Origin of the sequence: Aeromonas mytilicola subsp. aquatica (assembly GCF_044336385.1) — a bacterium.
GTDB classification, from domain to species: Bacteria; Pseudomonadota; Gammaproteobacteria; order Enterobacterales; family Aeromonadaceae; genus Aeromonas; species Aeromonas rivipollensis.
The window spans coordinates 3,874,544-3,930,036 of record NZ_CP172298.1; the positions used below are offsets into that span (position 1 = coordinate 3,874,544).

At 61.5% G+C, this 55,493-nt stretch carries 50 protein-coding genes and 14 tRNA genes (2 of these 64 running past the window's edge); 19 read left to right on the plus strand and 45 right to left on the minus strand.

Going from position 1 to position 55,493, the window contains the following annotated elements; translation table 11 throughout:
* Window positions 1-862, minus strand: the 5' portion of a protein-coding gene (locus ACFWHB_RS17620) for an MFS transporter (RefSeq protein ID WP_111913092.1). Its footprint begins 377 nt before the window's first position; 862 of the gene's 1,239 nt are visible here — the first part of the coding sequence; its start codon is at window positions 860-862; its stop codon lies beyond the left edge, outside the window.
* A 182-nt stretch (window positions 863-1,044) separates the two neighbouring features.
* On the opposite strand from ACFWHB_RS17620, the gene ACFWHB_RS17625 reads away from it, so the two are divergent.
* A complete protein-coding gene (locus tag ACFWHB_RS17625; RefSeq protein WP_395948963.1) occupies window positions 1,045-1,668 on the plus strand; it encodes a helix-turn-helix transcriptional regulator in 624 nt (207 codons plus the stop codon).
* 310 nt (window positions 1,669-1,978) lie between these two features.
* The gene (locus ACFWHB_RS17630; RefSeq protein ID WP_025325819.1) at window positions 1,979-2,455 is read left to right on the plus strand and encodes an Lrp/AsnC family transcriptional regulator; all 477 of its coding nucleotides are present in this window, start codon (window positions 1,979-1,981) and stop codon (window positions 2,453-2,455) included.
* A 74-nt stretch (window positions 2,456-2,529) separates the two neighbouring features.
* On the opposite strand, the gene ACFWHB_RS17635 is transcribed toward ACFWHB_RS17630, so the two are convergent.
* The 3 genes from ACFWHB_RS17635 to ACFWHB_RS17645 form a co-directional block, all read right to left on the minus strand.
* Window positions 2,530-2,847, minus strand: coding sequence for a hypothetical protein (locus tag ACFWHB_RS17635; protein WP_005324594.1), 318 nt, complete (start codon window positions 2,845-2,847; stop codon window positions 2,530-2,532).
* A 144-nt stretch (window positions 2,848-2,991) separates the two neighbouring features.
* Window positions 2,992-3,222 carry a hypothetical protein gene (locus ACFWHB_RS17640; protein WP_395948964.1) on the minus strand — a complete coding sequence of 77 codons (231 nt, stop codon included), beginning with the start codon at window positions 3,220-3,222 and terminating at the stop codon, window positions 2,992-2,994.
* 29 nt (window positions 3,223-3,251) lie between these two features.
* Window positions 3,252-3,677 carry a MarR family winged helix-turn-helix transcriptional regulator gene (locus ACFWHB_RS17645; RefSeq protein WP_162519291.1) on the minus strand — a complete coding sequence of 142 codons (426 nt, stop codon included), beginning with the start codon at window positions 3,675-3,677 and terminating at the stop codon, window positions 3,252-3,254.
* A gap of 199 nt (window positions 3,678-3,876) precedes the next feature.
* Here ACFWHB_RS17645 and ACFWHB_RS17650 point away from each other — a divergent pair, with 199 nt between their 5' ends.
* The 3 genes from ACFWHB_RS17650 (at window position 3,877) to chrA (ending at window position 7,145) form a co-directional block, all read left to right on the plus strand.
* Entirely contained in the window at window positions 3,877-4,881 is a 1,005-nt protein-coding gene (locus tag ACFWHB_RS17650) for an NADP-dependent oxidoreductase (RefSeq protein WP_289986883.1), read from the plus strand.
* 462 nt (window positions 4,882-5,343) lie between these two features.
* Entirely contained in the window at window positions 5,344-5,784 is a 441-nt protein-coding gene (locus ACFWHB_RS17655) for a nucleotide triphosphate diphosphatase NUDT15 (protein ID WP_234677576.1), read from the plus strand.
* Window positions 5,785-6,005: 221 nt separating this feature from the next.
* Window positions 6,006-7,145 (plus strand): chromate efflux transporter, encoded by a 1,140-nt coding sequence (gene chrA / locus ACFWHB_RS17660; RefSeq protein WP_395948965.1) that lies wholly within the window; start codon window positions 6,006-6,008, stop codon window positions 7,143-7,145.
* Window positions 7,146-7,215: 70 nt separating this feature from the next.
* On the opposite strand, the gene msrB is transcribed toward chrA, so the two are convergent.
* The 4 genes from msrB to malQ form a co-directional block, all read right to left on the minus strand.
* Window positions 7,216-7,608 (minus strand): peptide-methionine (R)-S-oxide reductase MsrB, encoded by a 393-nt coding sequence (gene msrB, locus ACFWHB_RS17665; protein ID WP_163149198.1) that lies wholly within the window; start codon window positions 7,606-7,608, stop codon window positions 7,216-7,218.
* A gap of 56 nt (window positions 7,609-7,664) precedes the next feature.
* Window positions 7,665-9,806, minus strand: a complete 2,142-nt coding sequence (gene glgX / locus ACFWHB_RS17670) for a glycogen debranching protein GlgX (protein WP_290071181.1) — start codon at window positions 9,804-9,806, stop codon at window positions 7,665-7,667.
* On the minus strand, window positions 9,806-11,983 hold the full coding sequence (gene glgB / locus ACFWHB_RS17675; protein ID WP_395948966.1) for a 1,4-alpha-glucan branching protein GlgB: 2,178 nt from the start codon (window positions 11,981-11,983) through the stop codon (window positions 9,806-9,808). The genes glgX and glgB overlap by 1 nt, the downstream gene beginning before the upstream one ends.
* Before the next feature lie 82 nt (window positions 11,984-12,065).
* Window positions 12,066-14,255, minus strand: a complete 2,190-nt coding sequence (malQ, locus tag ACFWHB_RS17680; RefSeq protein WP_395948967.1) for a 4-alpha-glucanotransferase — start codon at window positions 14,253-14,255, stop codon at window positions 12,066-12,068.
* Window positions 14,256-14,600: 345 nt separating this feature from the next.
* Between malQ and gap the strand changes: the two genes are divergently transcribed.
* Entirely contained in the window at window positions 14,601-15,596 is a 996-nt protein-coding gene (gene gap / locus ACFWHB_RS17685) for a type I glyceraldehyde-3-phosphate dehydrogenase (RefSeq protein ID WP_033129683.1), read from the plus strand.
* 108 nt (window positions 15,597-15,704) lie between these two features.
* Window positions 15,705-16,571, plus strand: coding sequence for a D-hexose-6-phosphate mutarotase (locus ACFWHB_RS17690; RefSeq protein WP_289986894.1), 867 nt, complete (start codon window positions 15,705-15,707; stop codon window positions 16,569-16,571).
* Between the two features lie 96 nt (window positions 16,572-16,667).
* On the opposite strand, the gene nadA is transcribed toward ACFWHB_RS17690, so the two are convergent.
* From nadA to ruvA, 28 genes are all read right to left on the minus strand, one after another.
* Window positions 16,668-17,741 (minus strand): quinolinate synthase NadA, encoded by a 1,074-nt coding sequence (nadA, locus tag ACFWHB_RS17695; protein ID WP_163149203.1) that lies wholly within the window; start codon window positions 17,739-17,741, stop codon window positions 16,668-16,670.
* Between the two features lie 153 nt (window positions 17,742-17,894).
* A tRNA-Val gene (locus ACFWHB_RS17700) sits at window positions 17,895-17,970 on the minus strand.
* Between the two features lie 18 nt (window positions 17,971-17,988).
* Window positions 17,989-18,064: transfer RNA gene (locus ACFWHB_RS17705), tRNA-Lys, on the minus strand.
* 24 nt (window positions 18,065-18,088) lie between these two features.
* A tRNA-Val gene (locus tag ACFWHB_RS17710) sits at window positions 18,089-18,164 on the minus strand.
* Between the two features lie 18 nt (window positions 18,165-18,182).
* Window positions 18,183-18,258, minus strand: a tRNA-Lys gene (locus ACFWHB_RS17715).
* Window positions 18,259-18,282: 24 nt separating this feature from the next.
* Window positions 18,283-18,358 (minus strand) — tRNA-Val (locus tag ACFWHB_RS17720).
* Window positions 18,359-18,376: 18 nt separating this feature from the next.
* Window positions 18,377-18,452, minus strand: a tRNA-Lys gene (locus tag ACFWHB_RS17725).
* A gap of 24 nt (window positions 18,453-18,476) precedes the next feature.
* Window positions 18,477-18,552, minus strand: a tRNA-Val gene (locus ACFWHB_RS17730).
* Window positions 18,553-18,570: 18 nt separating this feature from the next.
* Window positions 18,571-18,646 (minus strand) — tRNA-Lys (locus ACFWHB_RS17735).
* Between the two features lie 24 nt (window positions 18,647-18,670).
* Window positions 18,671-18,746 (minus strand) — tRNA-Val (locus ACFWHB_RS17740).
* 22 nt (window positions 18,747-18,768) lie between these two features.
* Window positions 18,769-18,844 (minus strand) — tRNA-Lys (locus tag ACFWHB_RS17745).
* Window positions 18,845-18,890: 46 nt separating this feature from the next.
* A tRNA-Val gene (locus ACFWHB_RS17750) sits at window positions 18,891-18,966 on the minus strand.
* 22 nt (window positions 18,967-18,988) lie between these two features.
* Window positions 18,989-19,064 (minus strand) — tRNA-Lys (locus tag ACFWHB_RS17755).
* Window positions 19,065-19,110: 46 nt separating this feature from the next.
* Window positions 19,111-19,186: transfer RNA gene (locus ACFWHB_RS17760), tRNA-Val, on the minus strand.
* A 32-nt stretch (window positions 19,187-19,218) separates the two neighbouring features.
* A tRNA-Lys gene (locus tag ACFWHB_RS17765) sits at window positions 19,219-19,294 on the minus strand.
* Window positions 19,295-19,468: 174 nt separating this feature from the next.
* On the minus strand, window positions 19,469-20,275 hold the full coding sequence (gene ybgF, locus ACFWHB_RS17770) for a tol-pal system protein YbgF (protein ID WP_162520034.1): 807 nt from the start codon (window positions 20,273-20,275) through the stop codon (window positions 19,469-19,471).
* A 158-nt stretch (window positions 20,276-20,433) separates the two neighbouring features.
* On the minus strand, window positions 20,434-20,958 hold the full coding sequence (gene pal, locus ACFWHB_RS17775; RefSeq protein WP_005331552.1) for a peptidoglycan-associated lipoprotein Pal: 525 nt from the start codon (window positions 20,956-20,958) through the stop codon (window positions 20,434-20,436).
* Between the two features lie 50 nt (window positions 20,959-21,008).
* Complete coding sequence (gene tolB / locus ACFWHB_RS17780) at window positions 21,009-22,334, minus strand: Tol-Pal system beta propeller repeat protein TolB (RefSeq protein ID WP_043128866.1); 1,326 nt, start codon at window positions 22,332-22,334, stop codon at window positions 21,009-21,011.
* Between the two features lie 93 nt (window positions 22,335-22,427).
* The gene (tolA, locus tag ACFWHB_RS17785; RefSeq protein WP_395948968.1) at window positions 22,428-23,561 is read right to left on the minus strand and encodes a cell envelope integrity protein TolA; all 1,134 of its coding nucleotides are present in this window, start codon (window positions 23,559-23,561) and stop codon (window positions 22,428-22,430) included.
* A 5-nt stretch (window positions 23,562-23,566) separates the two neighbouring features.
* Complete coding sequence (gene tolR / locus ACFWHB_RS17790; RefSeq protein WP_163157924.1) at window positions 23,567-24,013, minus strand: protein TolR; 447 nt, start codon at window positions 24,011-24,013, stop codon at window positions 23,567-23,569.
* Entirely contained in the window at window positions 24,014-24,691 is a 678-nt protein-coding gene (tolQ, locus tag ACFWHB_RS17795; RefSeq protein ID WP_213345242.1) for a protein TolQ, read from the minus strand.
* A gap of 1 nt (window position 24,692) precedes the next feature.
* Entirely contained in the window at window positions 24,693-25,100 is a 408-nt protein-coding gene (gene ybgC, locus ACFWHB_RS17800) for a tol-pal system-associated acyl-CoA thioesterase (RefSeq protein ID WP_005331541.1), read from the minus strand.
* 208 nt (window positions 25,101-25,308) lie between these two features.
* Window positions 25,309-25,620, minus strand: coding sequence for a cyd operon YbgE family protein (locus tag ACFWHB_RS17805; RefSeq protein ID WP_395948969.1), 312 nt, complete (start codon window positions 25,618-25,620; stop codon window positions 25,309-25,311).
* Complete coding sequence (gene cydX / locus ACFWHB_RS17810) at window positions 25,607-25,723, minus strand: cytochrome bd-I oxidase subunit CydX (protein ID WP_005331536.1); 117 nt, start codon at window positions 25,721-25,723, stop codon at window positions 25,607-25,609. Before cydX ends, ACFWHB_RS17805 begins: the two co-directional genes overlap by 14 nt.
* 14 nt (window positions 25,724-25,737) lie before the next feature.
* Window positions 25,738-26,874 carry a cytochrome d ubiquinol oxidase subunit II gene (gene cydB, locus ACFWHB_RS17815; RefSeq protein WP_163147369.1) on the minus strand — a complete coding sequence of 379 codons (1,137 nt, stop codon included), beginning with the start codon at window positions 26,872-26,874 and terminating at the stop codon, window positions 25,738-25,740.
* Window positions 26,875-26,886: 12 nt separating this feature from the next.
* Complete coding sequence (cydA, locus tag ACFWHB_RS17820; protein ID WP_289981565.1) at window positions 26,887-28,443, minus strand: cytochrome ubiquinol oxidase subunit I; 1,557 nt, start codon at window positions 28,441-28,443, stop codon at window positions 26,887-26,889.
* Between the two features lie 938 nt (window positions 28,444-29,381).
* Window positions 29,382-30,392 carry a Holliday junction branch migration DNA helicase RuvB gene (ruvB, locus tag ACFWHB_RS17825; protein WP_025325798.1) on the minus strand — a complete coding sequence of 337 codons (1,011 nt, stop codon included), beginning with the start codon at window positions 30,390-30,392 and terminating at the stop codon, window positions 29,382-29,384.
* A 75-nt stretch (window positions 30,393-30,467) separates the two neighbouring features.
* Complete coding sequence (ruvA, locus tag ACFWHB_RS17830) at window positions 30,468-31,082, minus strand: Holliday junction branch migration protein RuvA (RefSeq protein WP_395948970.1); 615 nt, start codon at window positions 31,080-31,082, stop codon at window positions 30,468-30,470.
* A 225-nt stretch (window positions 31,083-31,307) separates the two neighbouring features.
* On the opposite strand from ruvA, the gene ACFWHB_RS17835 reads away from it, so the two are divergent.
* The 4 genes from ACFWHB_RS17835 to ACFWHB_RS17850 all read left to right on the plus strand — a co-directional run bounded on the left by ACFWHB_RS17835 (window position 31,308) and on the right by ACFWHB_RS17850 (window position 36,405).
* On the plus strand, window positions 31,308-33,317 hold the full coding sequence (locus ACFWHB_RS17835) for a methyl-accepting chemotaxis protein (RefSeq protein WP_395948971.1): 2,010 nt from the start codon (window positions 31,308-31,310) through the stop codon (window positions 33,315-33,317).
* Window positions 33,318-33,452: 135 nt separating this feature from the next.
* On the plus strand, window positions 33,453-35,177 hold the full coding sequence (locus tag ACFWHB_RS17840; RefSeq protein ID WP_395948972.1) for a proline--tRNA ligase: 1,725 nt from the start codon (window positions 33,453-33,455) through the stop codon (window positions 35,175-35,177).
* A gap of 195 nt (window positions 35,178-35,372) precedes the next feature.
* Window positions 35,373-36,002 (plus strand): 3'-5' exonuclease, encoded by a 630-nt coding sequence (locus ACFWHB_RS17845; RefSeq protein WP_163157928.1) that lies wholly within the window; start codon window positions 35,373-35,375, stop codon window positions 36,000-36,002.
* Between the two features lie 271 nt (window positions 36,003-36,273).
* Window positions 36,274-36,405: a hypothetical protein gene (locus ACFWHB_RS17850; protein WP_262113621.1), complete on the plus strand. Its 132-nt coding sequence runs from the start codon at window positions 36,274-36,276 to the stop codon at window positions 36,403-36,405.
* A gap of 95 nt (window positions 36,406-36,500) precedes the next feature.
* Here ACFWHB_RS17850 and ACFWHB_RS17855 read toward each other — a convergent pair whose 3' ends face one another.
* From ACFWHB_RS17855 to ACFWHB_RS17865, 3 genes are all read right to left on the minus strand, one after another.
* Window positions 36,501-37,181, minus strand: coding sequence for an SDR family oxidoreductase (locus tag ACFWHB_RS17855; RefSeq protein WP_106884923.1), 681 nt, complete (start codon window positions 37,179-37,181; stop codon window positions 36,501-36,503).
* 66 nt (window positions 37,182-37,247) lie between these two features.
* The gene (locus ACFWHB_RS17860) at window positions 37,248-37,877 is read right to left on the minus strand and encodes a TIGR04219 family outer membrane beta-barrel protein (RefSeq protein WP_111913301.1); all 630 of its coding nucleotides are present in this window, start codon (window positions 37,875-37,877) and stop codon (window positions 37,248-37,250) included.
* 92 nt (window positions 37,878-37,969) lie between these two features.
* Window positions 37,970-38,410, minus strand: a complete 441-nt coding sequence (locus ACFWHB_RS17865; protein WP_111913303.1) for a copper chaperone PCu(A)C — start codon at window positions 38,408-38,410, stop codon at window positions 37,970-37,972.
* 89 nt (window positions 38,411-38,499) lie between these two features.
* Here ACFWHB_RS17865 and ACFWHB_RS17870 point away from each other — a divergent pair, with 89 nt between their 5' ends.
* Window positions 38,500-39,255 (plus strand): enoyl-CoA hydratase-related protein, encoded by a 756-nt coding sequence (locus tag ACFWHB_RS17870; RefSeq protein WP_162520033.1) that lies wholly within the window; start codon window positions 38,500-38,502, stop codon window positions 39,253-39,255.
* Here the strand turns inward: ACFWHB_RS17870 and ACFWHB_RS17875 are convergent.
* Window positions 39,248-39,676, minus strand: a complete 429-nt coding sequence (locus ACFWHB_RS17875) for a DUF2753 family protein (RefSeq protein ID WP_106884927.1) — start codon at window positions 39,674-39,676, stop codon at window positions 39,248-39,250. The genes ACFWHB_RS17870 and ACFWHB_RS17875 overlap by 8 nt on opposite strands.
* A gap of 293 nt (window positions 39,677-39,969) precedes the next feature.
* On the opposite strand from ACFWHB_RS17875, the gene ACFWHB_RS17880 reads away from it, so the two are divergent.
* Window positions 39,970-40,635, plus strand: a complete 666-nt coding sequence (locus ACFWHB_RS17880; protein ID WP_395948973.1) for a CatB-related O-acetyltransferase — start codon at window positions 39,970-39,972, stop codon at window positions 40,633-40,635.
* Between the two features lie 36 nt (window positions 40,636-40,671).
* Here ACFWHB_RS17880 and ACFWHB_RS17885 read toward each other — a convergent pair whose 3' ends face one another.
* A complete protein-coding gene (locus ACFWHB_RS17885; RefSeq protein WP_395948974.1) occupies window positions 40,672-41,379 on the minus strand; it encodes a ParB-like protein in 708 nt (235 codons plus the stop codon).
* A 173-nt stretch (window positions 41,380-41,552) separates the two neighbouring features.
* Between ACFWHB_RS17885 and ACFWHB_RS17890 the strand changes: the two genes are divergently transcribed.
* The 4 genes from ACFWHB_RS17890 (at window position 41,553) to ACFWHB_RS17905 (ending at window position 45,776) form a co-directional block, all read left to right on the plus strand.
* Window positions 41,553-43,157: a peptide ABC transporter substrate-binding protein gene (locus ACFWHB_RS17890; RefSeq protein ID WP_395948975.1), complete on the plus strand. Its 1,605-nt coding sequence runs from the start codon at window positions 41,553-41,555 to the stop codon at window positions 43,155-43,157.
* Window positions 43,158-43,266: 109 nt separating this feature from the next.
* Complete coding sequence (locus tag ACFWHB_RS17895; RefSeq protein WP_025325786.1) at window positions 43,267-43,566, plus strand: hypothetical protein; 300 nt, start codon at window positions 43,267-43,269, stop codon at window positions 43,564-43,566.
* Window positions 43,567-43,733: 167 nt separating this feature from the next.
* Window positions 43,734-45,293: a methyl-accepting chemotaxis protein gene (locus ACFWHB_RS17900; RefSeq protein WP_395948976.1), complete on the plus strand. Its 1,560-nt coding sequence runs from the start codon at window positions 43,734-43,736 to the stop codon at window positions 45,291-45,293.
* Between the two features lie 150 nt (window positions 45,294-45,443).
* Window positions 45,444-45,776, plus strand: coding sequence for a hypothetical protein (locus ACFWHB_RS17905; RefSeq protein WP_290030362.1), 333 nt, complete (start codon window positions 45,444-45,446; stop codon window positions 45,774-45,776).
* 51 nt (window positions 45,777-45,827) lie between these two features.
* Here the strand turns inward: ACFWHB_RS17905 and ACFWHB_RS17910 are convergent, their stop codons facing one another.
* Both ACFWHB_RS17910 and tpx read right to left on the minus strand, forming a co-directional pair.
* Window positions 45,828-47,048, minus strand: a complete 1,221-nt coding sequence (locus ACFWHB_RS17910; protein WP_395948977.1) for a DEAD/DEAH box helicase — start codon at window positions 47,046-47,048, stop codon at window positions 45,828-45,830.
* Between the two features lie 188 nt (window positions 47,049-47,236).
* Window positions 47,237-47,737: a thiol peroxidase gene (tpx, locus tag ACFWHB_RS17915; protein ID WP_010672853.1), complete on the minus strand. Its 501-nt coding sequence runs from the start codon at window positions 47,735-47,737 to the stop codon at window positions 47,237-47,239.
* A 223-nt stretch (window positions 47,738-47,960) separates the two neighbouring features.
* Here tpx and ACFWHB_RS17920 point away from each other — a divergent pair, with 223 nt between their 5' ends.
* Window positions 47,961-50,393, plus strand: a complete 2,433-nt coding sequence (locus tag ACFWHB_RS17920) for a zinc/cadmium/mercury/lead-transporting ATPase (RefSeq protein WP_395948978.1) — start codon at window positions 47,961-47,963, stop codon at window positions 50,391-50,393.
* A gap of 188 nt (window positions 50,394-50,581) precedes the next feature.
* Here ACFWHB_RS17920 and pulA read toward each other — a convergent pair whose 3' ends face one another.
* Window positions 50,582-54,649, minus strand: a complete 4,068-nt coding sequence (gene pulA, locus ACFWHB_RS17925) for a pullulanase-type alpha-1,6-glucosidase (protein ID WP_395948979.1) — start codon at window positions 54,647-54,649, stop codon at window positions 50,582-50,584.
* A 266-nt stretch (window positions 54,650-54,915) separates the two neighbouring features.
* Here pulA and ACFWHB_RS17930 point away from each other — a divergent pair, with 266 nt between their 5' ends.
* Complete coding sequence (locus tag ACFWHB_RS17930; protein ID WP_168236440.1) at window positions 54,916-55,329, plus strand: hypothetical protein; 414 nt, start codon at window positions 54,916-54,918, stop codon at window positions 55,327-55,329.
* A 27-nt stretch (window positions 55,330-55,356) separates the two neighbouring features.
* On the opposite strand, the gene dmeF is transcribed toward ACFWHB_RS17930, so the two are convergent.
* Window positions 55,357-55,493 carry the end of a CDF family Co(II)/Ni(II) efflux transporter DmeF gene (gene dmeF / locus ACFWHB_RS17935; protein ID WP_395948980.1) on the minus strand. 826 nt of this gene lie beyond the right edge of the window, so the window shows 137 of its 963 coding nt (coding positions 827-963); its start codon lies beyond the right edge, outside the window; it ends in the stop codon at window positions 55,357-55,359.

Sequence of the window (55,493 nt, forward strand, 5' to 3'; positions counted from 1 at the left end):
AGCTGCCGCGCCAGTGGCGGGCAAGCTGCTCCCCCAGCCAGGAACCCAGCATCATGGGCACGCTCACCAGCACGGCGGCCTGCGCCAGCTGCACCGGATCCCAGGCCAGCCGCTCCACCAACCAGACGTTGAAGTAGGTGAAGTAGAGCTGCACGGCCCCGTAGCTGAGGAGGGTCAGCACAAAGTAGGGCAGCAGGCGAGGTTGCAGCAGCAGTTGGCGGGTCGAGAGGGAGGCCAGCTCTTGCTCGGCCGGCACCGGCGGCCGGTTGGGCAGCAGCCAGAGCACCAGCAGCAGGTTGCCCACCGTCATGGCCACCGCCAGCCAGGCCGCCAGGCTGTAATCCCCGGACACCACGGCGGCATAGCCCCCTATCATGGGGCCCAGCACCCAGCCCAGGTTCATGCCGATGTTGATGCGGGCGAAGTTGCGCGCCTTGGTCCTGGTGGTGCTCATGTCCGCCGCCATCGCCTGCACTATGGCGATGTCGCCGTTGAAGAAGCCCTCCACCACCCGGCTCAGCAGCAAGAGCGGCAGGGAGCGCCAGGCGATCCCCAGGGCCATCAGCACATAACCCGCCAGCACCCCGACCAGGCAGAGGGTCAGCACCGGCTTGCGACCATGACGATCCGACAGCTTGCCCAGCCAGGGGGCCCCCAGCAGTTGAAACAGCGGATAGAGCCCCATGATGACCCCGAGCCACAGCTTGCGACTCCAGTCAGACGCTTGTGGCGTCAGCATGCCCTGGGCCGGATCCAGCATCAGCGGCGCCAGCACCGGCGAGGGCAGACTGAAGCCCGCCACCGCCAGGGTCACCGTCATCACCAATACCCAGAGGGTCGCCTGTCCCTTGATCCCTTCCATCTCCGCCTCATTAAATAAAGTTATTTGTTTATTTATACTGCGAAAGGAACGGTATTAAGTAAAGTGAATTATTGATTTAAATGAGACCGCTGCCCATAATGACCCTATCAACGCCAGTGTCACCCTGGCTTTCCCGAAGCGAACGCCTGTCGAGAACCCGAGCCGACAACCGGAGCCACCCCATGAATGCCAGCACCGACAAGATCCTCTACCTGCTGAAGACTCACGGCCCTCAGAGTGCCGCCGCGCTGGGGGAGCAGTTGCAGATGACCTCCATGGGCGCCCGCCAGCATCTGACGGCGCTGGAGGCAGACGGCTGGGTGGGCTTTAGCGACGAGGCGCGGGGCCGAGGTCGCCCGATACGGCTCTGGCACCTGACAGATCAGGCCTGGCAGCGCTTCCCCGACACTCACAGCGAGCTGACCCTGCAGCTTATCGACGACGTGCAGCAGCTGTTTGGCGAGAGCGGCCTGGATCAACTGATCGCGCGGCGGGAGCAACAGATGCTGAGCCGTTATCAGGCCAGACTGACCCAGCCGGCGCTGGCGGATCGGCTGGCCGCGCTCAAGGAGCTGCGCAGCCGGGAGGGCTATATGGCGGACATGAGCCAGGAGGAGGATGGCAGCTGGTTATGGTGGGAGAGTCACTGCCCCATCTGCGCCGCGGCGCGGGCCTGCCGGGGCTTTTGCCGCAGCGAGCTGGCGCTGTTTCGCCAGTTGCTGGCACCGGCCGGGGTGGAGCGGGAGCAATACCTGCTGGACGGGGACAGGCGCTGCCTCTATCGCATCCGGCCGCCGCAGGCCTGAGGATGCCGGAGCGCAAAAACAACAAAGCAGGCGCCGGGATGCCTGCTTTGTTGCCTTCGGGGAGGGGATGCTCTCGTTCCAGCCCGTCGTTTCCCGATAAGGTCGGACGGCTGATGGGGTTGTTGACCTGGTAAGGTCCTTCACCACAGAGGCCTGGTTGGGCATCTGTCTTGCCACCGGAAGATGAAACCATGGTACTCCTGCCGGTGCGGTGAGTGGTTGTGAAGTAGTAGGTATTTTCAGTTGTTTTTGCAATAGTTCACCCTTAATCTAGGAAAAGTGAATCAGTAATTGCAACGAGGAACGGAGAATGCTGAAACTTGATCGCATAGACAGGCATATTCTGGAGTTGATGCAGGAGAATGGCCGCATCAGCAACCTGGAGCTGGCCGAACTGGTCGGGCTCTCCCCCTCTCCCTGCTCGCGCCGGGTCAAGGCGCTGGAGGATGCCGGTCTCATCGATACCCACGTCACCCTGCTCAACGCCCGCCAGCTGGGGCTCACCCTCACCGCCTACATTCACATCTCCATGGACAGGCACACCCCGGAGCGGTTCGAAAACTTCGATCGGGCCATTCAGGATCTGCCAGAGGTGCTCGAATGCGACCTCATCACCGGCAACGACGCCGACTACCAGCTCAAGGTGGTGGTGCGGGACATGGAGCACTACCAGCACTTCCTGCTGGACAAGCTGACCCATATCTCCGGCGTGACCGGGGTGCGCTCCAGCTTCGTGCTGCGCCGCATCAAGCACAAGACGGCCCTTCCCCTCAACCACCTGGGCTGAGGGCCAGAGGCGCAAAAAACAAGAGGAGGCCCAGGCCTCCTCTTTGTCGTCTCTGATGTCAGGGAATGACAGGGTCAGACACCGACCTGGCTGACGTCCTGCACCTGCAACAGCCAGCCGGCCTGCTCCTGCTGGGGTTCACCGCTCAGTCGCAACCGCTCGCCCTCTGACACCCACTGCCCCTCGGGCAGGGAGACCAGCAGACTCTCGCTGCCGTTGTCGAACACCCAGCGATCTTCGCCAAGCGACTCAATCAGATAACCTTCCATCTCCACTCTGGACTCGGCTTGCCAGGACGGCGCAACGGAATCACGGCTCTCGATGAAATCCCCCTGAACACCAAAACTGGCCAGCCCCCACAGAATGGAGAGCCCGACGATGGATGACTGCATCTCTCTCTCCTCTCATGAAACTGTGGGGCCAGTATGGAAAGGGAAGCATGAGTGCACCATGAACAAGGCCGCAAAGTGCAGGCGAGATCGCGAAAAAAACCGGCCAAGGGGCCGGTTGTGTCATTTTATGGCGTCTGGATCACACTATTTGGCGGCTTCCTCTGCCATTCGAACCGCCCTTGGCTTATTCGTCCACATGGCCAAACCGCGGTGATCCGCGCATATCCCCTCGTCAGTGACGGCCCGAACCCGGACGCCATCCTTGCAGAGGGCCTGCCAGGCATCCGCATCGTCGATCTGCAATTCGGACGGAGAGTGGGGGCCACCGGCGCAGCCACTTAGCAGCAGAACAAACAGGGGTAACCAGGGTTTCATCGGATGGCTCCAGACAAGGGGAAGAGGATTCAGCGCCCGAGCTGGGCCGCCACGCGATCACAGAGTCGCTTGAGCTCGGCCAGTTCGGCATCGGCCAGATCCACCTGATTGCGCAAGTTGTCCGCCAGACAGCACTCCCTGACTCCCTGCTGCAACTGGCGTCCCGCCTCGGTCAGGCGGATGCATTTTTGCCGCTCGTCTTCGCTGGAGACGGTGCGGGTCAGCCAGCCCTTGCTCTCCAGCCGCTTGACGATGGGGGTCAGGGTGCCCGCATCCAGGCCGGTTTCCTGGCCAATCTCCTTGAGGCTGACCTCGTCCCGCGCCCAGAGCGACAGCATCACCAGGTACTGGGTGTAGGTCAGATCCAGCTTGTCCAGCAGAGGCCTATAGGCACGCATCACCGCATTGGAGGCGCTGTAGAGGGCAAAACAGACCTGCTTTTTCAATTCACTCATGGGGCACCTCGCTGACGACTGGGGCCAGTATACCCCAGGACAACTGAGGTCTGAATAATTTGCACACAAAACAGTTGTCACCCCATCGTTTCGGGATTAACCTGATTTTAGTTTGCACACAAACAGAATGCCCGAGCCGCCGCTTCAGCCCACTGGCTGGCGCGGCGCCGACTGCCCCCTACCCCGCTGGAGAACGACCATGACCCCGATCAGCCATCAGATTCAACTGCTCCGTCGCCCGACCGGCCTGCCCGTCCAGAGCGACTTCATCTTGAAGGAAGTGCCCTTGCCCGCGCTTTCGGAGGGAGAGGTGCAGGTGGCCAACCAGTGGCTGTCGGTGGACCCTTACATGCGTGGTCGCATGAGCGAGGCCAAGAGCTATGTGCCCCCCTTCCCCCTGAACGGCCCCCTCGACGGCGGCGCCATCGGCACTGTGCAGGCCTCCCGTCACCCCGATTTCAAGGCGGGTGACCAGGTGAGCAGCATGCTGGGCTGGCGGGATGCCTTCGTCGCCAAGGGGGAGCAGCTGACCCGGTTGCCCGCCACGGCGCTGCCGTCCCAACTCTTCCTCGGCGCCCTCGGCATGCCGGGCATGACCGCCTGGGCGGGCTTGCACAAGGTCGCCCGCCTACAGGCCGGTGAGACCCTGCTGGTTTCGGCCGCCTCGGGCGCGGTCGGCACCATGGCGGTGCAGCTCGCCAAGCGGGCCGGTGCCCGGGTGATCGGCTCCACCGGGTCAGCCGACAAGGTCGCCTATCTCAAGACCCTGGGCGCCGATGCGGTGATCAACTACAGGGAGACGCCGGATCTCGACGCCGAGCTGGCCCGCCTCGCCCCGGAAGGCATTCAGGTCTATTTCGAGAACGTGGGAGGCGCCATGCTGGACGCGGCCCTCAACAACATGGCGCTGCACGGGCGCATCGTGCTGTGCGGCCTCATCGAGCAGTACAACAGCAATGGCCAAGGGAGCGGCCCGCGCAACCTCTCCCAGATGATCCGCAAGCGCATCCTGATGCAGGGGCTGCTGGTCTCCGATCACTGGCAGCACTACGGGGACTTCCTGGCCGAGGCCATCCCCGCCTTCGAGGCTGGCGCCCTGCAGGCCGAGGAGACCATCAGCGAGGGGCTGGCCAGCATGCCCCAGGCCTTTATCGGGCTGTTCGAGGGCCGCAACACCGGCAAGATGCTGGTCAAGCTGGGCTGACAACCAGCCAAGCAGCCGAGCGTCGAGGGGCACAGCGCCGGCAAGATGCAGATCAAGCGGGGCTGACGGCCTGCCAGCCACAGTGGGGCCCCTGGCCTTGTGTTTACCATCTACCAGGCAGATGTGAGATCGCGATAGCCATCTGATTGACAGATAGATAAACGGCAAGCTCCCGTGTCCCCGGGATCATCCAGCGGCAACTTGCGAAACGGGCCCATCCGTCCTAAGGTGGGCCCGTTTTTTATGGTGTCATCCCGTTTCGGCAAGGAGCCCTGCCCATCTCCAGCACACCCTGTACCGGCGTCGGGGGTCGATAAGTCATCCGGGGGTCACCCCTGGCAGCACAACCACAGCAAGGAGCTCTTCATAATGTCCACTCCCTATCCTCTCGTCGGGGCTCGATAACAGTGTCATCCTGACCAAACAGTTCACCTGCATAGCCACAACAAGGAGCTCTCCATATTGTCCACTCCCTATCCTCGCGTCGGGGTCGGTGTCATCCTCGTCAACCATCAGGGCCAGGTGCTGCTTGGCAAGCGCAAGGGGAGCCACGCCCCCTACTGGTCCATCGCAGGCGGCCACCTGGAGCTTGGCGAGAGCTTCGAGTCGGCGGCCATCCGGGAAGTGGCAGAGGAGACAGGTTTTCTCATCACCAACCCCAGCGTCATCGCCGTCACCAACAACCTGGAGACCTGGCGCGAGAGCGGACTGCACTACATCTCTGTCACCCTGCTGGCCGAGGTGGAGGGCGAGCCGCAACTGCTGGAGCCGGACAAGTGCGAGGGCTGGGTCTGGTGCGATCCCCGCGCGCTGCCCGAACCCCACTTCGATGCCAGTCGCCAGTCCATCGCCTGCTGGCTGGCCGGGCGCTGCTATCTGCCGCAACCGGGCCAGCCGACCTAATCCCCATAGCCCACTGGCTGGCGGGGTGCTGCTACCAGCCAGCGGCAACCCCATCAGCTGAATAAACCGGTTGGCCGGTTGGCCCACCCAAAGCCCCTAGCCAGTAAGTCGTTCATCTGCCAACAGCGAGTCGACCAGCAACCCAGCCCGAAATGTCATAAAAAAGTCATCACTCTGTCATATCATCCCTGTCCATCTGCGATGACGACAGGGAGTAAGTGGTGGGACAGGTATTTCTTCAATTTCTGTGGCTGGGCTGCATCAGCTTCGGCGGGCCGGCCGCCCATATCGGCTACTTCCAGCGCACCTTTGTCCAGCGCCTCGGCTGGCTCAGCCAGGCCGAGTATGCCCAGCTGCTGGCCCTGTGCCAGCTGTTGCCAGGTCCCGCCTCCAGCCAGCTCGGTTTTGCCATCGGCCGCCACCGGGCCGGCCTTGGGGGAGCGCTCGCTGCTTTTGCCGGCTTCACCCTGCCCTCCTTCCTGCTGTTGCTGGTTGCCGCCATCGGCGTGGGCCAGCTAGGCAATAACCTCTGGCTGGATGCCGCCCTGCACGGCCTCAAGCTGCTGGCACTGGTGGTGGTGGCCGATGCCGTGCTCACCATGAGCCGCCAGTTCTGCAAGACGGTGCTGCAACAGGGAGTCATGGTGGCAACCGCCGCCGCCCTCTGGTGGCAGCCCGGTCTGCTGACCCAGCTGGGAATGCTTTTGGGGGCGGCCCTGCTCTGCGCCCAGCGGGAGGTGGTCGGCGCCTCTCCTGCGGCGCCACAAGCCCGTCGCGTCCCCCACTGGCCGACCCTGCTGCTGTTTGCCCTGCTGTTTGTCGGCCTGCCGCTGCTGGCCCTGGGCCCCGCCAGCCAGCTGGTCGCCGACTTCTATCGGGCGGGCAGCCTGGTGTTTGGCGGCGGCCACGTGGTGCTGCCCCTGTTGCAGGAGAGCGTCGGCCACAGCCTCAGCCAGCAGCAATTCCTGACCGGCTACGGCCTGGCCCAGCTGGTGCCCGGCCCCATGTTCACCCTGGCCAGCTACCTCGGCGCCCAGCTGTTGCCCGCCACGCCGCTGACGGGCGCCCTGCTGGCAACCCTCGCACTATTTTTGCCGGGCTTTTTGCTGCTGTGGGCCCTGGGCCCCTGCTGGCAGAGCTGGCTGGCCCACCCCAGGCTGGCGGGGGCCGTGGCCGGCATCAACGCCGCCGTGGTGGGGCTGCTGCTGGCCGCCCTCTATCAGCCGGTGTGGCAGAGCGCCGTGCTGGCACCGGCCGATCTGGCGCTCGCCGCCATCGCCTTCTATCTGCTGCGCGTCATCAGGCTGCCCATACTGGCGCTCGCCGCCCTGCTGGTGGGGGCCAATCTGCTGCTGATCTGAGGGCCAACCAGGACCCCATAAAAAATGGCGCCTCCGCAAGCGGAGGCGCCATTTTTCATTTCTGACGCTTTCAGGCGTCGGTATCGGGCTCGAAGTCCAGGCTCAGGCTGTTGACGCAGTAGCGCTGGCCGGTCTCGGTCGGCCCGTCCGGGAAGACATGACCCAGGTGGGAGCCGCACTGGCTGCAGGTGATCTCCACCCTTGCCATGCCGTGGCTGCGATCCTCTGTGTAGGTCACTGTCCCCTCGATGGCCCGATCGAAGGAGGGCCAGCCGCAGCCGGAGTCAAACTTGGCATCCGCATGGAACAGTACGCTCTTGCAGCAGACGCAGAGGTAGTCACCGCTCTTGCGATTGTGCAGCAGGGCGCCGCTGTAAGGGCGCTCTGTGCCCTTCTCCCAGCAGACGTGAAACTGCTCTGCACTCAACTTGCTGCGCCATTGCTCGGGATTGTTGCTGCTCATACCGACTCCTTGCCATTAATCACGGCGCCCAGCATACCCACTCACACGCCCCGACTCTACCCCGCCAGCGGGAACTGTGATCCCGTTGGCAACACGGCGGCAACATCCGGCGTGGCGACCACCCCTTCCTTGGCCAGCGCCACCCCAGGCAGCGAAACCCGCTCCAGCAATTTGAGGGAGTGGGCACGCCCCACCGCCACCTGCCGCTTGATGTCGTCCGGCAGGAAAGGCAGGCCGTCGTTGGTGGCCGTGTCTATGGTCTGGATCCACTCCAGCCCCTCCCCCGGCGGCGGCAGGCGGAACTGGATGTCGTAGTCGCTGGCGTTGAACAGCACGTACCAGCGCTCCCCGCCGCACGCCAGCATGCCGATGTCCATGGCGAACGCCTGCCCCATGGGAGCGTGCCAGTCCTGATCGGTGAGCTGATGGCCATCGGGGTGATACCAGTTGACGCTGTGGCAACTGGTCGAGGCGCCGTTCCAGCTGTCGTCGCTCAGTTGCAGGTTGGCGAAGACCCCCGACTCGGCCCGCAGCGCCATCATCTGGCGGGTGAAGGCGAGCAGCCGTTCATCCTCGGGGCGCAACTGCCAGTTGACCCAGCTTATCTGGTTGTCCTGGCAGTAGGCGTTGTTGTTGCCAAGCTGGCTGCGGCCCATCTCGTCCCCGGCCAGGAAGTGCGGCGTGCCCTGGGAGAGCAGCAGGGTGGCAATCAGGTTGCGCTTCTGCTGCTGGCGCAAGTTGTTCACTCTGGGGTCCAGGGTCGGCCCCTCCACCCCGTGGTTGTAGGAGAGGTTGTTGCCGTGGCCGTCTCTGTTGTCTTCGCCGTTGGCCTGGTTGTGGCGCTGGTTGTAGGAGACCAGATCCTCCAGGGTGAAGCCGTCGTGATAGCAGAGGTAGTTGACGCTGGTATGGGGGGAGCGCCAGTTCTTCGGGAAGAGATCCCGCGACCCCGCCAGCCGGGTGGCGAAGTCTCCCATCTTGCCCGCATCGCCGCGCCAGAAGGCGCGTACAGTGTCGCGATAGCGGTCGTTGATCTCCAGCCACTGGCTCGGGAACTGGCCCAGGCGATAGCCGAAGGGGCCTATGTCCCAGGGCTCGGCAATCAGCCTCACCCGCGCCAGCACGGGATCCGCCAGCAGGGCCTTGAAGAAGGCGCTCATGGGATCGAACTCCCCCGCCTCCCGCGCCAGGGTGACCGCCAGATCGAAGCGGAAACCGTCCACCTGCATCTCGGTGACCCAGTAGCGCAGGGCATCGAGCACCAGTCGCAGGCTGTTGGGGTGATCCAGGTTGACGCTGTTGCCGCAGCCGGTGACGTTGGCATGGCGGTGGTAGTCAGGACCGTGAGCCCCGGTCTCGAAGGCGTAGTAACCCGCGTTGTCGAACCCCTTGAGGGACAGCATGGGGCCGTCGACACCAGATTCGGCGGTATGGTTGTAGACCACATCCAGTATCACCTCGAGCCCGACCCGGTGCAGCTCGCGCACCATGGTCTTGAACTCGGTCACCGCCTCCCCCGCGCCGTAGCGTGGCTCGGGGGCGAAGAAGGCGATGGGGTTGTAGCCCCAGTAGTTGGTGAGGCCAAGCTGCTCCAGCCTGGGCTCCGACATGAAGGCAGCCACCGGCATCAGTTGCACCGAGGTGACCCCGAGAGAGAGCAGGTGCTCTATCATCAGCGGATGGCTAACGCCGAGGTAGGTGCCCCGCAGCGCCTCGGGCACCCCGGGATGCTGGCGGGTGAAACCCTTGACGTGGGTCTCGTAGAGCACCACCCGCTCGGGCGGGATCCCGGGCTTGCCGACCCCCTGCCAGTCGAAGGCATCGTCCACCACCACAGACTTGGCCACCATGGCCGCGCTGTCCCCCTGATAGAGGTCGTCATTCCAGCGGGTCGCCCGGCTGAGTGCCCTGGCATAGGGGTCGATCAGCAGCTTGTCCGGGTCGAACAGCATGCCCTCCTGGGGCATGCCATGGACCCGGTAGCCGTAACGCTGACCGGCCTTCACCCCGCGCACATAGCCGAATCTGTATTGGCCGCGCCGACCGGGCAGGGCCAGCCTGACCAGCTCCTGCTCCTGCTCGTCGAACAGACAGAGCTCCACCTTGTCCGATTGGGGGGCCCAGACGCAGAAGTGGCAGCCTGCCTCGTCGAGCCGGGCCCCCAGCGGGTAGTCCACCCCATTTTCCATTACAAACATCAGGACTCCTGTTTGATGAACAAGGTCGCGAGCGGCGGCAAGTCCAGCACTATGCTGTGCGCCATCCCCTGCCAGGGGGTCGGCTCGGCGACTAAGGCCAAACCCACATCATAGTTGCTGCCCCAGTAATGCTCGCTGTCGGTGTTGAGCACCACGGCATAGCGGCCCGCCGCTGGCACCCCGAGGCGATAGGCGAGGCGCGGCACAGGGGTGAAGTTGGAGGCGATCACCACAGGATTGGCCCCCTGCTTGTCGGCGCGCAGCCAGGCGAAGATGCTGTTGTCGGCGTCGTTGTGATCCAGCCAGCGGAAGCCGCTCTGCTCATAATCCGCCTGATACAAGGCAGCTTCATGACGATAGAGCCGGTTGAGATCGCGGATCAGCCGTTGCTGGCCGCCGTGCTTGGGGAATTGCAGCAGGTGCCAGGGCAGTTGGGCATCGTGATTCCACTCGTTGCTCTGGGCGATTTCGGTGCCCATGAAGTTGAGCTTCTTGCCCGGATGGCCATACATGAAGCCCATGTAGGCCCGCAGGTTCGCGGCCTGCTGCCACTCGTCACCCGGCATCTTGTAAAGCAGGGAGTGCTTGCCGTGTACCACCTCGTCGTGGGACAGGGCCAGGATGAAGTTCTCGTCATAGTGATAGACCATGGAGAAGGTCATCTCGTTGTGGTGATAACGGCGGTGGATAGGCTCCTTCTGCATGTAGCTCAGGGTGTCGTGCATCCAGCCCATATTCCACTTGAAGCCAAACCCGAGGCCACCCAGGAAGGTGGGTTTGGAGACACCGGCAAAGGCGGTGGACTCCTCGGCTATGGTCATGGTGTGGGGATACTTGCCGTACACCTCCTCGTTGGTCCACTTCAAGAGGCTGATGGCCTCGTAGTTGTGGTTGCCCCCGTCGACGTTTGGCACCCACTCACCGGCGTTGCGGGAATAATCCAGATAGAGCATGGAGGCCACCGCATCCACCCGCAGGCCGTCGATGTGGAACTTGTCGAGCCAGAACAGGGCGCTCGCCACCAGGAACTGGCGCACGTTGTTGCGACCGAAGTCGTAGATGTAGGAGTTCCAGTCCGGGTGCCAGCCACGGCGCGGATCCTCGTACTCGTAGAGCGGAGTGCCGTCGAAGCGGGCGAGACCATGGGCATCGGCCGGGAAGTGGGCAGGCACCCAGTCGAGGATGACGCCTATGCCGGCCTGGTGGCAGGCGTCGACGAAATGCTTGAAGTCATCGGCACTGCCGTAGCGACTGGTGGGGGAGAACATGCCCACCGGCTGATAGCCCCAGGAGCCGCTGAAGGGGTGCTCGGAGACCGGCATCAGCTCGATATGGGTGTAGCCCATCTCGGTGACGTAGTTGACCAGCTCCACCGCCAGCTCGCGCCAGTTCAGGCTGTCCCCGTTGGGATGACGCTTCCAGGAGCCCACGTGCAGCTCGTAGATGGAGAGCGGCTGCTCCCGCTTGTCATTGCGCTGGCTCTCGCGCCAGGCGGCATCCTGCCACTGGTACTGCTCGTGGTCGTGGATGACGGAGGCGAACGACGGGTACTGCTCGCAGTAGAAGCCGACCGGATCGCTCTTGTGGGGCAGCCGATGGCCGGCCGGATCTTTCAGTTCGAACTTGTAACGGTCCCCGGCCTTGAGGCCAGGCACGAACAGCACCCAGTGACCGCACTGGCTCCGCTGCATGGGGTGGCGACGCCCATCCCAGAAGTTGAAATCGCCGATCAGGCTCACCGCCGTGGCGCTCGGCGCATAGACGGCGAAGCGCACCCCGGTCACCTGCTGACCGAGATGCTCCACGGTGCGCAGCTGCGCGCCCAGGGTGTGGTAGAGGTTTTCCGGCTGGAAGCCGAGCTCAGCCAAGCCTTCCCAGGCGGCAGCCTGGAATTGGTAAGGGTCGATGGATTCGGCACTGGCATCGGGGTAGCTGGCGATCAGCTGATAGGGGAAGGGATTCTTGCGGCGAGTGAAAACAGTTTCAAAAAGGCCCGCTTCGTCGGCGGCGGTCAGGGTGGCAACTATCTTGCCTGACTTGAGGTCCCTGACCCGGACCTCGAGGGCATCCGGCAACCAGGCCGTCAGTTTCAGGCCTGGCCCATCCGGATTGGCCAGCAGGCCTAGATGGGAGAAGGGATCGGCACAGCGGGCGGCAACCAAACGTTCAACGGGCATCGACATTTCCTTTCATGGCTGAACATCCGCTCCGGCCTGGGCCGAAGCGGATGAAAGTGAGTCACATGTTGACAGCAAGGGCTCAACGACTGGCCTCGTCACGGGCCTGGCTCATCTTGCCCGCCAGCGCCTTGAGCGCCTCATCGGCAAAAATATCTTCCAGATCCTTTGAAAGCTTGCGACGCCAGTTCGGGTATTCGTAACTGGTGCCCGGCACGTTGACCGGCTTGTCCATCTCCAGCCAGTCTTCCAGCTGGGTACTGAACAGGGCACAGCTGCCGCGGGACATGTGCAGTTGCAGGCCATGGTTGAGTTCGGTGTTCATCCCGACCCAGTTCACGTCATGGCTGATGTTGCCAGAGATGACCCCATGGGCATGCAGGCTGTCAAGGATCCGCTGCTTGGCCTGGTGGCGATCAGCATACAGGGTCTTGAGTACCTCTTCATCCGGGTACAGGCCCAGCTCGCGGCCCAACGCCAGATCGTCGCAATGCCAGAAGCCCTTCAGGGTCGGCATGTCGTGGGTGGTCAGGGCCGACATCGCCTGCTCGGTGTAGTGCGCCGGAGAGATGAAACCGCCGTCCCCCTTGGAGCGCTCGAAGAAGAACACCTTGTAGGAGTGAACGCCGTTCTCTTTGAGCGTGACGTCTATGCCTTCCGGCACTGTGCCGAGATCTTCACCGATCAGCAGGCACTGGTTGCGGTGGGATTCGAGGGCAAGTATCCCCAGCAGATCGTTGACCGGATAGTAGATGTAGGCGCCCTTGGCGGCGGACGCTCCGGGCGGTACCCACCACAGGCGCAGCAAGGCCATCACGTGGTCGATGCGCAGCGCGCCGCAGGCACGCATGTTGGCGCGGAACAGATCCACCATGGGCTGATAGGCCGCCTCGAACAGCTGGTTCGGGTTCATGGGGGGCAGGCCCCAGTTCTGACCGAGGGGGCCCAGGATGTCGGGGGGCGCACCGACCGAGGCTTTCGGGCAGTAGAGATCCCGGTTGGCCCAGATCTCGGTGGAGCCTTCGGAGACGCCCACCGCCAGATCCCGGTAGATCCCCATCACCATGCCGGCCGCCTTGGCGCGGGCATCGGCTTGCGCCAGCTGTTCATCGGCCAGGAACTGCAGATAGAGGTAGAAATTCACATCCTGGCTGTGCTCCTGCATCCAGACAGCCACTTCCGGGTTGTGGTAATCGCGGAAGGCATCCGGCCAGACCGGCCAGCCCCAGGCGTTCTCACCCTTGCCATAGAAATGGGCCTGCAGGGCATCGAAGGCGGCCTGCTGTTGCAGGCTGTCGCCACCGGCGGCCACGAAGGCATCGAAGGCGGCCTGACGCTCGGCGCTGAGCCTGGCCTCATCGAACACCTGGCGCAGCATGCCGATCTTGGTCTCGATGACACCGGTGTAATCCACGTTCTCCTTGGCCCGCAGGGAGGCCAGATGCTGCTGGAAGGCCGGGCTCGCCACATCGGCCTTGAGCCGCTCGTTGGCCAGAAACTCGGGCACGGCTTCCACATTGATGTAGGCCACGTTGAGCCAGCGGCGGGAAGAGGGGCTGTAGGGGCTGGCACTCTCGGGATTTGCAGGATAGAGGGCATGGATGGGGTTCAGCCCCACGAAATGGGCTCCCCAGGCGGCGGCCTGCTCGACCAGCTGGCCGAGATCGCTGAAATCACCTATGCCCCAGTTGTGGCGGCTGCGCAGGCAGTAGAGCTGCACGCTCGGGCCCCACACCTTGCGGCCGTTGGCGATGGGCGCCTGCTTGTAGCAGGACTTGGGCGCGACTATGAGGCGCATGGTGGCGAGTGGCTCGTCGTTGCCCTCTTCCAGCAGCACCAGCTGGTGATAGCCGAGCTCCGGCTGCACATCCAGCGCGACCCTATAGGCCTGGCACTCCATCTCCTCGAATTCGGCGACGCCGACCAGTTCCCCTTCGATGGGGGTCAGCTGGCCGGACAACAGGGCTCCCTGCTCCAGCACTATCTGCCAGTGGAGGGCGTCGTTGACGAACTCTATGGGCAGACGAACCTCGAGGCTGATGGGGTCGCCACTGCGCACTACCATCACGGGATCCAGAGGCCGCAACCAGTGCTGACGGTGCTCCTGCTCCAGCTGCTCGGTCAGGGCGGCCTCGTCGTCGACGCGGTAGCCCATGGCGCCCAGCATGGCGGCCTTGCTCTCTTCGGATACCTGAGCCGGGTGGCCCCAGGCATCAACATACTCGCTGGCGATACCTTTGGCGGCAGCCAGCTGTTCAATCAGGGTGGTCATAGTTTGAGAATTCCCGCTGTGGATTCTATCTACACTATTTGTGATTAATTTTTATGGGTGGTACTTGAACAGTGGCTCTTTGGCCATGCTAAACCGCGCACATTTTTACATATCTCCCTGGCTGGTTGTGTGACCGAACAGGCACTATTGTTGATCTCTGCGACCGGATCCGCTGATGATGCATTCGACAAAAGTTGGTAGCCAGTTACATAAAACGAAAATAAATTTCACAGTTTTTCATGATATAGCGCAATTTCGCGCAGATTGTTGGTTGACTCACCGGTGAGTTCTAGTAAATTTACAAACGGAATTTTCTTTGACTACTGAACAGTTAGGTAACCAAATATGACTATCAAAGTAGGTATTAACGGTTTTGGCCGCATCGGTCGTTTCGTGTTCCGTCTGGCCGCTGAGCGTGCTGACATCGAAGTGGTTGGTATCAACGACCTGATCGACGTTGACTACATGGCTTACATGCTGAAGTACGATTCAACTCACGGTCGTTTCAACGGCACCGTTGAAGTTAAAGACGGCAACCTGGTTGTTAACGGCAAAACCGTACGTGTTACCGCTGAGCGTGACCCGGCAAACCTGAAATGGGATGCCATCGGTGTTGACGTTGTTGCCGAAGCTACCGGTCTGTTCCTGGACGACGCAACTGCTCGCAAGCACATCGCTGCTGGCGCCAAGAAAGTCGTACTGACCGGTCCGTCCAAAGACGCTACCCCTATGTTCGTCATGGGTGTTAACGACTCTACCTACGCTGGCCAGGACATCGTTTCCAACGCTTCCTGCACCACCAACTGCCTGGCCCCGATCGCCAAGGTTCTGAACGATACCTTCGGTATCGAATCCGGCCTGATGACCACTGTCCACGCTACCACTGCTACCCAGAAGACCGTTGATGGTCCGTCTGCCAAAGACTGGCGCGGTGGCCGCGGTGCGGCTCAGAACATCATCCCGTCCTCTACCGGTGCTGCCAAGGCTGTTGGCGTTGTTATCCCGGAACTGAACGGCAAACTGACCGGCATGGCTTTCCGCGTACCGACTCCGGACGTGTCCGTTGTTGACCTGACCGTCAACCTGAAGAAAGCTGCCACCTACGCAGAAATCTGCGCAGCCATGAAAGCAGCCTCCGAAGGCTCCATGAAGGGCGTGCTGGGCTACACCGAAGATCAAGTGGTTTCCACCGACTTCCTGGGTGAGCGTCAGACTTCCGTGTTCGATGCCAAGGCTGGTATCGCACTGAACGACAAATTCGTTAAAGTTGTATCCTGGTACGACAACGAAATGGGCTACTCCAGCAAGGTTCTGGACCTGATCGCTCACATCTCCAAGTAATTTGGGATGCGCAATCGCGTAGCTTGAAAAAAGGCGGCCATTGGCCGCCTTTTTGTATTCTGGATCTGCCGACCTCTTTCTTGAATGTGCGCGAGCACAGGAGTCTCCATGCAACCGACACGTACTCTGACAGCCCACTGTACCCTCAGCCACCCCGCGGATGGCCAGCCTCTGCTGACCATCAACAACGAGCATGCCAGGGCGGAGATCAGCCTGTTTGGCGCCCATGTACTGCGTTATCAGCGCCACGGCGAACCCGCCTCGATCTGGCTCAGCGACAAGGCCGTGCTGGATGGCAGCAAGCCGATCCGGGGCGGCATCCCCCTGTGCTGGCCCTGGTTCGGCCCCTCCCCCGCTCGCGTCGGCAGCGGCAAACCGTCCCATGGCTTCGCCCGCACCAGCCTCTGGACCCTGGATGGTGTCTCCGATCACGGGGATGGCACCCTGGTCCATCTGTCTCTGCGCGACACCGACGCCAGCCGTGCCCTCTGGCCCCACGCCTTCGAGCTGGAGCTGGATGTGCTGGTGGGCAAGGAGCTCTCCCTGGTGCTAACCACCCGCAACACCGGCAAGACGCCCCTCACCTACAATGCGGCCCTGCACACCTATCTGCAGATAAGCGCGCCAGAGGCCGTCAGCGTGACCGGCCTGGGTGAGCCTTATGCAGACAAGCTGACGGGTCAGGATGGGCAGCAGCAGGGCGCTCTGACGCTCACAGCTGCCATTGATCGGGTCTACCACCAAGCCGAGGCCATGGTGATGGTCAAGGACGGCGATCGCACCACTAAAGTGGTGAGCGGCAACAACGACAGCGTCGTGGTCTGGACCCCCTGGCTGGAAGGGGCCACCGCCATGGCGGACATGAGCGACGATGGCTACCGCACCATGCTCTGCGTCGAGGCGGCCATCACGGCCGAGGCTGGCGTCGTTATCGCGCCGGATGAGGAGCACAGCTTCTCTACCGTGATCATCTGATCATCTGATCTTCGTCTTCGCGAAACCCATAACGAAAGAGGGCACCCCAACGGATGCCCTCTTCTATTCAGCCTTTCTATTCAACGCTTCGCACACTCAGGCGTTGCCCTGGGTCTTTAGCTTGAGCTCGGCAGCGAAGTTCAGCATGCGATCCAGCGGGATCAGTGCCTTCACTCGCAACTCCTCATCCACCAGGATCTCGTGACGCTCGGCGCCATCGGTCAGTGCCTCCTTGATCGCCACCAGACCATTCATCGCCATCCAGGGACAGTGGGCGCAGCTGCGGCAGGTGGCGCCATCGCCACCGGTTGGAGCCTCCACCATCTCCTTGTCCGGGCAGGCCTGCTGCATCTTGTAGAAGATGCCGCGATCGGTCGCCACTATCAGCTTCTGCTGGGGCAGCTCACGGGCCGCCTTGATGAGCTGGCTGGTCGAACCCACCGCATCTGCCAGTTCGATGACGGAAGCCGGGGACTCCGGGTGCACCAGCACGGCCGCGTCCGGGTTCTGGGCCTTGAGCTCGCGCAGGGCCTTGGCCTTGAACTCGTCATGGACTATGCAGTGACCCTGCCAGCGCAGCATCTCGGCGCCCGTCTTCTTCTCGATGTAGGCACCCAGGTGTCTGTCCGGACCCCAGATGATCTTGTGGCCCTGGCTGTCCAGGTGCTCGACTATCTCGAGCGCAATGCTGGAGGTGACCACCCAGTCGGCCCGCGCCTTCACCGCCGCAGAGGTATTGGCATAGACCACGACGATATGGTCGGGATGGGCATCGCAGAAGGCGGAGAACTGGTCGATGGGGCAGCCCAGATCCAGGGAGCACTCAGCCTCCAGGGTCGGCATCAGCACCCGCTTGTGCGGGCTCAGGATCTTGGAGGTCTCCCCCATGAAGCGCACACCGGCCACGATCAGGGTCTGGGCGGCGTGATCACGACCGAAGCGAGCCATCTCGAGGGAGTCGCCGACGAAACCGCCGGTGGCCTCGGCCAGCGCCTGGATCTCGGGATCCGTGTAATAGTGGGCAACCAGCACGGCCTGACGCGCCTCGAGCAGCGCCTTGATCTCGATGATCAGGGCCGCCTTCTGTTCGGCAGTCAGGGGAGCCGGTTTGACCGGAAAGGGATAGTCCATCTCGATGACCGGAGGGACACTGCTCAGTGCATTGCTCATTGCGACTGTTCCATCAACGCTTGGAAAGGCCAAAATTATAACCAGAAGCCGCGCACAAACCCATCAACAAATCGCGATCACCAGACAGGGAGCCAGCTGCAGCTAAAACAAGAAGGCCCGCACTGGAGTGCGGGCCTTCTTGTTTGCAAGTCATGGTGGTCGTTACTGGGCTCGAACCAGTGACCCCCTCCTTGTAAGGGAGGTGCTCTCCCAGCTGAGCTAAACGACCTGGGATATGGCTAAATGATGGTGGGTCGTGCTGGATTCGAACCAGCGACCAATTGATTAAAAGTCAACTGCTCTACCGACTGAGCTAACGACCCATCTGTATCATTTTTTTCAAAGCATGGTGGTCGTTACTGGGCTCGAACCAGTGACCCCCTCCTTGTAAGGGAGGTGCTCTCCCAGCTGAGCTAAACGACCTGGGATATGGCTAAATGATGGTGGGTCGTGCTGGATTCGAACCAGCGACCAATTGATTAAAAGTCAACTGCTCTACCGACTGAGCTAACGACCCATCTGTATCATTTTTTTCAAAGCATGGTGGTCGTTACTGGGCTCGAACCAGTGACCCCCTCCTTGTAAGGGAGGTGCTCTCCCAGCTGAGCTAAACGACCTGGGATAAGGCTAAATGATGGTGGGTCGTGCTGGATTCGAACCAGCGACCAATTGATTAAAAGTCAACTGCTCTACCGACTGAGCTAACGACCCATCTGTATCATTTTTTTCAAAGCATGGTGGTCGTTACTGGGCTCGAACCAGTGACCCCCTCCTTGTAAGGGAGGTGCTCTCCCAGCTGAGCTAAACGACCTGGGATAAGGCTAAATGATGGTGGGTCGTGCTGGATTCGAACCAGCGACCAATTGATTAAAAGTCAACTGCTCTACCGACTGAGCTAACGACCCATCTGTATCATTTTTTTCAAAGCATGGTGGTCGTTACTGGGTTCGAACCAGTGACCCCCTCCTTGTAAGGGAGGTGCTCTCCCAGCTGAGCTAAACGACCTGGGATACTCTGTGGTCAAGATTGGTGGGTCGTGCTGGGTTCGAACCAGCGACCAATTGATTAAGAGTCAACTGCTCTACCAACTGAGCTAACGACCCACACCTTGAACCTGTCACCGCCTGCCGTGGCAGACCGCGTTAAAACTGGTGGTCGTTACTGGGCTCGAACCAGTGACCCCCTCCTTGTAAGGGAGGTGCTCTCCCAGCTGAGCTAAACGACCTGGGGTATTCTGTGGTCAAGATTGGTGGGTCGTGCTGGGTTCGAACCAGCGACCAATTGATTAAGAGTCAACTGCTCTACCAACTGAGCTAACGACCCACACCTTGAACCTGTCACCGCCTGCCGTGGCAGACTGCGTTAAAACTGGTGGTCGTTACTGGGCTCGAACCAGTGACCCCCTCCTTGTAAGGGAGGTGCTCTCCCAGCTGAGCTAAACGACCTGGGAATTCTGTCTTCACCCGTTGTGAAGAAATGGTGGGTCGTGCTGGATTCGAACCAGCGACCAATTGATTAAAAGTCAACTGCTCTACCGACTGAGCTAACGACCCTCACCACGACCAGTTCCGAGCGCATTGCTGCACCGGCTCTGACGGCGGCCTATATTACGGATTTATCATCCTGGCGCAATAGAAAAATCTTAAATTAAATCTGTTTGCTCACTGCGCATACAAAGCAGAGCCGCATTTACAAGACTGTTACGAAAACAGTGACATGCAGCAATGTTACAGCTTGCCGAGGCTCTGCTTGGCCAACTGGGCCGGCGAGGTATTGGGGTAACCCTTGATCACCTGCTCATAGAAGGTCTTGGCTTCTGCTTTCTTGCCATCGAGCTGCGCCAGCATGCCGAGTTTCAGCAGGGCATCGGCCCGCTTGGGCGACTTGCTGTACTTGTTCGCCACAGTGGAGAACTGGCTGGCTGCACCGGCTCTGTCACCCTTGTTGAACATCAGCTGGCCGAGCCAGTAGTGCGCATTGGGAACATAGCTGGAGCTCGGGAACTGTTTGATGAACCCTTCGAAGGCAGGAATGGCCTTGTCGTAGTTCTTCTCCTTGAGCACCATGTTCACGGCTGCGTCATAGGCCTGGTTCTCGTCCTGATTGGTCGAGTAGTTGGCCGCGGCGGCAGGCGTCGTGGCGCCGGCAGCAGGAGTCGCGGGCGCGGCGGCGGCTGGCTGGCTGTTGGCCACCTTGTCGAGCTCCTGATAGAGCTGGCGCTGACGCTCTTGCGACTGCTCCATCTGGTAGGTCTGCTGCTCCAGCTGACCACGCAGTTCGGAGACTTCCCCCTGCAGGGAGTCGACCTGTTGCTGCAGCTCGGCCTGCAGGCGCAGACGGGCGTTCAGGGTGCGCTCCAGCAGGGCGACCCTGTCTTCCAGGCTGCCCGTGGGCACTATGGCACCGTTGTTGCCGCTAAGGACAACCCCACCACCCGAGTCACCGCCCAGATCGCTGACAGGAGCCGCCGCATGCGCATTCAGAGCAACCAATACGGCCAGCGCAACAACAGCTTGCTTGTACACAGATTTCATTCGGATCAAACCTTAGCGTTTAGTGCAAATAAAACGGCCAGCGCCATAGTCGCTCGCTTATACAGATTTCATTCGGATCAAACCTTGGCGTTTAGTGCAAATAAAACGGCCATCGAAATGGCCGCTTGCATATAAACGAACTTCGTTCGGTTCAAACCTTAGTAAACCAGAACCGCACGGCGGTTTTTGGCAAAGGCATCCTCGGTGTGGGACAGATCCAGCGGCTTCTCTTCGCCATAGCTGACGATGGAGAGCTGCTCGGCCTGCACACCCAGGGTTTGCAGATACTTGGCAACGGCCTTGGCACGACGCTCACCCAGGGCGATGTTGTATTCCGGAGTACCGCGCTCATCGGCGTGGCCTTCGATCAACACCTTGACGCTCGGACGCTCACGCAGGTAGCTGGCATGGGCATCCAGCAGGTCGGCGTACTGACCCTGAATGTCGTAACCATCGTACGGGAAGTAGATCACGTTATCGCGCTGCAGAGCTTCGAACTTCTGACGCATCTGCTCTTCCGGGGACAACATGCCGTTGGCGCCACCGGTTTGTACACCGCCCATGCCGTCGGTCATGCCAGACTCGGCACCAGCGGCGTCGGAGTCGGAAGAAGAACTACAGGCAGCCAGGGTGAACAGTGGCAGTGCGATGGCCAGACCCTTGAGCAGTTTATTGAGTTGCATGCTATTTCCTTAAACCTTTATAACAAAACAAAAAACAATCGATTTTTTTATCAATTCAAGAAGGGCGACCAAGCTGGTGCACGAATTTCACCGCTACTGGTCGGAAGCACTGCCTTGAAGCGACCATCGGTCGACACCAACGCAAGACTCTTACGACCCTGATAGATGGTGGCATAAATGATCATGCTGCCATTGGGAGCCACACTTGGCGACTCATCGAGAGCACTCTGGGTCAGTACCAACATGGCTCCGTTTTCCATATCCTGGCGAGCGATGCGATATTGTCCCTGAACCCGGGTCACCACCACCATGGACTTGCCGTCCGGCGTGATGGATGCACCCTGGTTGGAATCCCCTTCCCAGGTCATCCGGCGAGTGACGCCAGTCGCCAAATTTACGCTATAAATCTGGGGTTTGCCACCACGTTCAGAGGTGAACAGCAAAGTTTGACCGTCCGGCATCCAGGAGGGTTCGGTGTCTATGGTACGGTTATTTGTGACTCGAGTGAGTTGCTTGCTAGCAACATCAACAACATAGAGATCAGGCTGCCCATCTTTGGACAAAACAATAGCCAAACGGCGACCATCTGGTGACCACTCGGGGGCACCGTTGATGCCGCGGAAACTGGTGATCAGACTGCGTTGCTGGGTATAGATGTCCTGCACATAGATCTCGGACTTCTGGTTCTCGAAACTCACATAGGCCAGCTTGCTGCCATCCGGCGACCAGGCCGGTGACATCAACGGCTCGCGGGAGCGCAGCAGGGTCTTCTCGTTGTAGCCATCGTAATCGGAGATACGCAGCTGGTACGGGAACTGGGTGCCCTGCTGGACGGAGACATAGGCCAGACGGGTCAGGAAGGCACCACGCTCACCGGTCAGGCGCTCGTAGACGATGTCGGAGATGCGGTGGGCGAACTGGCGCATCTGGGCACCCGGTATGGTCGCCATGCGGCTGTCGAGGATGTAACCGTTCGCTTCGCCGCCCTGGGTCTTGGCCAGCTGGCCCTTCAGCACGTCGACCAGCTCGAAGTTGATCTTGTAGGTGCCATCACCCACCGCCGCGATGGAACCGACCACCACGGCCTCCACACCCTGGGACGCCCAGGGGGCGAAGTTGATCTCGCCACTGGTGCTCGGGGTCTGCGGCATCTGGCCACGGGCCAGCGGCTTGAACTTGCCGCTGCGCATCAGGTCGTTGGAGACCACCTCGGCGATGTCCTGTGGCAGTTGACCATTGCCCTCCCACTTGAAGGGGGCTATGGCGATGGGGCGCGCACTGTCAATACCGCCGGTGATGACGATGTCCAAGGCCGCCTGAGCGCTCTGGCCTAGCAGAAGGCAGCCAACCAAAGCAAAAAACACTTTTCTTATCATGGCTTAAATACTCTGTTCCAATAAAAATGAGAGGTGAAATTCCTTTATCAGCAGATGCTGCCAACCACGGTCAATGACCCCGTTTTATCACGTCTAGATGCTAGGTTCTAACTTGAGGTTAAGTTCCTTCAACTGCTCGAATACCGCCGGATCCTTCGGCACCGGCAACTGATTCGCCTTCAGCACAGCCGCCTTGCCGGAGCGGCAGACCGCCGGGTCACCCTGGCCGTTGTCCACCGAGATGACGAAGCCGGTACTGGCCAATTTGACACCGATAGTACAGGTTTTGCCCCGCATGGTGGGATCCAAAATCATATAGCGCTCCACCGTGGCTGCGATGAGGGCGGCATATTTCTGGGCTTCCCCCTGAGCCGCAGCCGATGCGGCCTGGCTGCGGGAATTGGCCTCGGCCTCCAGCTGCTGCTGCATCATGGCTTCCATCTCTTTCTGCAACTTGGCCTCCTCGGCCGCCTTGCGCTTGCGCTCCGCCTCTATCTTGGCCTTCTTGTCAGCCTCGGCCTTCGCCTTCTTCTCTGCGTCAGCTTTTGCCTTCTTGGCGGCCTCATCTGCAGCCTTTTTCTCTGCCTCAGCCTTGGCCTTCTTCTCGGCTTCCGCCTTGGCTTTCTTCTCAGCCTCAGCCTTGGCCTTCTTGTCGGCTTCAGCCTTCTTGGCCGCATCCGCCTTCGCCTTGGCTTTCTCTTCGGCCTGCTTCTTCTCCAGCTCTTCTTTCTTTTTCTTGAGCGCCAGCGCCTTGGCGAGTTCCTCTTCCTGACGTTTGGCTTCGGCCTGCTTGGTCTTCTGCGCCTCCAGCTTGCGGGCTTCCTCGGCCTTCTGGGCCTGCTCTTCCGCCTGCTTCTGCTCGGCTACCTTCTTCTGCTTCTCGGTCTCGGCCTTGCGGGTGGCCTCCTCGGCCTCCTTGCGCTTGGTCTCGGCGATGCGCAGACGCTCCTGCTCCTTCGCCAGCTCGCGCCGGGCCTGATCGGCGTCTTCCTTGTCCTTCTCTTTCTGCTGCTGGGCAGCCTTGGGCTGAGCTTTCTGCTGCTGGATCTGCTGTGCCTGTTGCTCCAGGAACTCGCTGTCCAGCATCACTGCATTGACGATCTGTCCCTTCGACTCGGGGCGCTTGGGCTTGCTGAAGTCGACACCGACCAGCAGTATGATGCCGATGATCAGATGCAGCAGCAGCGACGCGACGAGATAACCGGAAATACCACGCTTCACATCCATCTCCGTCAGTTCACCGGATCCGTCATCAGGCCAACCTGAGGCACACCGGCTTTCTTGAGGGCCACCATCAGCAGGATCACCTCTTCGTAACGCACGGACTTGTCACCCGCCACCACCACGGGAGCGTTCTGGTTGATGGCCAGATAACCCATGGCCTTCTCGGTGATGTATTGCTGCATCGCCTCGGGCGTGCCAGTTGGCACTGGCTCGTCATCCGCCTCACCGGCCTTGATGACGTACTCACCCTCGGTGTTGACGCTGACGATGAAGGGGGGCTTGGCGTCCTCGGGCAACTGCTCGGACTCGGCCTGGGGCAGGTCCACCTTGACCCCTTGCGTGATCACCGGCGTCACCGCCATGAAGATGATGAGCAGCACCAGCATGACGTCGATGTAGGGAACCACGTTGATCTCGCACACCTTCTTGCGCCGGATCCGCTGATAGGTTTGCATTTACTTGTCACCCTGCTGCTGTGCAATCTGACGGTTCAGTATGGTGGTGAACTCGTCCATGAAGTTGGCGTAGGCGTTCTCCAGCTTCTCTACCTTGTTGGTGAATCTGTTATAGAAAATAACCGCGGGAATGGCCGCGAACAGACCCATGGCGGTGGCGATCAGCGCCTCCGCGATGCCCGGTGCCACCATCTGCAGGGTCGCCTGCTGCACCTGACCCAGGGCGATAAAGGCGTTCATGATGCCCCATACGGTACCAAACAGGCCGATATAGGGGCTGATGGAGCCGACGGTCGCCAGCACTGGCAGGTTGGATTCCAGCTCGTCCACCGCACGGGACAGCGAGACGCGCATGGCACGATAGGTACCGTCCATCACCGCATCCTGGCCACGGGCACCGGCCTTGAGCAGGCGGGCATACTCCTTGAAGCCGGAATAGAAGATGTCTTCCATGCCTTCGATGTCATCGCGGCGGGAAGAGGACTCCTGATAGAGACGGTTGAGGTCGACGCCGGACCAGAATCTGTCTTCAAACTGCTCAGAGGCGAGGTTAGCCGCCTTGATGACCTTGGAACGCTGGATGATCAGCGCCCAGGAGACGACCGACATGCCCATCAGGGTCATCATGACCAGTTTCACCAGCAGACTGGCTTGCCAGAACAGACCAATAAACGAAATTTCAGCGTGCACTTAACAGCACTCCCTTGATTTTTTCAGGTATTGCAACAGGTTTCATTTGCGGATGACTGACACAGGCAATCTGTACCATGGCCTGGGTGATCAGTCGTCCATCAGCCGCCAGGATCTGCTGTGAAAAGCGCATGGAAGCACGTTTCACTTCAGTCACTTGCGTCAATACGGTCAGCAGTTCATTGAAGCGGGCCGCGGAGCGGAAATCGATCTCGGTGCGACTCACCACGAAGGCGATCCCCGCCTGCAACAGGACATCTTGCTCGATGTCGCCGGCGCGCAGGAACTCGGTGCGAGCCCGTTCCATAAACTTGAGATAATTGGCGTTGTAGACGATGCCTCCGGCGTCTGTGTCTTCGTAGTAGACACGTACCGGAAACTCAGAGACTTCCCCCATAAAAATCTGTGATCCATTCGACAGTCAGATGGGGGGCTATCATAGCGCAGGGCTGAATAGGAAAGAAGCAGGGGGAGACAGGGAAATCCCATCTCCCCCTGTTTTTTATGACAGGTAATAACGGCCGATCCGCCGGGGGCAAAACCACGGCCGCACTGCGGGGTACAAAAGCAGAGGGAGGCAGAAAATGTCTGGCCTCCCTCTGTGTTTATGGCAGGAAATAACCGCTGGTCAGCCAGAGCCCGTACAACAGGCTTGGCAAGGCGAGCCAGGGGAAAAACAGCACGCGGCCAACCAGGCTGCGGGGGTGGAACCCCAGTCCGTGCATGACGCCGCAGCAGACCGCCCACATCAGCCAGGGGGCCAGCCAGAGACCGTGGTCACTGGTGTTGGCGGCCACCAGATTCGGTGCCTGCAAGATGGCGACGCCCAGCAGGGCCGCCGCCAGCAACATCAGACCTTGCCATGGCTGGCGCTCCAGGGGCGCGGCCAGCCGGGCAAGCCTGTCACTTGTCTTCATCGATCTGACGATCCAGGTTCTCGGTGTGCTCCAGCCAGAGCGCATTGATGATCCCAAACGCACAGGCCAGCAACAGCCCCAGGATCCAGGTGAAATACCACATATCAGGGCACCTTCTTAGTAGAGCGATTGTTGGTTGTCTTCGATGTGCTTGTTACTCACCCGGCCAAACATCTTGATGTAGGTCCAGATGGTGTAAGCCAGCACTGTCGGTACGAAGACGACTGCGACTACCGTCATCACCTTGAGGGTGTTGAAGGAGGCGGTGGCATCCCACATGGTCAGGCTCTGGGACGGCTCCAGGCTGGAGGGCATCACGAACGGGAACATGGAGAAGCCCGCGGTCAGTATGATGCCGGCAATGGCCAGGGAGGAGAACAGGAACGCCATCCAGCCCTTGCCCAGCTTGGCCGCAAGCGCGGTCAGCAGGCTCATCACCAGACCCAGCACGGGGGCGGCAATCATCCAGGGGTAGAGGTTGTAGTTCTGCATCCAGGCACCGGCCTGCACCACCACTTCCTTGTGAAGCGGGTTGGTGACGGCGTCGGTAGCGACAGTACCCACGATCACATAGCCATCCATGCCGCTCACCCAGACACCGGCCAGGGCAAACAGCACCAGGGTCAGCAGGGAGAAGATCATGGCGGCGGTACGGGAGCGGGCCAGCACTTCACCTTCGGTCTTCATCATCAGCCAGGCAGCGCCCTGGGTCACTATCATGAACAGGCTCACCAGACCGGCCAGCAGGCCGAACGGGTTGAGCAGGCCGAAGAAGTTGCCGTGGTAGGTCAGCATCAGGAACTGGTTGAAGCTGAACGGTACCCCTTGCAGCAGGTTGCCGAAGGCCACCCCGAAGATGACGGGGGGAATGGCACTACCGGCGAACAGCGCCCAGTCCCAGCTGGTGCGCCACTGGGCGCCTTCCTGCAGGGAGCGGTACTTGAAGCCGACCGGACGGAAGAAGAGCGCCATCAGGGTCAGGATCATGGCGATGTAAAAGCCGGAGAAGGCCGCCGCATAGACCATGGGCCAGGCCGCGAACAGGGCACCGCCCGCGGTGACCAGCCAGACCTGGTTGCCTTCCCAGTGCGGCCCCATGGTGTTGAGCATCACCCGACGCTCCACATCCTTCTTGCCGACGAAGGGGAGCAGGGCACCGACCCCCATATCGAAGCCGTCGGTGATGGCGAAGCCGATCAGCAGCACGCCGACCAAGACCCACCAGACCAGACGCAACATTTCGTAATCAAACATGGGTTACTCTCCTTATGCCTTGCTCTGTTCGAAGTGGTACTTGCCCGTCTTCAGGCTGCTTGGGCCCAGACGCGCATACTTGAACATCAGGTACATCTCGATGATCAGCAGTACGGTGTAGAACAGGCAGATCCCGATCAGGGAGAACCAGATCTCGGACGCAGGGATATTGGATGCGGAGACTGAGGTCGGCAGCATCTCGGCTATGGTCCAGGGTTGGCGACCGTACTCGGCGACAAACCAGCCCGCCTCGATGGCGATCCAGGGCAGCGGGATGCCGTACAGCAGCGCCTTGAGCAACCACTTGCGCTCACCGATCTTGTGGCGAGTGCTGTCATAGAAGGCCAGACCGATCAGCACCAGCATCAACATGCCGCAGGCAACCATGATGCGGAAGGCGAAGAACAGCGGCAGTACCTGCGGGATGGAGTCATCCACGGCGGCCTTGATCTGATCGTCGGTCGCATCGGTCACGTTGGCGGTATAACGCTTGAGCAGCAGACCGTAGCCCAGATCCTGCTTCACTTCGTCGAAGCGAGCGCGGGTCTCGTCTGACTTGTCGCCGGATTGCAGCTTGGTCAGCAGATCGTAGGCGGTCATGCCGCTGCGCACGCGCACTTCATGCTCGCTCTTCAGATCCTTGAGACCGGTCACCTGACCGTCCAGGGAACGGGTCGCTATGATGCCGAGGGCATAAGGAATCTTGATGGCGTAGTCGGTGCGCATCTCTTCCTGGTTCGGAATGCCGAACAGGGTAAAGGATGCGGGGGCCGGCTCGGTGTTCCACTCGGCCTCGATGGCCGCCAGTTTCACCTTCTGCACTTCCCCGGTCTCGTAGCCGGACTCGTCACCCAGCACCAGCACGGAGAGGATGGAGGCCATGCCGAACGCGGCCGCGATGGCGAAGGAGCGACGGGCGAAAGCCACATCACGATTCTTCAGCAGGTAGTAGGAGGAGATGCCCAGCACGAACATGGCGCCCGTGGTGTAGCCCGCCGCCACTGTGTGGACGAACTTGACCTGAGCAACCGGGTTGAACACCAGCTCGGCGAAACTCACCATCTCCATCCGCATGGATTCGAAGTTGAATTCGGCACCGACCGGGTTCTGCATCCAGCCGTTGGCGACCAGGATCCAGAGGGCGGAGAGGTTGGTCCCAAGAGCCATCAGCCAGGTTGCCGCCAGATGCTGGCGCTTGGTGAGGCGATCCCAACCGAAGAAGAACATGCCGACGAAGGTGGACTCCAGGAAGAAGGCCATCAAGCCTTCGATGGCCAGCGGGGCCCCGAAGATATCGCCGACATAGTGGGAGTAGTAAGCCCAGTTGGTACCGAACTGAAACTCCATGGTGAGCCCGGTGGTAACCCCAAGGGCGAAGTTGATACCAAACAACTTGCCCCAGAACTTGGTCATGTCCCGGTACACTGTGTTGTTGGTCATCACATAGACAGACTCCATGATCGCCAGAATGAAGGCCATTCCCAGCGTCAGGGGTACAAACAGGAAGTGATAAAGGGCCGTCGCGGCGAATTGGAACCGCGATAGGTCTACCACATGCTCAGCAATCATGATGTTTCCTCACCGATTATTGGCACGGCTATTTTAAGTTTTAAGGACAAAGCTTCCATTGGAAGTCCCCGAATGGTCGATCACCCCTCGCGGACTGACCGGATTCGACTGCCACCACATTAACAACAAGGCAATATAGAGGAACAAAAAAAGCTAATGTTTAACATCTGGTAAACATTAACTGCAGTTCTATTCTCGCCTATAATGATGGCTGTTTTATATCATCTTTATTTGATTGAAATCAATGTAAACCCATCATCAATACATGCCTTTTCAAGGCAACTTACAAGCCGTTTCCCATTAATTTTGGGAGCTTGCTCACAAAAAACATTAAACCGTAAATACTTGATTTAAATCAATTTTAACTCTCGTCAAAATAGTTTCAATTCTGTTAAGCAAATAGACGAGATGAGCAGGCTCATCCTTATCAATCCGGTATTTAAAGAATGATGCAGGCCATCATGAAATCAATTTAAAACCAGCAAAAACACATGTTTATGCGGATTGGCCCGCCTCGCAAAATCATTAATTTATCTAATCCGAAACACATAGATTTTCTTGTTTGTCCGGCCCGGCAAGAGCTCCTACAATGCGCCTCGCAGTGAGGGCACACCTCTGGATACAGGCCGGTCATTCCGGGTTCCCGGTACGTATTCGATGAACATTTCGAACCTGTTTGTTGGGATTAATGATGAAAAAGTTTGTTGCCAAGACCATCCGTTACTACAAGCTTTCGTTCGTTCAACTCTATCAAATGAACCGACTCTGAGGCCTCGCGACGGCTCCTTTGTGTTTTCCCGACCGGTCTGCAGACGCACTCACTGTCTGTGAACATCCATCCTGAATTGTCTTTGCCCACCGCATCCGCCGTGGGCTTTTTTTTGCCCGGACAATAAAAAACCGCCCTTGGGGGCGGTTTGTCGTTCAAAAGGCTGCTTTTACTGCTCATCTGGCCGTTGCAGGCCAAAGTGCGCATAAGCTCTCGGTGTCGCGATCCGCCCTCTGGGTGTACGTTGCAGATAGCCTTGCTGGATCAGATAAGGTTCCAGCACGTCTTCTATGGTGTCCTTCTCTTCCCCTATGGCGGCGGCCAGGTTGTCGAGACCCACGGGCCCCCCCATAAACTTGTCGATGACGGCCAACAATAGCTTGCGGTCCATGAAGTCGAACCCCTCGTTGTCCACATCCAGCATGTCCATGGCACGGGCCGCTATGGGTCCATCAATGCGACCATCGGATTTCACCTGGGCGAAATCCCGCACCCGTCTTAACAGACGGTTAGCAATCCGCGGGGTCCCCCGGGAGCGGCGAGCCACCTCCAGCGCACCGTCCCCCGACATGTCGAGCCCGAGGCAGCGGGCGCTGCGGGAGACGATGTCGGTGAGATCCTTGACGTTGTAGAACTCGAGACGCTGCACTATCCCGAAACGGTCACGCAGGGGACTGGTGAGTGAGCCGGCCCGGGTGGTGGCCCCGATCAGGGTGAAGGGAGGCAGATCGAGCTTGATGGAGCGGGCGGCAGGCCCCTCTCCTATCATGATGTCGAGCTGGTAATCCTCCATGGCCGGATAGAGCACCTCCTCCACCACAGGGCTGAGGCGGTGGATCTCGTCGATGAAGAGCACATCGTTCGGTTCGAGGTTGGTGAGCAGCGCGGCGAGATCCCCCGCCTTCTCCAGCACGGGGCCCGAGGTAGTCTTGATGTTGACCCCCATCTCGTTGGCCACTATGTTGGCCAGCGTGGTCTTGCCGAGCCCGGGCGGGCCGAAGATCAGCAGGTGATCCAGGGCCTCACCGCGCTGGCGGGCGGCCTCGATGAAGATCTCCATCTGGTCGCAGACATGATCCTGCCCGGTGTAATCCGCCAGCTTCTTGGGCCGGATGGCCCTGTCGATGACCTCGTCCTCGCGGGCGGCACCGGCCGAGATGAGACGATCCGCTTCAATCATGCACTACCTCACGCTCTGCATCCCCGTGGTCACAGTAGAGTGACCCGGGATGGTCCGCTTGCTTCATTGTCATCCTCACACCAGGCTGCGCAGGGATTCACGGATGATGGCTTCCACCGACATGCCCTCGCTGGCCACCTTGGCCACGATCTGGCTCGCCTGCTGCGGCTTGTAACCGAGCGCCACCAGGGCGCTGGCTGCCTCTTCACTGGCATCGGGGGCGCGCAGCTGGCTCTCCTGGGCGGGCAGGCTGATGGCGGCAGGGGAGAAGAGATCGTGGCTGACCCAACCCTTGAGGCGGTCCTTCATCTCCACCACCAACCGCTCGGCGGTCTTCTTGCCCACGCCGGGCAGCTTGACCAGAGAACTTATCTCCTCGCGCTCGACGCTCATCACGAACTGGGTGGCCGTCATGCCGGAGAGGATGGCCAACGCCAGTTTGGGGCCGACCCCGTTGGTCTTGATCAGCTCGCGAAACAGCGCCCGCTCCTGCTTGTGGTTGAAGCCATAGAGCAGCTGGGCATCTTCGCGCACCACGAAGTGGGTGTGAATGACAGCTTCCTTCCCGATCTCGGGCAGATCATAGAAGCAGCTCATGGGCATGTGCACTTCATAACCCAGGCCCCCCACTTCGATCAGCACCTCAGGGGGTTGTTTCTCGATGATGACGCCTCTCAAGCGACCGATCATGTTCTCTTCCTCGCCACGCAGACTCTTGCAAATTGGGTCATAGCATAAAGAATAACTGGATAAGTATCCAGCATAGGGCCATGGAGGACAGCAAGGGAGGCTGTCTACCCTGATACTCTCTGCGCAGATATGGGCAGTCACTTTATTTCCCACCGGGAATGGCGCATCTTGGCCATTGAGCGAACACTCAGTGGGCTTGTTCGGAACCAGGGAAGGTCCTGCATCATGAAAATTGTCACGACATCGAATCTTGGGCTCACTATCTTGCTCGGCTGCACACTGGGCATGGGGGTAATCGGCTGGTATGGCAGCCAGCGGCTGGCCGATTTGCTCTCCTATGTGCTGGGTGCCGCCTGGCAAACGGCCGATGGCGCCATGGAGGGGTCCATCGAGCTGGGCAATCAGTCGCTCTATATCCAGAAAATGCTCAGAGGCATGCCCCTTGACGAGCCCGAGCTGCAACGGGCCAAACAGGCGGCCAACGACGCCTTGCGACGGGTGGAGCAAGGCAAGCTCATCGATGCGACTGCGCTCGGCACCCTGAACTTGCATGAGCAGGCCTATCAGCAACAGCAGGAAAAACTGCTGACGCTCTACCGCACCTTTACCGGTGTTGATCAGGCGCTGCGCGCCAGCTCGGAGCGTATGTCACGCCTCTCGACCCAGCTGGAAGTGATCGGTGATGGCGCGGTCGAGAGCCTAACCCGGTCACCGGATCAGGCCATCAGCTGGAATGGCGGCCTCGCCACCCGCTGGCAGGCGGCCGACGGCGGTATGGAGGCAAACATAGGTTTCCTGCGTCAGCTCTATGCCCTGGAGAAGATGCAGAGTGAAGGCCCCACCCCCGCCATCCAGGCCGAACTGGCCGAGGCCACCCGCTTCTACCAGGAGGCGGTCGACGGCATGCTGGCGACCGGCCTGTTCGATGTGCCCGGTGAAGGGGAGTTCGCCGGCCAATCCCTCGCCACCCAGTATCGCGCCCTGCTGGCCGACAACACCCGCCTTAACCGTGAATGGATCTCCGCCCTGACCGATTACCAGAGCCAGCTGGCTCGTTACGACAGCAGTGCCGAACAGCTCAAGCAGGCGCTGGTCGAGGTCGAGGCCAAGGGGGATGCCACTGTCGAGGATCAGGTAAATCAACTCAATACCATCATCGGCCATACCAGGAACCTGATCCTGGGCGCCCTGGTGTTGAGCCTGCTGATCGTCGCCCTCTGCGGCATCTGGCTGGTGCGCACCATAGTCCGCCCCCTGTTGCAGGTTGACCGGCGCATGCAGGACATAGCCGCGGGCGATGGGGATCTCAATGCCCGCATCAACCTCAAGCGAAACGACGAGCTGGGCTCGCTGGCCGGCAGCGTGGATCGCTTCATCGAGAAACTGCAGCAGATGATCAGCGCCACCATGGACAACAACCAGCACATCAACCAGCACGTGCACACCTCGGTCAACCGAGTCGAGGCCATCAGCCAGAGCAGCCGTCAAACCGCCAAGCATGCCCAGGCGCTACACCATGACAGCGAGCAGATGGTGCGGGTCGCCACCTCCATCTCTGACAACTGCGGCCTGGCCGCGCACAATGCCAACGAGGTCCGCCAGCTCACCGCAGAAAGCAGCCAGTATGTGACCTCCGCCAGCAACGGCATGCAGCGCGTGGTGGTGGAAGTGGGCGAGTGCGCCACCGCCATCAATGCCCTCAAGGAGCAGGCTGGCCAGATTGGCCAGATCATCTCCACCATCAGCAACATCTCGGAGCAAACCAACCTGCTGGCCCTCAACGCCGCCATCGAGGCCGCCCGGGCTGGTGAGATGGGTCGCGGTTTTGCCGTGGTGGCCGACGAGGTGCGCACCCTGGCCAACCGCACCGCCGCCTCCAGCGCCGAGATAACCGAGGTGATCAGCAGCATCCAGCAGCAGACCGAGCAGGCCTATCTGATGATGCAACGCAACCTGAAAACCGTGGAATCAGGCATGGCGGATTCCGACAACACCAAGCAGATCCTGTTCAAGGTAGAGGAGGCCATCGACCAGCTAGCCGACATGGTGCAACAGGTAGCGGATGCCACCAGCCAGCTCTCCCACACCCTTAGCCACACCACCGACAAGGTCTCGGACATCAGCCTGCAGGCCCAGACCGGTGAGCAGGAGGCGCAGGAGTGCCTGCAGCTCGCCTCCTCCCTCCATCAGGCCAGCTTGCAGCAGCAGCGACTGCTGTCGCAGTTTCGGGTCTAGCGCAGGCGGGGGCCCGCCCCCGCTTTCTCCCGCTGTGCAAATTTAGCCCTTGGGCAGCAACGCCCGGCCTGTTAAAATTCCGCCCTTGAATTTATCCAGGGCCCAGCGGCCCGTCTCACGTTAAGGTTCATCGCGATGCGTACCAGCCAATATCTGCTTTCCACTCTCAAGGAAACCCCCTCCGACGCTGAAGTCATCAGCCACCAGCTGATGCTGCGCGCCGGGATGATCCGTAAACTGGCCTCCGGCATGTACGCCTGGCTGCCAACCGGTCTGCGGGTACTGAAAAAGATCGAGAACATTGTTCGCGAAGAGATGAACAATGCTGGTGCCATCGAAGTCTCCATGCCGGTGGTGCAGCCCGCCGAGCTGTGGCAGGAGTCCGGCCGCTGGGATGACTACGGGCCCGAGCTGTGCCGCCTGACCGACCGCCACAACCGCCCCTTCGTGCTGGGCCCGACCCACGAAGAGGTTATCACCGCCCTGGTCCGTTACGAAGTGAACAGCTACAAGCAGCTGCCGCTCAACCTCTACCAGATCCAGACCAAGTTCCGTGACGAGGTGCGTCCCCGTTTCGGAGTGATGCGCGGCCGCGAGTTCCTGATGAAGGATGCCTACTCCTTCCACATCGACAAGGCCTCGCTGATCGAGACCTACGAGAAGATGCACGCCGCCTACTGCGCCGCCTTCACCCGCATGGGTCTGAACTTCCGTCCGGTGCAGGCCGATACCGGCTCCATCGGCGGTACTGGCTCCCACGAATTCCAGGTGCTGGCCGAGAGCGGTGAAGACTTGATCGCCTTCTCCGATACATCAGATTACGCCGCCAACATAGAGATGGCCGAAGCCCTGGCACCGGCTGGCGAGCGCGCTGCCGCAACCAAAGCTCTGACCAAGGTTGCCACCCCGGCGGTGCACACCATAGACGAAGTGGCCGCCTTCCTGGCCGTGGCCCCGACCTCCATCGCCAAGACCCTGCTGGTACTGGCGGAAGCGGATGAGCATGGCAAGCAGGCCGTCATCGCCCTGGTGCTGCGTGGCGACCACGAGCTGAACGAAATCAAGGCCGAGAAGCTCCCTGGCGTGGCCAACCCGCTGACCTTCGCCAATGACGAGCAGATCAAGGCTGCCGCCGGTTGCGATGCAGGCTCCATAGGCCCGGTCGGCTTTGCCGGTCGCATCATAGTCGATCGCAGCGCCGCCCATCTCGCCGATTTTGTTTGCGGCGCCAACGAGACCGGCTTCCACCTGACAGGTGCCAACTGGGATCGCGACATCGCTACCTACGAAGTTGCCGACCTGCGCAACGTAGTGGAAGGCGACCCCAGCCCCTGTGGCCAGGGCAAGCTGCTGCTCAAGCGCGGTATCGAAGTGGGCCACATCTTCCAGCTGGGTACCAAGTACTCCGAAGCCATGAAGGCCAGCGTGCTGAACGAGGGCGGCAAGTCCGTCACCATGGAGATGGGTTGCTACGGCATAGGTGTGTCCCGTCTGGTGGCTGCCGCCATCGAGCAGAACAACGACCAGTACGGCATCATCTGGCCGGAAGCCATAGCCCCGTTCGAAGTGGCCATAGTGCCGATGAACATGCACAAGTCCGAGCGCGTCGCCGAGCAGGCACAGCAGTTCTACGCAGAGCTGAAAGCCGCCGGTGTGGACGTCTTGTTCGACGACCGTAAAGAGCGCCCGGGCGTGATGTTCGCCGACATGGAGCTGATCGGTATCCCGCACGCCATCGTCATCGGCGACCGGGGTCTGGACAACGGCGTGGTGGAGTACAAGTGCCGCCGCACCGGCGAGAAGCAGGAAGTGGCCATTGGCGAGATTATCGCCATGCTCAAGGCCAAGCTGGGTCGCTAATAGCGCCTGCTAATTCTGCTTTTCGTTTTCGATAAAAAGGCCCCGTGTGTGAATTGCACTCGGGGCTTTTTATATGTTGCCTGTCTCTGCTGCTCATCACAAAAGCAAGGGGCCAGCAGCATCTCGATATTGCGCTGTACATGAAGTAGCAGATTTTCTAGACTGACGTTCTTTATCCAGATTGCCCGAGAGATTATGTCCACTGCCTTAGCCAATACCGTCGTCGTGCTCGATTTCGAGACTACCGGGCTCTCACCAGGACAAGGTGATAGAGCGATCGAAATTGGCGCCGTCCGGATTGAAAACGGCCACATCAGTGAACGTTTTTCGGCGTTGATGAATCCTGGCTTTAACGTAAGCAGCTTTATTGAGCAATATACCGGGATCAGCAATGCCATGCTGAAACAGGCGCCACCTTGCGGCGAGGTGATGGCGGACTTCGTCGAGTTTATCGGTGATGATAATCTGGTTGCCCATAATGCCTCCTTCGACAAGCGCTTTCTGGATGCTGAAATAGAGCGACTGTCGGCGCACTATCCTGGGCAGTTCGCCTGCTCCTTGCTGCTGTCGAGACGGTTATTCCCCGAGGCGCCGAACCATAAGTTGGCTACCTTGGTGCAATACCAGAATTTACCCAATGACGGGGTATTTCACCGCGCCTTGGCCGATGCCGAAGTGACGGCGCATCTGTGGCTCGCTCTGTTAAAGGAATTAGAGTGCCGGCATGGCATTTTCAACCCTGATTTTGAATTGCTGCTAACCCTTGGCAAAAAATCAAAGCATGCAGTTCAGTCTTTCCTGCAGGGATATGCGACTAAAAAATGAGTCACTCAGGTACGATTAACCCTCACCAGAATTTAAATATGATTCCGCATGGGACTGGATATACATTCGTTATATTTTAAATATTAAACGCTGGAGTGGGAAGTTGCGATAACGCATTATAAAAATAGGTGCTTTTGTCATTTCACTCTAAACGTTTATTTTTACACCTTGATAACGCCAACCTTAATTAATACATTTCATTGTCGGCCTTAAAATATATCAATCATTCCCACATACCATTGCACAACATATTACCCATATCCCGCTGGCGATGCCCCAGAGCATCGGCGACCTGGGCCTGGACAACGGCGTGGTGGAGTACAAGTGCCGCCGCACCGGCGAGAAACAGGAAGTAGCGATCAAAGAGATTATCGCCATGCTCAAGGCCAAGCTGGGCCGTTAATTCCGCCCCCTTGCCTGAATAGAAAAGCGCGCCATTTGGCGCGCTTTTTGTTTCTGCTTTCGTGAACGACGGGAGCCGGATGGCAGGACACTGCCTCAGGCGTTGCGACCGATAAAGAGATCGGTCACGTGGCAGCTGCTTCTCGCCTCCAGTGCATCCAGCATGTAGGCCGCCGCGTCTTCCGGGGTCATGAAGCTGCTCGGGTCCACATGATCCGAGTTGTCCCAGAATTCGCTGCGGATCCCGCTCGGGTAGAGGTTCACCAGCCGCAAGGGCGAGCCCTTGAGCTCGGCCCGCAGGGACTCCAGAAAGCCGCGCATCCCCCATTTGGAGGCGCAGTAGAGGCTCTCGTTGGCCTTGCCGGTCTGGGCAGCGGAGGAAAGCACATTGGCCAGCACCCCGCCTTGTTCGCCGATGAGGCGCACCGTCTGCTGGGCCACCAGTATGGTGGAGACGAGATTGCTCTCCACCACCCGGCGCACCTGTTCGGCGGTGTAGACACCGACAGGGCCGAATTCCCCGACGCCGGCACAGTGGATCACAAGGGAAGGCAAGCCGCCCCAGGCCACGGCGGCACCGAAGGCCATCTCCACCTCTTCGTGGTGGGCCAGATCGGCGGCGATGCCGACCACGGCGCTGCCGAGCCGCTGCTCCTGCTCCTGCAACTTGTGATAACGGCGCCCCATCATGGAGACTCTATGGCCGCGCTCAACCAGTCCGATTGTCAGAGCGCGCCCAAGGCCGGAGCCCGCGCCAGTCACTATGATATGGCCCATTATCTCTCCTCCCTCACCCTTGCCAGTCAAACACGCCCGGGTGGCGCATCGCCACCCTTCGTCAGATTAGAAGGTGAATTCGCCACCGATGAACCAGCCGTCGATAGTCTGGTCGACGCGGTCGAAGTCCAACTCGGCTTCACGCCAGCCGGCACGGATCTTGAGCGGCACTGTGGAGAACTTGTAGGAACCACCCAGGCGGTAGTCATAGTTGTCGGCATCCTGCACCCGCAGATCACCAAAGGCGGCAAAGCCGGTACCCGGGATGCGCACTTCACCACCGGTGTAGGCCATCAGCACGTCCTTGTCGTAGGAGTAGTGCTGGGTGTTGAAGTCGCCATCGTAGCGACGACCGGTCAGACCCAGATCGAGCTGGAACAGGTCGTTGTTCATCAGGCGGTAGTAGAGGCTCAGATCATAGGCCAGCAGATCGTTGCTGAAGGAGCCGCCGCTGGTGCTGAAATCGGACATCTCGAACTTGGCATTCGGCAGCAGGAAGATGCCGTGCTCCAGTTGCAGGTAGCCGCTCCAGTTGTAGTTGTCGTCGTAGCTGCCATCGGCACCGACGCCGCTGACCTGGCCGCCCCCCTGGGAGTTCCACATATCGGCACCCGCCGCGAAACGCCAGTCATCGGCGGCCATGGCTGCATGGCTGAACAGGGCAATCAGGGTGCCGGCAATCAGGGTCTTCTTCATTACATAGCTCCATTATGGACTGGAAAGACCATCATTTTACCCGGTGAGCAAGGAATACCTAGAGTAAAAAGCTGAACAAGCGTCCATTAATGTCAGTGCTGCATGCCCTTCATCGGCTCGACCGGCTTCACCGGCAGGCTCAGGCTCAGGGTTTGACCATCGTCCAGGGTCAGGGTCAGGGGGAAGGGTTTGTCCTCTGAGAGAGCCCCCACCTCGAACAGCATGATGTGGAGGCTGCCGGGTTTGAGGACAGCTTCCCCCCTGGCCGGGATTTCGATGCTCTCCACCTGGCGCATCTTCATGACGCCGTTCTCGTGCAGATGGGTGTGCAGCTCGGCACGGCCCGCGTCAGGGGAGGCTGCAGCAGTCAGGGTCACAGGTTTGTCCGCGTCATTCTTGAGCACCATGAAGGCCGCCGTGTTGGGCGACCCCGGGGGGAGCAGGCGCACATAACCGTCGACGGCCTCGACCTTGGCCAGTGCGGGAGCAGCCAGGAGCAGGGCAAGGCTGGAATAAAACGCACGTTTAAACATGGTTGAAATCCTTTTATGATGTTGTTAAACGAAGCAAAGCTTACCCCTGTGGCAAGCTTTTGGCAGCCCCCGAACACAAGGATTCAGACATGGCCCTCACAATTCTGGCCGAGCAGCAGGATGGCTTGCTCCTCCTGACCCTCAACCGGCCGGACAAGCGCAATGCCCTCAACACCGAGATGTACCTGGCCCTCACCCTGGCCTTTCAGCAGGCGGCTCTGGACGAGAGCGTGCATGTGGTGTTGCTGCAAGGGCAGCAGGAGTGCTTCACCGCGGGCAATGATCTCGCGGACTTCATGGGCAAGAGCAGTCTGGAAGCGGATGACCCCATCTTGCAGTTCCTCCACACCCTGGCCGACTTCCCCAAGCCGGTGATCGCCGCCGTGGGCGGCCCGGCGGTGGGCATAGGCACCACCCTGCTGCTGCACTGCGATCTGGTCTATCTGGGGGAGAACGCCCGGCTGCAACTGCCCTTCGTCGAGCTGGGGCTGGTGCCGGAATTTGCCTCAAGCCTCTTGCTGCCCCGCGCCGTGGGCCACCTGAAGGCGGCGGAGCTGCTGTTGCTGGCGGAGGCCATAGACGCCGGGGAGGCGCTGCGACTCGGGCTGGCCAACCGGGTGCTGGCGGTGGAGGAACTGCTCCCCTTCGCCCGGGCCCAGGGGGTGAAGCTCGCGGCCAAGCCGCCCAAGGCACTGCAAAAGAGCAAGGCGCTGCTCAAGCAGGAGCTCAGGCAGGCGGTGCATTTCGTCATCGATCTGGAGGCCCGCGCCTTCTCCCTCGCCCTGCAAGGGGAGGAAGCCCAGAGCCGCATCGCACGGCGGCTCGGGCGCACAACCGCTAGTTGAGGCGGAAGCGGCCGATCAGTTCGCAGCCCTGCACCTTGTCCTGCACCTGGATCAACCTGGCGATCTCGGGGTTGGGGTGGCGCTTCAAGAAGGAGAGCAGGGCGGCGCGGCAGCAGCCCAGCTCGCTGATGAGGGACTCGCACTCCCGGTTCGGACATTGGGGCACCAGGGCGGTGACCAGCTCGGAGGCGAGCTTGAGGTAGCGCAGCTCATAGGCGGGCTCTTCCATGGCGCGCCAGAAGTCGGCCATGCGGTGACAGGTGGCGACCCGCATGCTGGCCAGTTCGTCCAGATCCCCGGACGCCAGCTCATACACCTCTCCCAGGGCCTGCTGATAGAGGCAGATGGCCGTGCCCAGTGCCCCCATGCCAAGGGCATTCTCCGCCTCCAGCATGTAACGCTGCCAGTTCTGATTCGTCATTGTCCTCTCTCCTGCCGATACGAGTGGAGCCTGTATCATGGCTAATCGAGAATAAATATCAACCAGACCCTTTGTGCAGGTTTTGACCACCCCCTCCCCCTTCTCCTTGGCATCGCCCTCCCCATCCCTTACCATCTGGCCTCTTCTGTCGGGAGCCCTTCCTCATGCAACGACCCCGTTCATCCCAGGCGCTGGGCTGCTCCACCCTGTGTGTGCCCCGCCTGCTGGTCTGGATCTATTAGCTGCGCCGAACCGCGCATCCAATACCTATCCATTCAACGAGGAACATAGCCATGACCATCTGCCAACATTGGTCGCAGGTCGAGTACCTGCACCTGACGGTGACCAATCCCAACATCTGCCTCAAGGGGCGACACAGCTACTACTCGGGTGCCTGGGATGGCCCCTTCGAAGAGGAAGCCGTGCGCTACCTGCACGGTGACAGCTGGAGCCGCTCGGCCGACACCGGCTGGGAGCCGCTCTGGCACATAGACAGGCTCCATCTCGGCGACTACGTGCAGATAGCCGCCGGGGTGAAGATCATCATGGGGGGCAACCACACCCACAACACCGACTTCATCAGCACCTATCCGTTCGCCGAGGTGGCGGCGCTCAAGCGCAGCTATAGACCCGCGGGCGATACCCGCATCGGCAATGACGTCTGGATCGGCATGGAAGCCATGATAATGCCGGGCGTCACCATAGGGGATGGCGCCATCATAGCCGCCCGGGCACTGGTCAATCAGGATGTGCCGCCCTATGCCATGGTGGCGGGCACCCCGGCCAGGGTGGTGCGGATGCGCTTTGGCGACGATGAGATTGCCCGGCTGCAGGCGCTCGCCTGGTGGGATTGGCCGGATGACAAGGTGCAGGCCCTGCTGCCGCTGATCCAGCAAGGAGAGGTGGCGCTGCTGGAACAGGCCGCCGCCCGCTGGCAAGGGGCCTGTCAGGGATTGTGACGAGGGGGCGCCTGGGCGCCCCTTCTTGATCCCGCGTCAGCTGCCACTGCGTGGCGGGTTGAGGCGACACTGCTTGCCGGGATAGCCGGGCAGGGCACTGGCCTTGCTGTTGCAGGCCAGGCGCTTGGCCTCGGCGAGGCGATCCGCCAGATTGGCGGCATTGACCGGCTGCCAGGCCATCTGCTGGCCGAGCCAGCTGGCCCAAGCGAACTCGACGAAGTAGACCTGATCCTTCTTGCTGAAGTAGCCCGCATCCTGCAGCAAACCCGCCAGGGTGCGGTAGGGATAATCCGGCAGATCCCTGATGTGGCCGGGCAGCTGTTCCGGGGTGAGCGGCTGACCCCGCTCATCCTTGAGCCAGGCCCAGTGGTTGTTCTGCATCTGGCTCCAGAAACTGGCCCTGTCCTGCAAGCGGGCGATCACCTTGACCCTCGCCTCCTTCACCCCCTGTTGCCACAGCGCCTTGGTCAGGTGGTGCCTGTCCACCAGCCAGTAGCCGCCATCGGGGGCGATGACGATGGGTATCTCTTTCTTTTTCATCAGCTTGTCGAGTTGCTTCTCGCTCTTGTCCGCCAGTTCAGCCACTGTGGTGTCGACCTGCAACTGCCCCACCCCGCCCTGAGTCGGATGCAGTTGATCTATGCTCACCTCGCACCAGCTCCCCACCTGGCTGGTCTTCTCGCAAGGGGCCAGTGCCCAGGCACCCTGGCTCAGCACACAGGCCAATAACATCCATACTCTCATCGTTTGCTCCTCTTGTCCGCGCTCAGGCGGGCGTACATAGGGTTGCAGCCCCGGATATCATGGGACTCACGCTGGCGGTCTGACCAGCAAAGGGGATATCATGATTCCCCGTCTGCCGGCGATGAATTCTCGCCGAGTTTTCTCCTCGCTTCACACAATTTGAAGGATTCGCCATGAAAGGATGGAGCCCCCTGCTGGCCCTGCTGGGCTGTGTCTGTGTCCAGGCCGCCGATGTGCCGGCCGGAACCCAACTCGCCGCCGAACAGGCCGTCGTGCGTCATCTCAAGGACGAACCGGCCAGCCTGAGCCCCCTCAAACTGGTCGGGCTGCCCGAGTTGCAAGTGCTCAGAGATCTCTATGAGGGGCTCTTGACCCAGGGGGCGGACGGCAAGGTGCTGCCCGGTGTGGCATCTCGCTGGGATAACGAGGGGAACCAGAAATTCACCTTCCACCTGCGGCCGGATGCCCGCTGGTCCAACGGGGATCCGGTACGCGCCAGCGACTTCGTCTATGGCTGGCGCAAGCTGGTGGATCCCGAAGAGGCGGCCACCTTCGCCTGGTTTGCCCAGCTGGCCCACTTCGACAAGGTGGACGAGATAGTCGAGGGCAAGCTGCCTCCCGAGGCGCTCGGGGTGCAAGCCCTGGATGACCACACCCTGCTGGTGACCCTCTCCCAGCCGGTGCCCTACTTCCTGAGCCTGCTGACCCACCCCAGCCTCTCCCCCCTGCACAGGGCCAGCATGGAGCAATATGGCAACCAGTGGACCCAGCCGGGCAAGCTGGTCGGCAACGGCGCCTTCGTCCTGAGCCACAGGGTGGTGAACGAGAAGCTGGAGCTGACCCCGAACCCCTATTACTGGGATCGCGCCCATACGGTGCTGACCCGGGTCACCTTCGTGCCCATCAATCAGGAGAGTGCCGCCACCAACCGCTATCTGGCGGGGGATCTGCACATCACCGAATCCTTCCCCAAGGAGCAGTACCACAAGCTGATGAAGCAGATCCCGGAGGAGGTTTATACCCCGGAGCAGCTCGGCACCTATTACTACGCCTTCAACACCCAGCGGGCTCCCCTGAACGACGTGCGGGTGCGTCAAGCGCTCTCCTACACCATCGATCGGGCGCTCATCGCCGACAAGGTGCTGGGCACGGGTGAAAAACCCGCCTACCACTTCACCCCGGATGTGACCGCCGGGTTCGTCCCCAAGCCCAACCTGCTCTCCACCAGCAGCCAGCAGGCGCTGGACGAGAAGGCCAGGGCGCTGCTGACAGAGGCGGGCTATGGCCCAGGCAACCCCCCCAAGCTCACCCTGCTCTACAACACGGCTGAAATTCACAAGAAGATGGCGCTGGCCATCGCCAACCTGTGGAAGCAGAAGCTGGGGGCCCGGGTCGAGCTCACCAATCAGGAGTGGAAAACCTACCTCGACAGCCGCCAGAGCGGCCAGTTCGAGGTGATCCGCTCCTCCTGGGTCGCCGATTACAACGACCCTTCCGCCTTCCTCGGTCTGTGGGGATCCCACCACAGCGGCAACATGGCCCGCTTCGCCAACCCCGGTTACGACGCCCTGCTGACCCGGGCGGCCAGCAGCCAGGATCCCGCCGAGCGGGCACGCCTGTTCGACGAGGCCGAGACCATATTGCAGGAGGAGGCGCCCATCGCCCCCATCTACCAGTACACCAACGCCCGTCTGATCAAGCCCTGGCTCAAGGGCTATCCCATCAACAACCCGGAAGACGTGGCCTACAGCCGCCAGCTCTACCTGGTCAAACACTGATCCCTCGGGGGCCAGCCCGGCTGGCCCCCTCTTCGCACTGTACCCATTCAAGTTCCCGGCATAAAATGCCGCCTCTCTTCGTCCATCAGTCCGTTAGATAGATCTCCCTATGCGTTGTCTGCTCCTGCTTGCCCTGTTGTTTGCCCTCCCCGCCAAGGCCGCCGATGAAAGCCAATGCCGCCAGGCCTTCCTCGAATGGATGCTGAGCCAGCAGAAGCAGTTCAGCGATCGCAAGGCCAGCAAGATGGAGCGGCGCAACGCCGAGCGGGCCATCGATCAGGCCCGTGACGAGTTCGCCAAGCAGGAGAGCTTCTGCCAGGCCATGGCCTGGGTCTCCCGCGATCAGAGTCAGGATCCCCGCTTCAAGCCCCGGACGGGGGAGATCCACGACTTCACCCCCCGCAGTTGAGCCCGCCCTGAAGTCGCCCTTCATCTACTACTTTTTTCAGTCGTCATAGTGTTGATTTATTGACCCAAGCCAAGATGGCCACTTGGGTCGCCCCTACAATGAAGCCGTAACAACAACACACAATAAAAACAAACTTATCAGTTACTTGGCTCATTCAGGATGCGCACATGACCACCACCCAGCAAGAAGGGGAGATCCGTTTCCCCGATCACATATCATTGATTTCGACCACGGACCCCAGCAGCCACATCACCTATGCCAACCAGCACTTCTGCGACGTGGCCGGCTACAGCGCCACCGAGATGGAAGGGGTTCCCCACAACCTGGTACGCCACCCCGACATGCCCAGGGCCGCCTTCGCCGACATGTGGCAGCGGCTGCAGCAAGGCAAGAGCTGGATGGGGCTGGTGAAGAACCGTGCCAAGAGCGGCCAGTTCTACTGGGTCAATGCCTACGTCACCCCCATCCTCAACGAGCGGCAGCAGATCATCGAATACCAGTCGGTGCGCACCCGCCCCCAGGATCACGACATCGCCTGGGCGGAGCGGCTCTATGCCCGGATCCGGGCGGGCAAGACGCTGCCCTGGCAGAGTCGCTTCACCCTGGAGCCGGGGCAACTCAGCCTGCTGCTCTCGGGCACCGCCCTGGCCGGCATGGGGGCCAGCCTGATCACGGGTGAGGCCGCCTGGGGCGGCCTCACCCTGCTCTGCCTGCTGGCCCAGATGGGGCATGGCTGGCATCTGCAGCAGCGGCTGGCCCGGCTGCTGGCCATGGCGGGGGAGGAGCTGGGCACGCCCCTCTGTCAGGTGCTCTATGCCAGGCGGCGGGACAGCCTGGCGGCCATCGAACTCTTGCTGCGCATGAAGAAGGCCGAGCTCAGGGCCGTGGTGGGGCGCAGTGCAGATACCAACCAGCAGATACTGCAGGCGGCGGAAGATGACAGGGGACATATTCAGACCATAGACACCCACCTGCAGCAGCAGCGGGCCCAGAGCGAGCAGCTGGCCGCCGCCATCACCCAGATGAGTCAGTCGATCCGCGACGTGGCCGACAACGCCCATCAGGCCAACGCCCTGGTGAGCGAGGTGCAGCAGGTGTCAGCCAGCGGCCAGCAGGCGCTGGCGACCACCCGTGCCTCGGTCAACCAGCTCCACCAGGAGCTGGATGCCAGTCAGGGGGTGTTGGCGCGCCTGACCCAGGACAGCCAGAAGATCAGCGGGATCCTGGAAGTGATCGGGCAGATTGCGGATCAGACCAACCTGCTCTCCCTCAACGCGGCCATAGAGGCGGCCCGGGCCGGCGAGCAGGGGCGTGGCTTTGCGGTGGTGGCAGACGAGATCCGGGCGCTGGCCCAGAAGACCCGCAGCTCCACCGGCGAGATCAGCGACATGATAGGGGCGCTGCAGCAGAGTACCCGGCAGCTCTCCGACAGCATGACCCAGGGGGCCCAGACCTCTGTCCTCTGCCAGCAGCACATGGGCGCCACCGCCGAGGTGCTCGACCAGATCAACCAGATGCTGGCCCAGGTGACCCACACCAGTGACGAGATAGCCCAGGCCGTCAGCCAGCAGGCGGATGTGACCAGCACCCTGGATCAGGGCATTCACCAGATCCATCAGCTGGCCAGCCACACAGCCGACAACAGCAGGCAGGCCCTCGATGGCATCACCCTGCTGGTGGAGCGGCTGCAAAACCTCTCCCGCCTGATCAATCAGTTCCACGACTGAGCTTGCCCCCCGTGTAGCCAGGCGCGTCTCTGGACGCGCTGCCCTTTCCCCTCCCGACACGCCGCTGACCCCTTCATCTCCTTGTCACGAAAATCTGGGTGAATGGATCCCGTTCCCCAGCTCCCGGCGAGCCTCGACAAGGATCTCATGATGCCCAAGCCTCTCGGTTATGCCGCCCTGCTGAGTATGCTGTTGCTGCTCCATCTGACCTGGCAGGAGCCCTCTCCCCGCGGGATATGGCAAGGGTGGGAAGAGGCGCTGCGGGGAAGCCTGAGCCGCCACTTCCCCCGGGCCGAGGTTAGCATGGCGCAGTGGCTGCCAGCGGAGCAAGGTGCCCGCTATCAGCAGCAGTTGGCCGAGCTGGAGCAGCAGTTGGCGGCAAGCCGGGACACCATGGGCGCCGCACGCTGGCAGCAGCACAGGGCGGCGGTGCTCGGCCAGTGGCGACGGGACTTCTTCGGCCAGGAGCAAGACCTGCGCTGAGTGACACTCATGAGCCGGGTTCACTGTCGGCTCATGGAAGAGGTCAGTTCGTCAGGCCTTGCCCTTGAACTGCTTGACGCTGCGCTTGGCCTGGGTGCGGCGGTTAGCCTGCTTGTCCCTGGGGGCTCGCTTGCCCTCCCCGCTCGCCGGCTGGTCGGTGACCGGGAAGCCTTCAAGCTCGGCCAGCGGCAGCGCACGACCGGTCAGGGTGCGGATGGCGGCGAGGGTCTCGGCCTCCCCATGGCAGACCAGGGAGAGGGCGAGGCCTTTCTGTCCGGCGCGGGCGGTGCGGCCGATGCGATGCACATAGACGGGGGCATTGGCGGGCAGGTCCAGGTTGATCACCACAGGCAACGCCTCCACGTGGATGCCGCGCGCCATCAGATCCGTGGCCACCAGCACCCGCACCCTGCCCGCCTTGAAATCGGCAAGTGCCTGCTCCCGCACCACCTGCTCCTTCTCCCCGTGCAGGGCCGCCACCGCTATGCCCGCCTTGGCGAGCTTTCTGGCCACAGCGTCGGCATCGTCCCGCGCGCTGATAAACACCAGCACCTGAGGCCAATCCTGCTCTTTCAGCAAGCCGATCAGCGCCGGCACCTTGCTGCTCTTGTTGACCAGATGGAGCCGCTCCTCAATCTCGCTCACCAGGCTGTTGAGGGGGGTTGCCTCGATGCGCACCGGGTTCGTCAGCAGGCCGGTGGCCAGGGTCTCGAGCTCGGTTGGCAGGGTGGCGGAGAAGAGCAGGTTCTGCCGCTCGGTCGGCATGGCATTCAACAGCCACTGGATATCGGGCCAGAAGCCCATCTCCAGCAGGCGATCCGCCTCATCCAGCACAAGGGTGCGCAGGTGGCTCAGTCCCAGCAGCCGCTGGGCCAGCAAGTCCCGCAGCCGCCCCGGGGTCGCCACCAGCAGTTGCGGCCCCTGGGCCAGCTCGGCCTGTTGCTGCTCCTGGGCCACGCCGCCGCACAGGGTCAGGAGACGCAGCCCCAGCGCCTCGGCACCGCCCAGCAGCGCGGCGCTCACCTGGGTGGCCAGCTCCCGGGTCGGCACCAGCACCAGCCCCTGCACCCGGTCGGAGGCCGAGTCCAGCCGTTGCAGCAGCGGCAGGCCGAACGCCAGTGTCTTGCCGCTGCCGGTCTGGGCCAGCGCCAGCAGATCCTGGCCCTTCAGCGCCGCCGGAATGGCAAGCTGCTGGATGCGGGTCGGGGTGTGCAATTCGGCAGGCAAGGCGGCCAGCAGGGCGGGATCGAGGTGGAGTTCGTTAAAAGTCATGGGGCTACGCGGCAGGAAGAAGTGGGAGGCGAAGTCTAGCCAGCCTGACCCCATAAGTAAAAGGTCGGTGAGAAGAAGTGGGGGTATATGGGCCAGCCAGTCTGTTCACCTCAACCTTGAGGGCCACGGCGCCCGCAATAAAAACGGCCTGCATCAGCAGGCCGTCGGCAATCAGGGCAAGACGAAACTTACAGGACGGCCAGGGCGGCGGCGTAGTTCGGCTCGTCGGCCACTTCGGCCACCAGCTCGCTGTGCAGCACCTTGTCGTGCTCATCCAGCACCACGATGGCACGGGCAGCCAGGCCCACCAGGGGACCGGAGGAGAAGGCCACGCCGTAGTCCTGCAGGAAGGAGACGCCACGCAGGGTGGAGAGGTTCACTACCTTGTCCAGACCCTCGGCGCCGCAGAAACGAGCCTGGGCGAACGGCAGATCGGCGGAGATGCACAGCACCACTGTGTTGTTCAGGGCGCTGGCCTGCTCGTTGAACTTGCGCACTGAGGTGGCGCAGGTCGGGGTATCGACGCTCGGGAAGATGTTCAGGATCTTGCGCTTTCCGGCGAAGGTCGCCAGGGTCGCATCGGACAGATCGCCAGCAACCAGGGAGAAGGGCTTGGCCTGCTCACCGGCAACGGGGAAGTGGCCGGAGACGGAGACGGGGTTGCCTTGCAGGGTGACGGTATTGCTCATGTTAGGTCCTTGATTATCGATGGGGGATCCAGGGTTCCCAGTATAGGCCCAGCGGCAGGGGACAAACACCCGCTAACAAGAGGGATTTGTTGCCGCCCTGTCTCGCCCGTCCCGCTGAGAGGGTACAAAAAGGGGCTTGACCTTGGACTTAACACCAAGGTTTACACTGGGCTCAGACATTAGGGATCCCGCAGGGGCGGGATCCACTCAAGAGGGACTCATCATGAGCAAATCCTGCTGCAGCCATTCCCATGCCGCCCCCATCAAGGCGGTCAGCAAGGCAGCCGCGCCTCAAGCCGAGCACAGCCACGACAGCCACTGCTGCGACAATGCGGCCCCAGTCAGCTGCAGCGCCGGTACGGCCTCCCATGCCCATCAGGAGCAGGGGGTAAACGAATCACCGGGGGATGAAGAGCCCCCCAGAGGAAGTTGCCAGAGTCAGGGTTGCAGTGACTCGCAGCCGGCTCATGACCATAGCGACCATGCTGGTCATGATCTTCAGTCGGTCGCCGACAGCCCCGAGCCCCTGGCTTCGCCGACTCAGAACAGTCGCCGCCATAGCTGGCAGGTGCTGGGGATGGACTGCCCCAGCTGCGCCCGCAAGATAGAGACCGCCGTCGGTCGGGTGGCCGGCGTGCAGCAGGCCCGCGTGCTGTTTGCCACCGAGAAGCTGGTGGTGGATCTCGCCCCCGACCTCTCCCCCGATCCCGTCACCGCAGCCGTGCTGGCCGCAGGCTTCCGGCTCAAGGGCGAGGCCAGTGCAAAAGCCGCCGATGACAAGCATCGCAGCCCCTGGCTGACGACACTGAGCAACTTGTTCGGCAAATATGGGCAACCCCTCTCCCTGGCCGCCCTGATGTTGGTGGCGGCCCTGCTGCCCGACACCCTCGGCCAGCCGCTCTTTACCCTGGCGACCCTTTGGGGGCTCTGGCCAGTCGCCCGCAAGGCCTGGGCCTTGACCAATAGCGGCTCCCCCTTCGCCATCGAGACCCTGATGACGGTGGCGGCGCTCGGCGCCCTCTTCCTCGGTGAAACCGCCGAGGCGGCCATGGTGCTGCTGCTCTTCATGCTGGGGGAACATCTGGAAGCCTACGCCGCCGGTCGTGCCCGCGCCGGGGTCACCGCCCTGATGGCCCTGGTGCCCGACCAGGCGCTGCGCATTCGTACCACCGCAGAAGGTGAAATACGGGAAGAGGTGGCGGCCGACGCGCTGCGCCCGGGCGACATCATCGAAATCGCCCCCGGCGCCCGTCTGCCGGCCGACGCCCGCCTGATCGATGCCCTCGGCGCCTTTGACGAGAGCGCCCTGACCGGCGAGTCCATCCCGGTGGAGCGCCGTCAGGGTGACAAGGTGCCCGCCGGCAGTCTGGCGGCGGATAGAGTGCTGCGCCTCGAGGTGGTGTCCGAGCCCGGCAACAACGCCATCGACCGCATCCTGCACCTCATCGAGGAGGCCGAGAGCCAGCGCGCCCCCATAGAGCGCTTCATCGACCGCTTCAGCCGCTGGTACACCCCGGCCATGATGCTGGTCGCCCTGCTGGTGATGCTGGTCCCCCCGCTCGCCTTCGGTCAGGGCTGGGACGAGTGGATCTACCGCGCCCTGGCGCTGCTGCTCATCGGCTGCCCCTGCGCCCTGGTGATCTCCACCCCGGCGGCGGTCACCTCGGCCCTGGCCGCCGCAACCCGCCAAGGGGCCCTGATCAAGGGCGGTGCGGCCCTGGAGCGACTGGCCCATATAGACACAGTCGCCTTTGACAAGACAGGCACCCTGACCCTGGGCAAGCCCCAGCTGACCGAGCTGACAAGCCTGGATGGCCGACCGGAGGCCGAACTGCTGGCCCTGGCCGCCGCCATAGAGCAGGGCTCCCACCACCCCCTGGCCCGCGCCGTGGTGGCTGCCGCGAGCGAGCAGGGGCTGACCCTGGCCAACGCCCGGGATCTGCGCGCCCTCCCCGGCATGGGGGTGGAGGGGCGCATCGACGGCGCCCTCTGGCAACTGCTGGCCCCGAGCCGGGTTCCCGCTCTGGGCGAGGCAATCGAGGCACAGGTCGCCGCCCTGGAACGCCAGGGCAAGACGGTGATTTTACTCTGCCGGATGGGAGAGGCCCCCAGCGCCCTGCTGGCGCTGCGGGACCAGATCCGGCCAGAGGCCGCGGCGGCGCTGCGTGAGCTCAAGGCACTGGGGCTTGGCAGCATGATGCTGACCGGGGACAACCCGCGCGCAGCCGAGGCCATCGCCGGTGAGCTCGGCATGGAGTGGCGGGCCAGCCTGTTGCCGGAGGGCAAGGTGGAGGAGATAGCCAGACTCGCAAAGACCCGCAAGGTAGCCATGATAGGGGATGGCATCAACGACGCCCCCGCCATGAAGCGAGCCAGCATCGGCATCGCCATGGGCGGCGGCACAGACGTGGCGCTGGAGACCGCCGATGCGGCCCTGACCCACAACCAGCTCGGCGGCCTGGCCGCCATGATCCGGCTGTCCCGCGCCGCGCTCGCCAATATCCACCAGAACATAGCCCTGGCGCTGGGGCTCAAGGCCATCTTCCTGGTCACCAGCCTGCTCGGCATCACGGGTCTGTGGATTGCGGTGCTGGCGGATACCGGCGCCACCGCTCTGGTGACGGCCAACGCTCTGCGACTGCTGCGCAAGCGCTGAGGTTCAGCCAGCAGCACAAAGCCGTCACCCCGGGGTGACGGCTTGTCTCTTTCCCCTATACCTGCAAAGAAAAAGCGCGGCTGCCCTCTGGCAGTCGCGCTTTGCTTACTCTCTCGGCTTATCCCACCCTTGGCGAGGTGGAATTCAACCCGGGGCTGCCGAGCCAGTCCCGGGCTCGATGGGAAGGCTTACTTGGCGCTGCACTCCTGGACTATCACTGTGCCCACTTCGCCAGAGGTCTTGGCCGGATCGACCTTGACTAGGAAGCTCCACAGGCCCTGGGCCAGAGTCATGCTGTTGTTGCCCATGCCACCATCGCCGTGCTGCAGCGGATAGGACTGCTCGGGCTCCAGCGCGATCAACTTGCCACCGGCATCCTTGACGAAGAACTGCTTGCTCCAGTTGCCGTCATCGTTGGCAAACTTGAAGTCAAAGCTGCCCCCGTAGTTGAAGGCGGCCTGATAGATGGCGAGGTTGCCCTCCATCCCCTTGTAGCTCAGCAGGTAAGCCGGTTGTGCGTTCCAGTCGCTCAGGCTGCCGCGAACATAGAGCGGGAAGCCCAGCGGGTTGCCCGCCACCGTATCCAGCACCTTGCAGCTCTGCACCGGCTCTGTGTAGCTGACGCTCAAGGTCGGCTTCTCCTTGTTCATGGCGGTGAAGACGAACTTGTAGCTGCCTGCCTTGTCCAGCGCCAACCCGACGTTGCCCGTTGAACCACCGGCACACAGGGTCAGCGGCGTGCCCACCACCAGCTTGTCACCGGCGTTGCAGCTGCCGTAGTTGATGTTCCAGCCAGCGTCGGCCACCTTCAGCTCAGTGTTGCCAAGCTGATCCGCCGTCACTTCAGCGCTGAACTCGTACATGAAGTTGCTGGTGAAGGTCAGCGGGTTCTTCTCCCCGAAGCTGGTATCCAGGAAGCCCTTCATGAAGAGCGCTGTGTCACCGAAGGGGGGCAGGGTGCTCAGGTCCGTCTTCTTGCCCACCGGCAGGCCCGCGCCCTGGGCACCACTCTGCGGTTTGACGAAGACGGCGGCAGACCAGGCTCCGAGGGTCAGCTGGCCGTTGTCATAGCCGGCGCCACTGGCGATGCTGTCGACCCCGCGATGCTTGCCACTCAGCACCATGCCGGAGAGATCGATGGGCTGATCGTTGCCGTCACGGAAGTCGCCGATGCTCTGGGGGGCATTGGTGGCGTTGATCATCACCACTAGGCCGTCGATGGCGGGATCCAGATCCACACCCGCGCTCGCACCGTCGTCCACGCTCATCACGATGAGGCCCGGCACCTGATCCGGCCCGGTGTTGCGGAAATCGACCCGCTTGATCACCTCAGCCCCGCTGCCAAGACGCAGCAGACGGGAGGATTGACGCAGCTCGGACAGCTCCTGATAGAAGCTCACCATCTGCTGCATCTCGGCCAAGCCCGGCGTGGCGTGCTGGCCGAGCACCTGCTCGATCAGCGCGTAGTTGGCCTCGTCCTTGTCCTTGCGCGGCAAGCCCTTGTCGAAGTTGTTGTCGCCGAGGGTGTAATCGACCCTGTTGTACCAGTCACCGGAGTCGTAGCTGTCCCGCTCCATGGACTTGGAGCGCAGCAGCTCGACCCCTGCGTGAGTGAAGGGAATGCCCTGACCCAGCATGGCGGTGGCCAGCGATACCCCCTGCATCCGCACCAGATCGGCCCCTCCCCGCGCCTTGTAGACCAGGTTGTCGAACAGGGTCTGGTTGTCATGCTTGTCGACGTAGTTCTGAACTTCGGTCGGATCCTGGGCATAACCGGCGGGTTGACCGTTGTAGTCGATGTCGGCACCCTTCTTCGGCACGCCGTCCTTGTCGGTCAGCACGAACTCCTTGAGGTTGCCCGCCATGCCGAGACGCACCAGGTCGGACTGATGCAGGGCGGTGGCGAGATCCACGCCGTCCAGCTCGTTGGCATCCACCAGGGCGCCGTTGCCGAAGCCCTGGGTCTTGCGAATGGCCTCGCCGCCGTCGAACGGGCTGCCGCCGCGCACCGCATCCCGCAGCCGATCGGAGAAGGAGCCGATACCGGTGCCGGCCAGGTGTTTCTGGGTCGCCTGCACGAAGCGCTTGTCATCCTGCACTTCGCCGAAGTTCCAGCCCTCGCCGTAGAAGTACATCTCGGGATTGACCTTCTTCACCTCGGCCAGGGCCTGCACCATCTGATCTTTCGGGTGATGACCCATGAGATCGAAGCGGAAGGCATCGATCTTGTAATCCCGCGCCCAGGTCACCAGGGAGTCGTCCATCAGCTTGGCGAACATGGCGTGTTCAGGCGCCGTGTTGGAGCAGCAGGTGGAGTTCTCGACCGAGCCGGTCTCGGGATTGAGGCGCTGGTAGTACCAGGGCACTATCTTGTCGAGCACGGATTTGGGCCCCAGGCCAGCTTCGTTGGTGTGGTTGTAGACCACGTCCATCACCACGTTCATGCCGATGTGCTGCTTGATGGCCATGACCATCTCGCGGAACTCCTTGATCCGGGCCGTCCCCTCCGCATTGGTGGCGTAGGAACCTTCCGGGGTGGTGTAGTGGTAGGGGTCATAACCCCAGTTGAAGGAGTCCACCCCGCGCAGATAGCCATACAGCTCCTGCACCACAGGATTCTCCTTGCTGTCGCTGGCTTGCAGATCTTCCAGCACCGCCGCAATGGTCTCACCGCCGCCGCAGTGGCTGGCAAACCTGGAGTTCTTGACCTCGGCATTGACCTCGCACAGCTTGCTGAAGTCATCGCCGATGTTGGCCACCTTGGCCGGATCCTCGTTGACGGTGGCGATGTCGAACACCGGTAGCAGGTGCAGGTGGCTGACGCCGCTCTTGGCCAGGGACTTGAGGTGGGTGACGGGGACGCTGTCGCTGTCGGTCAGCCCCAGGAACTTGCCGCGGTGTTCGGCCGGAGTGGAGTCGTCATTGCCGGTCAAGTCCCGGACATGGGCCTCATAGATGGTGATGTCGGCGGGATTGGCCTGGCTGTGGGGGGCCTTGAGGCTGTCCCAGCCCTCGGGTTTGAGGGCAGGATCGTCGAGATCCACCACCTGACTGAACTCGGAGTTCATGGCCAGGCTCAGGGAGTAGGGGTCTGTCACCTGGTAGGATTCCAGCTTGCGGCTGACCGGATGATAGACCTCGACGGCATAGCGATAGTACTTGCCCACCAGGTCGCTGCCGCCCTGCAGGCTCCAGCTGCCGCTGGCTTCGTCTTGTGTCATGGCACGCTCGCCGAGGGCCTTGTGCTGCTCGTCAAAGAGCGCCAGCTTGACCGACTTGGCGGTCGGTGCCCAGAGCCGGAAGGTGACGTTGCCCCCTTCCACTATGGCGCCATAGGCCAGCTTGGTGGCGGCATCGGCATAGAGGGCATCGAGGGCACCGGCGCTCTGCACCAGGGTAGCCCCCTGCAACACCCCCTCGTCATCCGTGCCTATGGCCACCAGTTCCCCCTTGAGCAGGGGCTTGAGATCCGCGCCCGATGGCAGGGCAAAGGCGGCGGCATCCTTGAGGTGCGGGTACTTGGCCTGCTGCGAGGCCGAGAGGCTGGTCGGGGTCAGCTTGATATAGGGGAAGTCGAATACCCCTTCGGCATTGGCGGTGATGGTGCCTGATTCGGTGTGGTAGAGGCGCACATAGGGCTTGTCCTTGCCCCCTTGCCAGATGAGGGTGTTACCGTCGATGAGGTGGGCACTGGCCCCCGCCACGCCGAAGGCGGCGGTGAAGGCCTCGGCACGGCTGCCGAAGATCTCGTTCTTGCCCGCGACTATGGCCACTGTGCGATCCGGGTGATCGCTGAAGATGACCTCCATGTTGGCGCCGGTCAGGTTGGCCAGATCGCCGTTGCGCGCGATGAAGTTGATGCAGCCCTCCATCTTGGCCAGCGGCACCACCCAGGCCGGGCCGAAGCTGTCCGCATCGGCTGGAACATTCGCCTTGCTGTCCCAATCGTCATAGCTGGGAACCTTGGTCTTATCGATGGCGCTGCAGGCATCGTTGTTCCACAGGTGCAGGCTGTGGCTGGCGAAGGGCCCTGTGATACCGCGCGCCGCGCTGCTCTGGGTATCCACCAGGGCGATCACGGCCTCATCGGGACCGGCCACCAGCAGCTCGGCCGGGGGCTGGACGTTGGGAAGACGAGCGACAGGCTCATCCTGAGGGGTGGGGGTAGGAGTCGAAGAACTGTTGTCGTTACAGCCTGACAAAAGCGCGAGCAGTGAGGCTGTTACCAGCGCCACTTTGGTCTTTTTCATATCCATTTTTTTATAATTCCCGCTGTAGTTGGTCTCGATACTCGAGGTACCCGGTCGTAGCCGAGCGATGCCATATTAATCAGCGGAGATTGTTGTAAATGTGAGCAGCAAGGCAAAAAAAACCAATCCGTTTCAACAAGATAACGTTTTCATAACGAAAATTGGATCGCGCTCACAGACCCGCCCCGGCTTTGGGCCCATACCAGCAGAGAGAGGGGTTCATGGCGGAAAAATCAATTTCCGTTCAAATGGATAGCAAGGAGTCATGGCCTATGAAACGGATCGAGGAGCAGGCAAAACGGCTGGATCAGGAGTATCAGGGGATTGCCCAGCTGTTCCACCAATTTTGCCAGCAGGCCGGGGGGCTCGCCGAGCAGTATCACTTCTTCAGCTGGCCCGATTACGAAGAGACACCGCCCCTCTGCCGGGCCTTCACCCTGCTGGGTGAGCCCCGCGAGCTGCGGCTGCGCTGTCAGCCCGGTGAGCGGGGAACCCTGATCGGCATCATCCAGATCCTGGATGACGAGGGAAAGACCCACGCCAGCCTGGGCTTTCGCGCCGACGGCCACCTGCTGCTGGAGCCGGGTCGACTGCTGGATGATCCCCCTGGGTTGCTGCTCAAGCTGATGCTGGGCTCGCTCTGGCAGGATCAGGCCAAGGGGGAAAACGAGCGCCCGCCACACTGAGGCCAGGTGCCGGGGCCCCGGCTGGCCTCATCCCTGCGCTATCTCTATGGTCAGGTGCACCAGCTCCTCGTGGATGGCGAGCCGTTCGCGGATCGCCTGTGCCGGGACTGGGACCGCCATCCGCAGGGAGAGCACGGCCGCATACTGCACCTGTCCCACCCGCC

What these genes read in the sequence shown, in the direction of transcription:
- ACFWHB_RS17625 (WP_395948963.1), top strand. Translation starts at nt 1,045, where the DNA reads ATGAATGCCAGCACCGACAAGATCCTCTACCTGCTGAAGACTCACGGC.
- ACFWHB_RS17630 (WP_025325819.1), top strand. Translation starts at nt 1,979, where the DNA reads ATGCTGAAACTTGATCGCATAGACAGGCATATTCTGGAGTTGATGCAG.
- ACFWHB_RS17635 (WP_005324594.1), bottom strand. Translation starts at nt 2,847, where the DNA reads ATGCAGTCATCCATCGTCGGGCTCTCCATTCTGTGGGGGCTGGCCAGT.
- ACFWHB_RS17640 (WP_395948964.1), bottom strand. Translation starts at nt 3,222, where the DNA reads ATGAAACCCTGGTTACCCCTGTTTGTTCTGCTGCTAAGTGGCTGCGCC.
- ACFWHB_RS17645 (WP_162519291.1), bottom strand. Translation starts at nt 3,677, where the DNA reads ATGAGTGAATTGAAAAAGCAGGTCTGTTTTGCCCTCTACAGCGCCTCC.
- ACFWHB_RS17650 (WP_289986883.1), top strand. Translation starts at nt 3,877, where the DNA reads ATGACCCCGATCAGCCATCAGATTCAACTGCTCCGTCGCCCGACCGGC.
- msrB (WP_163149198.1), bottom strand. Translation starts at nt 7,608, where the DNA reads ATGAGCAGCAACAATCCCGAGCAATGGCGCAGCAAGTTGAGTGCAGAG.
- glgX (WP_290071181.1), bottom strand. Translation starts at nt 9,806, where the DNA reads ATGTTTGTAATGGAAAATGGGGTGGACTACCCGCTGGGGGCCCGGCTC.
- glgB (WP_395948966.1), bottom strand. Translation starts at nt 11,983, where the DNA reads ATGCCCGTTGAACGTTTGGTTGCCGCCCGCTGTGCCGATCCCTTCTCC.
- malQ (WP_395948967.1), bottom strand. Translation starts at nt 14,255, where the DNA reads ATGACCACCCTGATTGAACAGCTGGCTGCCGCCAAAGGTATCGCCAGC.
- gap (WP_033129683.1), top strand. Translation starts at nt 14,601, where the DNA reads ATGACTATCAAAGTAGGTATTAACGGTTTTGGCCGCATCGGTCGTTTC.
- ACFWHB_RS17690 (WP_289986894.1), top strand. Translation starts at nt 15,705, where the DNA reads ATGCAACCGACACGTACTCTGACAGCCCACTGTACCCTCAGCCACCCC.
- nadA (WP_163149203.1), bottom strand. Translation starts at nt 17,741, where the DNA reads ATGAGCAATGCACTGAGCAGTGTCCCTCCGGTCATCGAGATGGACTAT.
- ybgF (WP_162520034.1), bottom strand. Translation starts at nt 20,275, where the DNA reads ATGAAATCTGTGTACAAGCAAGCTGTTGTTGCGCTGGCCGTATTGGTT.
- pal (WP_005331552.1), bottom strand. Translation starts at nt 20,958, where the DNA reads ATGCAACTCAATAAACTGCTCAAGGGTCTGGCCATCGCACTGCCACTG.
- tolB (WP_043128866.1), bottom strand. Translation starts at nt 22,334, where the DNA reads ATGATAAGAAAAGTGTTTTTTGCTTTGGTTGGCTGCCTTCTGCTAGGC.
- tolA (WP_395948968.1), bottom strand. Translation starts at nt 23,561, where the DNA reads ATGGATGTGAAGCGTGGTATTTCCGGTTATCTCGTCGCGTCGCTGCTG.
- tolR (WP_163157924.1), bottom strand. Translation starts at nt 24,013, where the DNA reads ATGCAAACCTATCAGCGGATCCGGCGCAAGAAGGTGTGCGAGATCAAC.
- ybgC (WP_005331541.1), bottom strand. Translation starts at nt 25,100, where the DNA reads ATGGGGGAAGTCTCTGAGTTTCCGGTACGTGTCTACTACGAAGACACA.
- ACFWHB_RS17805 (WP_395948969.1), bottom strand. Translation starts at nt 25,620, where the DNA reads ATGAAGACAAGTGACAGGCTTGCCCGGCTGGCCGCGCCCCTGGAGCGC.
- cydX (WP_005331536.1), bottom strand. Translation starts at nt 25,723, where the DNA reads ATGTGGTATTTCACCTGGATCCTGGGGCTGTTGCTGGCCTGTGCGTTT.
- cydB (WP_163147369.1), bottom strand. Translation starts at nt 26,874, where the DNA reads ATGTTTGATTACGAAATGTTGCGTCTGGTCTGGTGGGTCTTGGTCGGC.
- cydA (WP_289981565.1), bottom strand. Translation starts at nt 28,443, where the DNA reads ATGATTGCTGAGCATGTGGTAGACCTATCGCGGTTCCAATTCGCCGCG.
- ruvB (WP_025325798.1), bottom strand. Translation starts at nt 30,392, where the DNA reads ATGATTGAAGCGGATCGTCTCATCTCGGCCGGTGCCGCCCGCGAGGAC.
- ruvA (WP_395948970.1), bottom strand. Translation starts at nt 31,082, where the DNA reads ATGATCGGTCGCTTGAGAGGCGTCATCATCGAGAAACAACCCCCTGAG.
- ACFWHB_RS17835 (WP_395948971.1), top strand. Translation starts at nt 31,308, where the DNA reads ATGAAAATTGTCACGACATCGAATCTTGGGCTCACTATCTTGCTCGGC.
- ACFWHB_RS17840 (WP_395948972.1), top strand. Translation starts at nt 33,453, where the DNA reads ATGCGTACCAGCCAATATCTGCTTTCCACTCTCAAGGAAACCCCCTCC.
- ACFWHB_RS17845 (WP_163157928.1), top strand. Translation starts at nt 35,373, where the DNA reads ATGTCCACTGCCTTAGCCAATACCGTCGTCGTGCTCGATTTCGAGACT.
- ACFWHB_RS17850 (WP_262113621.1), top strand. Translation starts at nt 36,274, where the DNA reads ATGCCCCAGAGCATCGGCGACCTGGGCCTGGACAACGGCGTGGTGGAG.
- ACFWHB_RS17855 (WP_106884923.1), bottom strand. Translation starts at nt 37,181, where the DNA reads ATGGGCCATATCATAGTGACTGGCGCGGGCTCCGGCCTTGGGCGCGCT.
- ACFWHB_RS17860 (WP_111913301.1), bottom strand. Translation starts at nt 37,877, where the DNA reads ATGAAGAAGACCCTGATTGCCGGCACCCTGATTGCCCTGTTCAGCCAT.
- ACFWHB_RS17865 (WP_111913303.1), bottom strand. Translation starts at nt 38,410, where the DNA reads ATGTTTAAACGTGCGTTTTATTCCAGCCTTGCCCTGCTCCTGGCTGCT.
- ACFWHB_RS17870 (WP_162520033.1), top strand. Translation starts at nt 38,500, where the DNA reads ATGGCCCTCACAATTCTGGCCGAGCAGCAGGATGGCTTGCTCCTCCTG.
- ACFWHB_RS17875 (WP_106884927.1), bottom strand. Translation starts at nt 39,676, where the DNA reads ATGACGAATCAGAACTGGCAGCGTTACATGCTGGAGGCGGAGAATGCC.
- ACFWHB_RS17880 (WP_395948973.1), top strand. Translation starts at nt 39,970, where the DNA reads ATGACCATCTGCCAACATTGGTCGCAGGTCGAGTACCTGCACCTGACG.
- ACFWHB_RS17885 (WP_395948974.1), bottom strand. Translation starts at nt 41,379, where the DNA reads ATGAGAGTATGGATGTTATTGGCCTGTGTGCTGAGCCAGGGTGCCTGG.
- ACFWHB_RS17890 (WP_395948975.1), top strand. Translation starts at nt 41,553, where the DNA reads ATGAAAGGATGGAGCCCCCTGCTGGCCCTGCTGGGCTGTGTCTGTGTC.
- ACFWHB_RS17895 (WP_025325786.1), top strand. Translation starts at nt 43,267, where the DNA reads ATGCGTTGTCTGCTCCTGCTTGCCCTGTTGTTTGCCCTCCCCGCCAAG.
- ACFWHB_RS17900 (WP_395948976.1), top strand. Translation starts at nt 43,734, where the DNA reads ATGACCACCACCCAGCAAGAAGGGGAGATCCGTTTCCCCGATCACATA.
- ACFWHB_RS17905 (WP_290030362.1), top strand. Translation starts at nt 45,444, where the DNA reads ATGCCCAAGCCTCTCGGTTATGCCGCCCTGCTGAGTATGCTGTTGCTG.
- ACFWHB_RS17910 (WP_395948977.1), bottom strand. Translation starts at nt 47,048, where the DNA reads ATGACTTTTAACGAACTCCACCTCGATCCCGCCCTGCTGGCCGCCTTG.
- tpx (WP_010672853.1), bottom strand. Translation starts at nt 47,737, where the DNA reads ATGAGCAATACCGTCACCCTGCAAGGCAACCCCGTCTCCGTCTCCGGC.
- ACFWHB_RS17920 (WP_395948978.1), top strand. Translation starts at nt 47,961, where the DNA reads ATGAGCAAATCCTGCTGCAGCCATTCCCATGCCGCCCCCATCAAGGCG.
- pulA (WP_395948979.1), bottom strand. Translation starts at nt 54,649, where the DNA reads ATGGATATGAAAAAGACCAAAGTGGCGCTGGTAACAGCCTCACTGCTC.
- ACFWHB_RS17930 (WP_168236440.1), top strand. Translation starts at nt 54,916, where the DNA reads ATGAAACGGATCGAGGAGCAGGCAAAACGGCTGGATCAGGAGTATCAG.